At 64.3% G+C, this 55,370-nt stretch carries 56 protein-coding genes (1 of these 56 running past the window's edge); 26 read left to right on the top strand and 30 right to left on the bottom strand.

All coding sequences use genetic code 11. From position 1 onward, the window contains the following. The 5 genes from AC5P9F_RS12605 to AC5P9F_RS12585 all read right to left on the bottom strand — a co-directional run. Positions 1-1,141: the 5' portion of an RNA polymerase sigma factor gene (locus tag AC5P9F_RS12605; protein WP_049395632.1), read on the bottom strand. The gene continues 122 nt to the left of window position 1, outside the view; 1,141 of the gene's 1,263 nt are visible here — the first part of the coding sequence; its start codon is at positions 1,139-1,141; the stop codon falls past the left edge of the window. Between the two features lie 45 nt (positions 1,142-1,186). Then, on the bottom strand, positions 1,187-1,543 hold the full coding sequence (locus AC5P9F_RS12600) for a DUF1428 domain-containing protein (RefSeq protein WP_005407889.1): 357 nt from the start codon (positions 1,541-1,543) through the stop codon (positions 1,187-1,189). Positions 1,544-1,567: 24 nt separating this feature from the next. Beyond that, a complete protein-coding gene (locus AC5P9F_RS12595; protein WP_049418164.1) occupies positions 1,568-1,978 on the bottom strand; it encodes a VOC family protein in 411 nt (136 codons plus the stop codon). A 34-nt stretch (positions 1,979-2,012) separates the two neighbouring features. Continuing rightward, a complete protein-coding gene (locus AC5P9F_RS12590) occupies positions 2,013-2,435 on the bottom strand; it encodes a VOC family protein (RefSeq protein ID WP_005407887.1) in 423 nt (140 codons plus the stop codon). 67 nt (positions 2,436-2,502) lie between these two features. Beyond that, positions 2,503-2,916, bottom strand: coding sequence for a YciI family protein (locus tag AC5P9F_RS12585; protein WP_033833692.1), 414 nt, complete (start codon positions 2,914-2,916; stop codon positions 2,503-2,505). Positions 2,917-3,644: 728 nt separating this feature from the next. On the opposite strand from AC5P9F_RS12585, the gene AC5P9F_RS12580 reads away from it, so the two are divergent. Then, positions 3,645-4,052: a YciI family protein gene (locus AC5P9F_RS12580; RefSeq protein WP_012479004.1), complete on the top strand. Its 408-nt coding sequence runs from the start codon at positions 3,645-3,647 to the stop codon at positions 4,050-4,052. Here AC5P9F_RS12580 and AC5P9F_RS12575 read toward each other — a convergent pair. After that, a complete protein-coding gene (locus AC5P9F_RS12575) occupies positions 4,030-6,111 on the bottom strand; it encodes an NHL repeat-containing protein (RefSeq protein WP_044569462.1) in 2,082 nt (693 codons plus the stop codon). The genes AC5P9F_RS12580 and AC5P9F_RS12575 overlap by 23 nt on opposite strands. 165 nt (positions 6,112-6,276) lie before the next feature. Here AC5P9F_RS12575 and AC5P9F_RS12570 point away from each other — a divergent pair, with 165 nt between their 5' ends. Continuing rightward, complete coding sequence (locus AC5P9F_RS12570) at positions 6,277-7,797, top strand: tetratricopeptide repeat protein (protein ID WP_133050817.1); 1,521 nt, start codon at positions 6,277-6,279, stop codon at positions 7,795-7,797. A 48-nt stretch (positions 7,798-7,845) separates the two neighbouring features. Here the strand turns inward: AC5P9F_RS12570 and AC5P9F_RS12565 are convergent, their stop codons facing one another. Next, positions 7,846-8,622 (bottom strand): lytic transglycosylase domain-containing protein, encoded by a 777-nt coding sequence (locus AC5P9F_RS12565; protein ID WP_012479002.1) that lies wholly within the window; start codon positions 8,620-8,622, stop codon positions 7,846-7,848. 244 nt (positions 8,623-8,866) lie between these two features. Then, on the bottom strand, positions 8,867-10,240 hold the full coding sequence (gene cycA, locus AC5P9F_RS12560) for a D-serine/D-alanine/glycine transporter (RefSeq protein ID WP_005412098.1): 1,374 nt from the start codon (positions 10,238-10,240) through the stop codon (positions 8,867-8,869). 230 nt (positions 10,241-10,470) lie between these two features. On the opposite strand from cycA, the gene AC5P9F_RS12555 reads away from it, so the two are divergent. Further along, the gene (locus tag AC5P9F_RS12555) at positions 10,471-12,087 is read left to right on the top strand and encodes an EAL domain-containing protein (RefSeq protein ID WP_005412097.1); all 1,617 of its coding nucleotides are present in this window, start codon (positions 10,471-10,473) and stop codon (positions 12,085-12,087) included. Between the two features lie 315 nt (positions 12,088-12,402). Here AC5P9F_RS12555 and AC5P9F_RS12550 read toward each other — a convergent pair whose 3' ends face one another. Together AC5P9F_RS12550 and AC5P9F_RS12545 are read right to left on the bottom strand one after the other, a co-directional pair. Continuing rightward, positions 12,403-13,587 (bottom strand): MFS transporter, encoded by a 1,185-nt coding sequence (locus AC5P9F_RS12550; protein ID WP_150359428.1) that lies wholly within the window; start codon positions 13,585-13,587, stop codon positions 12,403-12,405. Further along, positions 13,584-14,762, bottom strand: coding sequence for a serine hydrolase domain-containing protein (locus AC5P9F_RS12545; RefSeq protein ID WP_005407878.1), 1,179 nt, complete (start codon positions 14,760-14,762; stop codon positions 13,584-13,586). Before AC5P9F_RS12545 ends, AC5P9F_RS12550 begins: the two co-directional genes overlap by 4 nt. A 229-nt stretch (positions 14,763-14,991) precedes the next feature. Between AC5P9F_RS12545 and AC5P9F_RS12540 the strand changes: the two genes are divergently transcribed. Together AC5P9F_RS12540 and AC5P9F_RS12535 are read left to right on the top strand one after the other, a co-directional pair. Further along, positions 14,992-15,891, top strand: coding sequence for a LysR family transcriptional regulator (locus AC5P9F_RS12540; RefSeq protein WP_049459182.1), 900 nt, complete (start codon positions 14,992-14,994; stop codon positions 15,889-15,891). Positions 15,892-16,116: 225 nt separating this feature from the next. Then, positions 16,117-17,724: an ATP-binding cassette domain-containing protein gene (locus tag AC5P9F_RS12535; RefSeq protein WP_180881296.1), complete on the top strand. Its 1,608-nt coding sequence runs from the start codon at positions 16,117-16,119 to the stop codon at positions 17,722-17,724. A gap of 105 nt (positions 17,725-17,829) precedes the next feature. Here the strand turns inward: AC5P9F_RS12535 and AC5P9F_RS12530 are convergent, their stop codons facing one another. Next, the gene (locus tag AC5P9F_RS12530) at positions 17,830-19,155 is read right to left on the bottom strand and encodes a GTP-binding protein (protein ID WP_111189817.1); all 1,326 of its coding nucleotides are present in this window, start codon (positions 19,153-19,155) and stop codon (positions 17,830-17,832) included. Positions 19,156-19,224: 69 nt separating this feature from the next. Here AC5P9F_RS12530 and AC5P9F_RS12525 point away from each other — a divergent pair, with 69 nt between their 5' ends. Beyond that, positions 19,225-19,611 carry a MerC domain-containing protein gene (locus AC5P9F_RS12525; RefSeq protein WP_180881297.1) on the top strand — a complete coding sequence of 129 codons (387 nt, stop codon included), beginning with the start codon at positions 19,225-19,227 and terminating at the stop codon, positions 19,609-19,611. Between the two features lie 82 nt (positions 19,612-19,693). Here AC5P9F_RS12525 and AC5P9F_RS12520 read toward each other — a convergent pair whose 3' ends face one another. After that, entirely contained in the window at positions 19,694-19,978 is a 285-nt protein-coding gene (locus AC5P9F_RS12520; protein ID WP_005407873.1) for a metal-sensing transcriptional repressor, read from the bottom strand. 48 nt (positions 19,979-20,026) lie between these two features. On the opposite strand from AC5P9F_RS12520, the gene dmeF reads away from it, so the two are divergent. Continuing rightward, positions 20,027-21,001, top strand: coding sequence for a CDF family Co(II)/Ni(II) efflux transporter DmeF (dmeF, locus tag AC5P9F_RS12515; protein ID WP_005412090.1), 975 nt, complete (start codon positions 20,027-20,029; stop codon positions 20,999-21,001). A gap of 88 nt (positions 21,002-21,089) precedes the next feature. Here the strand turns inward: dmeF and AC5P9F_RS12510 are convergent, their stop codons facing one another. After that, entirely contained in the window at positions 21,090-21,374 is a 285-nt protein-coding gene (locus AC5P9F_RS12510) for a hypothetical protein (RefSeq protein ID WP_012478993.1), read from the bottom strand. A 90-nt stretch (positions 21,375-21,464) separates the two neighbouring features. Between AC5P9F_RS12510 and AC5P9F_RS12505 the strand changes: the two genes are divergently transcribed. The 3 genes from AC5P9F_RS12505 (at position 21,465) to AC5P9F_RS12495 (ending at position 23,244) form a co-directional block, all read left to right on the top strand. Then, positions 21,465-21,881 (top strand): hypothetical protein, encoded by a 417-nt coding sequence (locus AC5P9F_RS12505; RefSeq protein WP_043033953.1) that lies wholly within the window; start codon positions 21,465-21,467, stop codon positions 21,879-21,881. A 69-nt stretch (positions 21,882-21,950) separates the two neighbouring features. Further along, positions 21,951-22,274 carry a hypothetical protein gene (locus AC5P9F_RS12500; RefSeq protein WP_005412087.1) on the top strand — a complete coding sequence of 108 codons (324 nt, stop codon included), beginning with the start codon at positions 21,951-21,953 and terminating at the stop codon, positions 22,272-22,274. Positions 22,275-22,401: 127 nt separating this feature from the next. Beyond that, positions 22,402-23,244, top strand: coding sequence for a class I SAM-dependent methyltransferase (locus tag AC5P9F_RS12495; RefSeq protein WP_495231978.1), 843 nt, complete (start codon positions 22,402-22,404; stop codon positions 23,242-23,244). Positions 23,245-23,247: 3 nt separating this feature from the next. Here AC5P9F_RS12495 and AC5P9F_RS12490 read toward each other — a convergent pair whose 3' ends face one another. Both AC5P9F_RS12490 and AC5P9F_RS12485 read right to left on the bottom strand, forming a co-directional pair. Further along, complete coding sequence (locus tag AC5P9F_RS12490; protein ID WP_308679772.1) at positions 23,248-24,216, bottom strand: polysaccharide deacetylase family protein; 969 nt, start codon at positions 24,214-24,216, stop codon at positions 23,248-23,250. A 69-nt stretch (positions 24,217-24,285) separates the two neighbouring features. After that, positions 24,286-24,945, bottom strand: a complete 660-nt coding sequence (locus AC5P9F_RS12485; protein WP_495231977.1) for a hypothetical protein — start codon at positions 24,943-24,945, stop codon at positions 24,286-24,288. Between the two features lie 133 nt (positions 24,946-25,078). Here AC5P9F_RS12485 and AC5P9F_RS12480 point away from each other — a divergent pair, with 133 nt between their 5' ends. After that, positions 25,079-25,759 carry a hypothetical protein gene (locus tag AC5P9F_RS12480; protein ID WP_495217856.1) on the top strand — a complete coding sequence of 227 codons (681 nt, stop codon included), beginning with the start codon at positions 25,079-25,081 and terminating at the stop codon, positions 25,757-25,759. Between the two features lie 132 nt (positions 25,760-25,891). On the opposite strand, the gene AC5P9F_RS12475 is transcribed toward AC5P9F_RS12480, so the two are convergent. After that, positions 25,892-26,065, bottom strand: a complete 174-nt coding sequence (locus AC5P9F_RS12475; protein ID WP_495217857.1) for a hypothetical protein — start codon at positions 26,063-26,065, stop codon at positions 25,892-25,894. A gap of 9 nt (positions 26,066-26,074) precedes the next feature. After that, a complete protein-coding gene (locus AC5P9F_RS12470) occupies positions 26,075-26,887 on the bottom strand; it encodes an alpha/beta fold hydrolase (RefSeq protein ID WP_495217859.1) in 813 nt (270 codons plus the stop codon). Positions 26,888-27,114: 227 nt separating this feature from the next. On the opposite strand from AC5P9F_RS12470, the gene AC5P9F_RS12465 reads away from it, so the two are divergent. Both AC5P9F_RS12465 and AC5P9F_RS12460 read left to right on the top strand, forming a co-directional pair. Continuing rightward, on the top strand, positions 27,115-27,594 hold the full coding sequence (locus AC5P9F_RS12465) for a DUF4440 domain-containing protein (RefSeq protein ID WP_099524774.1): 480 nt from the start codon (positions 27,115-27,117) through the stop codon (positions 27,592-27,594). Between the two features lie 76 nt (positions 27,595-27,670). Continuing rightward, the gene (locus AC5P9F_RS12460) at positions 27,671-28,063 is read left to right on the top strand and encodes an XVIPCD domain-containing protein (protein WP_044571163.1); all 393 of its coding nucleotides are present in this window, start codon (positions 27,671-27,673) and stop codon (positions 28,061-28,063) included. Positions 28,064-28,090: 27 nt separating this feature from the next. Here AC5P9F_RS12460 and AC5P9F_RS12455 read toward each other — a convergent pair whose 3' ends face one another. The 5 genes from AC5P9F_RS12455 to AC5P9F_RS12435 all read right to left on the bottom strand — a co-directional run bounded on the left by AC5P9F_RS12455 (position 28,091) and on the right by AC5P9F_RS12435 (position 32,863). Then, entirely contained in the window at positions 28,091-28,780 is a 690-nt protein-coding gene (locus AC5P9F_RS12455; RefSeq protein ID WP_099524772.1) for a hypothetical protein, read from the bottom strand. Between the two features lie 176 nt (positions 28,781-28,956). Continuing rightward, complete coding sequence (locus AC5P9F_RS12450) at positions 28,957-30,102, bottom strand: YncE family protein (RefSeq protein ID WP_495217860.1); 1,146 nt, start codon at positions 30,100-30,102, stop codon at positions 28,957-28,959. 186 nt (positions 30,103-30,288) lie between these two features. Then, the gene (locus AC5P9F_RS12445; protein ID WP_099524531.1) at positions 30,289-31,302 is read right to left on the bottom strand and encodes an XVIPCD domain-containing protein; all 1,014 of its coding nucleotides are present in this window, start codon (positions 31,300-31,302) and stop codon (positions 30,289-30,291) included. A gap of 2 nt (positions 31,303-31,304) precedes the next feature. After that, positions 31,305-31,940, bottom strand: coding sequence for a hypothetical protein (locus AC5P9F_RS12440; protein ID WP_032966392.1), 636 nt, complete (start codon positions 31,938-31,940; stop codon positions 31,305-31,307). Beyond that, positions 31,937-32,863, bottom strand: a complete 927-nt coding sequence (locus AC5P9F_RS12435; protein WP_495231976.1) for an XVIPCD domain-containing protein — start codon at positions 32,861-32,863, stop codon at positions 31,937-31,939. Before AC5P9F_RS12435 ends, AC5P9F_RS12440 begins: the two co-directional genes overlap by 4 nt. Before the next feature lie 215 nt (positions 32,864-33,078). On the opposite strand from AC5P9F_RS12435, the gene AC5P9F_RS12430 reads away from it, so the two are divergent. Next, a complete protein-coding gene (locus AC5P9F_RS12430) occupies positions 33,079-33,951 on the top strand; it encodes a hypothetical protein (RefSeq protein WP_495217861.1) in 873 nt (290 codons plus the stop codon). A 286-nt stretch (positions 33,952-34,237) separates the two neighbouring features. After that, the gene (locus tag AC5P9F_RS12425) at positions 34,238-34,735 is read left to right on the top strand and encodes a hypothetical protein (RefSeq protein WP_111117802.1); all 498 of its coding nucleotides are present in this window, start codon (positions 34,238-34,240) and stop codon (positions 34,733-34,735) included. Positions 34,736-34,918: 183 nt separating this feature from the next. Here AC5P9F_RS12425 and AC5P9F_RS12420 read toward each other — a convergent pair whose 3' ends face one another. The 5 genes from AC5P9F_RS12420 to AC5P9F_RS12400 form a co-directional block, all read right to left on the bottom strand. Beyond that, a complete protein-coding gene (locus AC5P9F_RS12420) occupies positions 34,919-38,260 on the bottom strand; it encodes an XVIPCD domain-containing protein (RefSeq protein WP_495231975.1) in 3,342 nt (1,113 codons plus the stop codon). A 31-nt stretch (positions 38,261-38,291) separates the two neighbouring features. Continuing rightward, positions 38,292-38,924, bottom strand: coding sequence for a DUF1629 domain-containing protein (locus tag AC5P9F_RS12415; protein WP_495231974.1), 633 nt, complete (start codon positions 38,922-38,924; stop codon positions 38,292-38,294). Positions 38,925-39,298: 374 nt separating this feature from the next. After that, positions 39,299-39,943: an imm11 family protein gene (locus AC5P9F_RS12410; protein ID WP_495231973.1), complete on the bottom strand. Its 645-nt coding sequence runs from the start codon at positions 39,941-39,943 to the stop codon at positions 39,299-39,301. Positions 39,944-40,030: 87 nt separating this feature from the next. Next, positions 40,031-40,672 carry a DUF1629 domain-containing protein gene (locus tag AC5P9F_RS12405; protein WP_495231972.1) on the bottom strand — a complete coding sequence of 214 codons (642 nt, stop codon included), beginning with the start codon at positions 40,670-40,672 and terminating at the stop codon, positions 40,031-40,033. Positions 40,673-40,881: 209 nt separating this feature from the next. Then, the gene (locus tag AC5P9F_RS12400; protein WP_495231971.1) at positions 40,882-41,523 is read right to left on the bottom strand and encodes a DUF1629 domain-containing protein; all 642 of its coding nucleotides are present in this window, start codon (positions 41,521-41,523) and stop codon (positions 40,882-40,884) included. Between the two features lie 199 nt (positions 41,524-41,722). On the opposite strand from AC5P9F_RS12400, the gene AC5P9F_RS12395 reads away from it, so the two are divergent. The 9 genes from AC5P9F_RS12395 (at position 41,723) to AC5P9F_RS12355 (ending at position 49,365) form a co-directional block, all read left to right on the top strand. After that, positions 41,723-41,938 (top strand): hypothetical protein, encoded by a 216-nt coding sequence (locus tag AC5P9F_RS12395; protein ID WP_495231970.1) that lies wholly within the window; start codon positions 41,723-41,725, stop codon positions 41,936-41,938. Between the two features lie 486 nt (positions 41,939-42,424). After that, positions 42,425-42,793 carry a hypothetical protein gene (locus AC5P9F_RS12390; protein ID WP_071306540.1) on the top strand — a complete coding sequence of 123 codons (369 nt, stop codon included), beginning with the start codon at positions 42,425-42,427 and terminating at the stop codon, positions 42,791-42,793. Between the two features lie 611 nt (positions 42,794-43,404). Then, positions 43,405-44,175, top strand: coding sequence for an HNH endonuclease (locus tag AC5P9F_RS12385; protein WP_262221617.1), 771 nt, complete (start codon positions 43,405-43,407; stop codon positions 44,173-44,175). Positions 44,176-44,299: 124 nt separating this feature from the next. Further along, positions 44,300-44,530 carry a helix-turn-helix domain-containing protein gene (locus AC5P9F_RS12380; RefSeq protein ID WP_495231969.1) on the top strand — a complete coding sequence of 77 codons (231 nt, stop codon included), beginning with the start codon at positions 44,300-44,302 and terminating at the stop codon, positions 44,528-44,530. Between the two features lie 60 nt (positions 44,531-44,590). Beyond that, positions 44,591-45,805: a DNA cytosine methyltransferase gene (locus AC5P9F_RS12375; protein ID WP_495231968.1), complete on the top strand. Its 1,215-nt coding sequence runs from the start codon at positions 44,591-44,593 to the stop codon at positions 45,803-45,805. Continuing rightward, on the top strand, positions 45,802-46,452 hold the full coding sequence (locus tag AC5P9F_RS12370; protein ID WP_495230973.1) for an Eco29kI family restriction endonuclease: 651 nt from the start codon (positions 45,802-45,804) through the stop codon (positions 46,450-46,452). Before AC5P9F_RS12375 ends, AC5P9F_RS12370 begins: the two co-directional genes overlap by 4 nt. A gap of 83 nt (positions 46,453-46,535) precedes the next feature. Further along, positions 46,536-47,285: a GIY-YIG nuclease family protein gene (locus AC5P9F_RS12365; protein WP_495230974.1), complete on the top strand. Its 750-nt coding sequence runs from the start codon at positions 46,536-46,538 to the stop codon at positions 47,283-47,285. A 97-nt stretch (positions 47,286-47,382) separates the two neighbouring features. Then, on the top strand, positions 47,383-48,291 hold the full coding sequence (locus AC5P9F_RS12360; RefSeq protein ID WP_495230975.1) for an FRG domain-containing protein: 909 nt from the start codon (positions 47,383-47,385) through the stop codon (positions 48,289-48,291). Between the two features lie 3 nt (positions 48,292-48,294). Beyond that, positions 48,295-49,365, top strand: coding sequence for a DUF262 domain-containing protein (locus tag AC5P9F_RS12355; RefSeq protein ID WP_495231967.1), 1,071 nt, complete (start codon positions 48,295-48,297; stop codon positions 49,363-49,365). A gap of 172 nt (positions 49,366-49,537) precedes the next feature. On the opposite strand, the gene aceE is transcribed toward AC5P9F_RS12355, so the two are convergent. After that, positions 49,538-52,225: a pyruvate dehydrogenase (acetyl-transferring), homodimeric type gene (aceE, locus tag AC5P9F_RS12350; protein WP_495231966.1), complete on the bottom strand. Its 2,688-nt coding sequence runs from the start codon at positions 52,223-52,225 to the stop codon at positions 49,538-49,540. A 568-nt stretch (positions 52,226-52,793) separates the two neighbouring features. On the opposite strand from aceE, the gene AC5P9F_RS12345 reads away from it, so the two are divergent. Together AC5P9F_RS12345 and AC5P9F_RS12340 are read left to right on the top strand one after the other, a co-directional pair. Next, positions 52,794-53,354 (top strand): PadR family transcriptional regulator, encoded by a 561-nt coding sequence (locus AC5P9F_RS12345; protein ID WP_005407841.1) that lies wholly within the window; start codon positions 52,794-52,796, stop codon positions 53,352-53,354. A 59-nt stretch (positions 53,355-53,413) separates the two neighbouring features. Continuing rightward, a complete protein-coding gene (locus AC5P9F_RS12340; RefSeq protein WP_495231965.1) occupies positions 53,414-54,211 on the top strand; it encodes a siderophore-interacting protein in 798 nt (265 codons plus the stop codon). Positions 54,212-54,304: 93 nt separating this feature from the next. On the opposite strand, the gene AC5P9F_RS12335 is transcribed toward AC5P9F_RS12340, so the two are convergent. Together AC5P9F_RS12335 and AC5P9F_RS12330 are read right to left on the bottom strand one after the other, a co-directional pair. After that, positions 54,305-55,126, bottom strand: coding sequence for a hypothetical protein (locus tag AC5P9F_RS12335; RefSeq protein WP_495231964.1), 822 nt, complete (start codon positions 55,124-55,126; stop codon positions 54,305-54,307). Between the two features lie 115 nt (positions 55,127-55,241). Continuing rightward, the coding region (locus tag AC5P9F_RS12330; protein ID WP_141097864.1) for an integrase core domain-containing protein at positions 55,242-55,370 on the bottom strand (129 nt) is incomplete at its 5' end.

The raw sequence follows: 55,370 nt of genomic DNA, 5'->3' as shown, positions 1-55,370 counted from the left end.
GTATCTCCGCGCGCACCACCTGCAGGGGCGCGTACTCGCGCAGGCGTGCATCCACCAGCAGCGGCTGCAGTTGTGCCCACGCAGCGAACGCGCCCTCGCTGCGCAGCACCGCCACGACCCGATTCAAAGCGACAACCGGCGAAGGCATCACCCGCAGCAACTGGGTATAGAGCGAAGCGATACGTGGCCAGTCGGTGGCTTCAGCCCGACGCGCAGCCGCATGGCAGGCGGCGATGCGCGCCTGCAATACATAGGGATCATCAGCACCACCGGCGGCCAGCGCGCGGGCCAGCACCTGCTGCCCGCGTTCGATCTGCAGCCAGTCCCAGCGCGCGCGGTTCTGCTGGTCCAGCAGCACCGGCGCGCCCTGCGCGTCGGTCCGTGCCGCAGCACGCGATGCCTGCAGTTCCATCAGTGCCAGCAGGCCCAGCACCGGCGGCACCGGCAGCCGGTGCGCCAGGATGCGTGCGAGCCGCAGTGCCTCCTCGCACAGCGCCGGACGCATCCAGTCATCGCCGGCGCTGGCCGCGTAACCTTCATTGAAGACCAGGTAGATCGCCTCCAGCACCGAAGCCAGTCGCTCGGGCATCGCGTCCGCGCGCGGCACCTCATAGGGCACCTGCTTCTGCGCCAAGGTGCGCTTGGCGCGCACGATGCGCTGGGCGATGGTCGGCTCGGGCTGCAGGAACGCACGTGCGATCTCGACGGTGGTCAGGCCACCGAGCAGGCGCAGGGTCAGTGCCACCCGCGCATCGGCCGGCAGCACCGGATGGCAGGCCACGAACATCAACCGCAGCAGATCGTCACCCAGGTCATCCTCCAGCGCCTGGCTGTCATCCGGTGCCGGCAGCGCCGCTGGGTGCAGTTCCTCGCCCCACTGCGCATGCTGCTGCGCCACCCGCTGGTGTTGGCGCAGCACATCGATGGCACGGTTGCGCGCAGTGGTCATCAGCCAGGCTCCGGGGTTGTCCGGGATGCCCTGTTCCGGCCAGCGCTCCAGCGCGGCCAGCCAGGTGTCCTGGGCCAGCTCCTCGGCACGGCCGACATCGCCCCCGAGCAGCCGCGCCAGGCGCGCGATCAACACCGGCGATTCCATCCGCCAGAGGGTTTCCAGACGCTGCGTCAGTGCGGGATCGGGCATGCGCCGATCACAGCACGCACGCCCGGCCCGCACAAGCGCCGCAGCTCACGCTTCAACAATCGGCTTGAAGCCGCCCCAGAACATGCGCCTGGTATCGAACGGCATGTCCTTCGGGCCCAGCGACGCCAGCCGCGGGTCGGCCATTACCCTGGCGTTGATGCGGTCGCGCGCCGCGCGCGAACGGAACACCACGAAGGCGACGATCACCGTTTCGCCGGGCTTTGCCTTGACCGCACGCGGGAACGAGGTGCTCTTGCCCGGTTCCACATCGTCAGCCACGCATTCCATGTACTGCAGCGCGCCATGGTCCTTCCACACCGCACCGGCCTTGCGGGCGAGGCGGCGGTAGGCCGCCACCTTGTCCTGTGGGCACGGCAGCACGTAAGCATCCACGTAAGCCATGAGGGTTCTCCCTTGTGGCGGCCGTCAGCCCGGCTCGCCGTCCATGTGTGCGATTTCCCAGAGATGGCCATCCAGGTCCTGGAAGCCGCGCTGGTACATGAAGCCGTAGTCGCGCGCCGGCTGCGGTTCGCTGGCACCTGCAGCCAGTGCCTTGTCCACCAACTCGTCAACTGCCTTGCGACTGGGGGCCGAGAGCGCATTGATCACTTCCGTGTGAGTGTGTGCATCGGCAATCGGCTTGTTGGTGAACTGCTGGAAAAAAGGTTGGGTCAGCAGCATCACGTAGATGCTCTCGCTGATGACCATGCCAGCCGCATCGTCATTGGTGTAGGTGGGATTGAAGCTGTAGCCCAACGCGGTGAAGAACGCCTTCGACTTCTCCAGGTCCTGCACGGGCAGGTTGACGAAGATCATCTGCGGTTGTGATGCGCTCATCGGTGAAGCTCCTTGTGGATGACAAAAAGGGGGATCAGGGCTGCTTCATGCAGTTGACCATCCACGGCTTGCCGTAGCGGTCGATCAGCATGCCCCAGCGGTGCGCCCAGAACGTTTCAGCGATCGGCATCTGCACCTGGCCACCTTCGGCCAGCGCCGCGAACACGCGCTCGGCTTCCTCGATGCTGTCGACGTCGACATTGATGGTGGTCGAACCACCCTCGCCACCGCCGGGACCGTCCGCCGCCATCACGATGGCGCTGCCGATCTCCAGCTGGCTGTGCGCGACGTGGTCCAGGGTTTCCGGCGGCATCTCGTTGCAGCCCGGTGAGCCATCGGAGGGCGGCATGTCGCGGTATTTCATTTCCGAAGTGACCTGGCCACCGAGTGCCTTGGCGTAGAACGCCATCGCCTCATGGGCCTGGCCACTGAAGCCGAGGAAGGGAATCAGTTTCATGGCAATACTCCGTTGTGCGGTTCAGGGCAGTAGTGCCGGGTCGTGCCCGGCAGGGAGATGAATCGGGTCAACCTTCCAGCTGTGCACGCAGACGCTGTTCCTGCTGCTGTAAGTCGGGGGTGAAGGCTTCACCGAAGTCTTCGGCGGAGATCAAGGGACGCAGTTCGAGCGTGCCGCCACTGCCAAACGGCGCGCGGCTGGCCCATTCAACCGCTTCGTCCAGCGACCGCACCTCCCACAGCCAGAAGCCGGCGATCTGTTCGCTGGCAGGACCGAACGGACCGGCCTCGACCTTGGGTGCCCCGCCGCCGAAATGAATGCGACGGCCGCGCTGGGTGGCGTGCAGGCCTTCACCGGCCAGCATGATGCCGGCGGCCACCAGTTGTTCGTTGAAGGCGCCCATTTCGGACAGTTCCTGTTCGCTGGGCATGCGGCCGGCTTCGGAGTCGGCGTTGGCCTTCACGATCACCATCACTTTCATTGCGGTCTCCCGTGGGGACGCGTGGTGCGTGCCCTTCATTGGGTACAACGAACCAGGGGGCTGGGAATCGACACGCCTGTTGGAAATTTTTTTCTTGCGCGGAAAGCGCGCCTTCGGCGGAGGTCGGCGAACGGCGGAGCCCCTCCGTGGTGGGGTTGGGTTGGTCGCTGAAAGCTGGGTTCCTGTGGGCGGGCCGGGCGGGTGGGATTGGCGGGGACGCCGTGAACCCGTCCATGGGGGCTTAGCCGCGGCATCCATGCCGCAGATACCCCGCCAACCCCACCCGCCCGGCCCCAGACAGATTCCGGTAGCCGAACCACCACGGGAAGATCAAGAGAAAAAGGCAGAAGCAAAGGCAACAGCAACGGCGGTTGGCTGGCGGGCTCGGCTTTGCGAGCGAAGCGACCCGCTTTTGCTCTTGTTTGTGATTTTCCGTGGTGGATCAGCTGCAGAGATCTGTCCAAGGCCGGGTGGGTAGGCGGGGCGGGGGTGTCCGCGGCATGGATGCCGCGGCCAAGCCCCCATGGACGGGTTTACGGCGTCCCCCGACCCGCCTACCCACCCGGCCAACCGCCAGAAACCCAGCTTTCAGCGACCAACCCAACCCCACCACGGAGGGGCTCCGCCGTTCGCCGATCCCCGCCGAAGGCGCCGCCTCCCGCGCTGCAACATGCTCACGCGCAAACCTGCGCGATCATGGACACTCCGCCCCCCGCCAGGACCGTCCCATGCAGCAGTACCTGCTTCTGATCTATATCGAGCCTGCCCTGCTGCAGGCCCTGCCCATCGAAGAATTCAACGCGCTGATGCGCGACTGCCTGGCCCACGCCGACAAGCTGCAGGCCGAAGGCACGCTGCTGGCCGCGCAGAAACTGCAGCCGGTCGACACTGCACAGACCCTGCGCGTGCGTGATGGCAACAGCCGTGTTCTCGATGGCCCGTTCGCCGAAACCCGCGAACTGCTGGCCGGCTTCAACCTGATCGTCGCCCGCGACCGCGACGAAGCCATGCGCATCGCCCGCGACTTCCCATGGGCGCGCTTCGGCAGCATCGAGGTGCGGCCGCTGGAAGACATGGACGCCGAGCGCGAACGCTGCGGCGCCCCGGCTGCGGCTATGGCAGCAGCCGTACCCTGATCTCGCGCGGGCCCACGCCTTCGTTACCGCTGTAGTCGCGCACGCTGGCGCGCACGATGTACTCGCCCGGCGGCAGCGCCGCCGGCTGCCAGCGCCCGGTTTCCATCAGGCCGTCACGCACGGTGTTGGTGGCCAGGTAACGGAAACGGGTCACCGCGCTGCCATGCACGGTGATGCCGCTGTCGGGGGCGTAGGCCACCCGCACCGCCTCCTTCTGCGGCGGCATGCGGTTGAACACGATGTTCCAGCGCGGCTGTTCGTAGCCCTGCAACGCCCGGCCACTGGCATCGAGGATCTGGTAGCCCACCTGGTACATGCCCAGACGGCGGCGCGGCAGGTTGTTGTCGACCTGGTCCCAGGCCTCGATCACGATCTGCACGCCGCGGCCCTGGCGCGCCACCATCACCACGCCATCGCTGCCGGCGGCCATCGGCTGGTCGTTGTCATCCAGCAGCGCCACATCGGTGATGCGCGGTGCGAAGTGGTCGGCGTAGTTGTGGAAGCCCAGCGCCACGGCATTGGTCTCGAAACCACCGGTACCCACGGCCAGGTGCACGTGCGCCTGGTTGTTGATGCTGCCCAGGCGGTCGCCGACGTGGATGCGCATGCCGCGGCGCACGCGCATCCGCTCCAGCTTGCCCTGCTCGTCATACAACGCCTGCCAGCGCGCATCGTAGGGCTCATCGCGCGGGGTGCGGCCGACCCGCATGTGGATGTACTTGAGGCGGTCCACCGCCAGGCCCTCGGCCTGCTCACCCAGGTTCCAGGCGGCCACCGGGCTGCTGATCTTGCCCTCGGCAATCGCCAGTACGGTCTGGCCCACATCACCGCGCACGTCGAAACCGCCATGCAGGTGGTGGCGGCTCTCGCCAGTGAAGTTGCCGCGCACCTCACCCAACGTACCGACCACTTCATGCCAACCGTCCTGCGGTGCCAGCGGCCAGCGACCGCCCGTCTCCGGCAACGCCGCATCGGCAGCCGGGCCGACCAGTGCCGGTGCCGGTAGTTCGCCCACCGGCAGCGGGCGCAGGCGATGCAGACGGTAGCTGGCGGCGTCGGCCACCAGCACGCTGCCATCGGCATCCATCGCCAGCCCGCTGGGGCGGGCCAGGCGCGGCAGGCGACCATTGCCAACCAGCGCGATCTGGTGACCCTGCGGCGTCACCTGCACGATGCGGCCATCAAGATCGCCCACGTACAGCACGCCATCGTGGGTGGTGGCCAGCGACAGCGGCCCATTGATCACGCCACCGGCGGCGACCACGGTGCTGACCGTGCCGTCGGCGCCTACGCGGCGCACCGCGTTGTTGAACAGGTCGGCCACCAGCAGCGCGCCCTGCGCATCGAAGGCCAACGCCACCGGCGTGTCGAAGCGCGCAGCGGCGCCCACGCCATCGGCCAGGCCCGGCCGATCGCCGCCGGCCAGGGTGCGCACCATGCCGTCGGTGCCGATCACCCGGATGCGGTCATTGAAGGTGTCGGCCACGTAGACCTGGCCCTGCGCATCCACTGCGATGCCCATCGGCGCATCGAAGCGTGCCTGCACGGCAGGGCCATCGGCGTGGCCCTGTTCGCCACCGGCCAGCGTGGTCACCTGGCCATCGGTGCCGATACGGCGGATCGCATGGTTGCCGGTGTCGGCCACATACAGGTTGCCCTGCGCGTCGGCGGCAATGCCCGAAGGCGTATTGAAACTGGCCTGCAGTGCCGGGCCATCAACGCGTCCCTCGCCCTGCCCGGCCACCGTTTCAACGCGGCCATCGGGCAAGCGGCGGCGGATCCGGTTGTTGTCACCGGCGTCCGTGAAATAGACGCTGCCATCGGCACCGCGCAGCAACGCGTACGGATCGGCGAAACGTGCTTGCGCGGACGCGCCATCGCGGTCACCCGGGTGGCCATCGCCGGCCAGCGGTTCGATCTGCGCGGTCCACGCCAGCGGCGTTGGAACCGGACCCGCCGGTTCAGCCAGCGTATGCAGCGGTGTCTCCCACCAGGTTGCGGCCAATGCCACTACCGTCGCCAATGCTACGCCTGCCGCCATCCATTGCCACCGTGCCATCGTGCTGCGCTGCCTGCCTGCTGTCTGAAGAGGCACCGACAATAGTCGCTGAACGCACGATCCGCCATGGCCAATCGTGCGATCAAACGCCAGAGTTCCATCCATCGCGCTTGTTCTCGCTGGCTGCAGCGGGTTCAATGCGGTTCCCACGGATGGAAATCCTCCATGCCCCGCATCCTCCCCGTCGCCGCCCTGCTGATTGCCGCATTGGCCAGCACATCCGCCACTGCTTCGATCACGGTGGTACCGCAGAAGCCGTCCGTCACCGCCGATGCGATGCACCAGGCCTATGCCACGCGATGGGATGAAGCCATCCAGCAGTCGCGCAGTGGCAACACGCTGGGCGCACTGATCGCAATGGAACGGCTGATGGAAGATCCGATGCTGGATGACTTCGATGCCGAACACCGCGGCCGCGCCGCGCAGGTGGCCGGCTGGACCGCAATGGTGCAGAAGAAGCCGGATCAGGCCCGCCGCTACCTGCAGCGCGCACAGGAAGCACTGCCGGACGACGCGCAGATCCTGCTGACCCTGGTCTCGGTGGAACTGTCCGAGAACCAACCGGCACCTGCCACGAAGCACTTGGTGCAGGCGCTGAAGCATGCCGACGCGCCGTTGCCGGTGGACCACCACGCGATCAACTACCTGCAGTTCCGCCTGCGGGACCAGCCCCAGCAGCGCATGGAACTGCTGCAGGCGCTGTTCGACAACGGCTGGAAGAGCGGCGGCCTGGAACCCACCGGGCTGTGGCTGGCGCTGGCCACGCTGCAGGCCGACAACGGCCGTGGCGACAGGATTCCCGCCACGCTGGCGCGCATCACCGGCCCCGCCGAGATCATCCGCCTGCGCAGTGACAAGCGGTTTGATCGCTATGTCGACCGCGCCGATGCCCGCTTCGATCCGGTGCAGGCTGCACAGAAACACCTCGACGAACTGCGGGTCTCCGGCCTGCTCGACCGGGCGCTGGACGCACGCATGGCCGAGTTCAGCAGTACGCTGCTGATGCTGGACCGCAACGAGGAAGTGCTGGCACTGACCGATGGCATGGCCGGTGCGGCGGCCGAAGGTGAGTCGCCCTCGGCGGCGGAAGCCGAATGGGTGGCATGGCTGCTCAACAGCCGGCTTACGGCGCTGCGCCGGTTGGGCCGTACCGACGATGCGCTGGCCACAGCCAGGCTGGCCGCACGCATCGGTGCGCTGGGCCCGGATGGTGCCGAGCACCAGTTCAACGTCGGCTTCGTGCTCAGTTCGCTGGGCCGCATGCAGGACGCTGCTGCCGCAGTGAATGACATGCCAGGCCTGGCCGGTTACGGCAAGGCGGCCCAGGCACTGCTGCAGTTCGCTGCCGCCCGCGAACGCGGCGATGCCCAGGCAGTGGAAGCCGCCCGCTCGGTGATCCTTGCCCAGCGCGACGACGCACGCCTGTTCCATCGCGAGATGCTGCTGGACGAAGGCAACTTGGACGGCGCAGCCGCAGTGCTGATCGAACAGCTGCGCTCCCCCACCGACCGTGGCGAGACGCTGGCCTCCCTGCAGGACATGCGCACCTACCCCTCGCTGCCCGGTGACGTGAAGATCGATGCGGCCTGGCGTGCGCTGAAGCAGCGCGCCGACGTGCAGGCCGAGGTGGCACGCGTCGGCCGCATTGAGCGCTACGACCTGGTCAGCACCTCGACCTCGCGCTGAGCCGATGTCCTGTGGCGCCGAGCGTGGGCTCGGCACTACACCTTCCGCCTAGCGGGCTGGCACTTCGGTACGGATGCCCATCGCTTCGCGGTAGCGCGCGTACAGCGCCATCACCTTGTCCACATAGGCCAGCGTTTCGGCGTAGGGCGGCACGCCCTTGTAGCGGGTGACCGCGCCGATGCCGGCGTTGTACGCAGCCGCTGCCAGCGGCCGGTCACCGTTGTAGCGGCGCAGCAGCGCGCGCATGTAGCGCGCGCCGCCCTCGATCGACTGCTGCGGTGAGAACGGATCGCGCACGCCATATTCCTGTGCGGTCTCCGGCATCAACTGCATCACGCCCTGTGCGCCCTTGGTCGAGACCGCCAGCGCATCGAAGTTGCTTTCGGCATGGGCAATCGCGCGCAGCCATGCGTCATCGACACCCGTGGCCTTGGCCGCGGCCTTGAACTGCTTGGCGTGCTGCGCCAACTGCGGCTTGCCGACCTTGCCCAGGCCTTCGTGGGCAGGTTCGCCCGGCGGCGTGGCCACTGTGAACTTCAGGAACACCCGCGAGCCGGGCAGGTTGCGGGTGGAGTAGACCAGCGCGCCATCCTGCTCGCGCTCGTACAGCACGCCGCTGAACACGCCCATGTTGCCCCACAGGTTCGGGGTCTGGATGGCGTTGTCGTCGATTTCCTTCGCGGTGCAGCGTGAACCGGGTTCCGGCGCGGTGGCCAGGCTGACGGTGTTGCCCTGCACGCAGCGGTAGACGGTGCGCGCGGCGGCCAGCCCGGGCCACAGGCTGGGCAGCAGCAACAGCGCAAGCAGGAGAGGGTGACGGGGCATGGCGGCCGGATCATCCGGCCGCGCCCGCTAATGTTGGGTGAATGGGCGCCGGCAGGGCTGCGCCCTGCACCCGCGCGGGCACCGGCGCCGGCGCCGGCGCCGGCGGCGGCGGGGGTAGAGTCGACTGTCAGTCGACTATCGCGCGCAGCGCGGGGTTTTCCGGAAGCCCACGGGAGAGCAGTCGACTAACAGTCGACTCTACCGACGTTTCCGATTTCCGGCATTGCCGCCCCCGCATCCCCGGTCATTTCGCGGTCCTCCGACGCACCCAATACCCCACGCCCAGCAGCACGAACCACACCGGGCTGGCGATCAACGCCTGGCGGGTGTCGGCCTGCAGGCTCAGCAGCACCAGCACGGCGGCGAAGAACACCAGGCAGGCCCAGCACATGGCAACACCGCCGGGCATCTTGAAGATCGATGCGGCATGGCGCTCCGGGTAGCGACGGCGATAGGCCATGTAGGCCACCAGAATCAGCGACCAGACGAAGATGAACAGCACCGTCGCCAGCGTCGTCACCAGGGTGAAGGCGGTCACCAGGTTCGGAATCAGGTAGATCAGCAGCGTGCCACCGAGCAGGCACAGGCACGAGAACAGCAGGCCGCGGGCGGGCACGGCGGCACGTGACAACTTCGACAACCCGCGTGGGGCGTGACCCTCTTCGGCCAGGCCGTACAGCATGCGGCTGGTGGAGAAGATGCCGCTGTTGGCCGAGGACGTGGCCGAGGTCAGCACCACGAAATTGATCAGGCTGGCGGCGGCAGGGATGCCGGCGAGCACGAACAGTTGCACGAACGGGCTCTTGTCCGGCACCACCTGGCGCCACGGGGTGACGGCCATGATCGCGATCAGCGCCAGCACGTAGAAGATGATAATGCGTACCGGGATCGAGTTGATCGCCTTGGGCAGGTTGCGCTCGGGGTCGGCGGTTTCGGCGGCGGTGGTGCCGACCAGCTCGATGCCGACAAAGGCGAACACCGCAATCTGGAAGCCGGCGAAGAAACCGACCAGGCCCATCGGGAACATGCCGCCGTCGTTCCACAGGTTCGACAGCGACGCGGTGTGGCCGCTGGGCGAGGTGAAGCCCCACGCCACCAGGCCGGCGCCGGTGATGATCAGCGCGCAGATCGCCACGATCTTGATCAGCGCGAACCAGAATTCCATTTCGCCGAACAGCTTCACCGTCACCAGGTTCAGCGACAGCAGCAGCATCACGCACGCCAGCGCCGGCTTCCAGGCGTCAAGCCCGGGGAACCAGAACTGCGCGTAGGCGGCAATGGCGATCACATCGGCGATGGCGGTGACGATCCAGCAGAACCAGTACGTCCATCCACAGAAGAAGCCGGCCCAGGGGCCGAGCAGGTCGGTGGAGAAATCGATGAAGGATTTGTACTGCAGGTTGGAAAGCAGCAGCTCGCCCATCGCGCGCATCACGAAGAACAGCATCGCGCCGATGATCAGGTAGACGAAGACGATGGATGGGCCGGCCAGGCTGATGGTCTTGCCTGAGCCCATGAACAGGCCGGTGCCGATGGCACCACCGATGGCGATCAGTTGCAGGTGGCGGTTGGACAGGCTGCGGCGCAGGTGCTCGGGGGGCGTTGCGGGCTCGGTCATGGGCGCGGGCAAAAGGGCGGGCGAAGCGTTCGACGGTAGTCCTCCGCAGGCCGGAGCGCCAGCGTCGAATGGGCCAATCCCGTCAAACTTGGCCGCTTTCATCACAATGTGACCGAATACCGGATTCATCCCATTCCGCCCGGCCCGGCGCCATGCTCAGATAGCCGCACCTGCCCAAGGATCGGCCCGACCATGCGCCCTGCCCCGCCCGCCCCGCTGGAGCCCCGGCCATGAGCCGGCTGCGCGTGATCATCGGCGGCACCGCACTGGCGCTGCTGGCCGCAGCCGTGCCGATCGCGGTGATGGCCTATGCCACCTGGGACCGTGCGGTCAGTGTCGAGCAGCAGCGCCTGCGCGACATCGCCGGCCGCACCCTGCGCCGCGCCGACCAGTCCTACCTAGAAGCGCTGGCCGCGTTGAAGTCCGCCGAGGCCGGCGCCTACGATCCGTGCGGGCCGGACCACATCCGGCGCATGCAGACGCTGGTGATGACCTCGCCGTCGGTCGACCAGATGGGCTACTTCGAGGGTGGCAAGCTGCGCTGCACGTCGTGGGGCCCGTTCCTGTCGGACGTCAACCAGCCCAGGTCCGACCACGTCACCAGTGATGGCGCCGGCATCGCCGTGGATGTGCGCCCCGAGGCAAGCGGACGGCGCCAGGTCCTGTCGATCCTGTATGGCAACTACGACGTGCTGGTCGATCCGCGCCGCTTCGTCGATGTCATCGCCGACCCGAACGTGCGCCTTGCCCTGGCCAGCCCGGACGGCCGCCTCCTGGCCAGGCAGGACGGCATGGATCCGGCATTGCTGGAAACCCTGCTGCGCGCGCCCGGTGAGGGCCTGGACCACAACACCCTGTACGCCACCGCGCGCAACGAAGAGTGGCTGGCGATCGCAACCACGCCGCGTACCGCGCTTGCCGCGACCTTCCGCCAGCAGGCCTGGCTGTTCGTGCCGATCGGCGTTCTGCTGGCCGCCATCGGTGCCGGCCTGGTGATCTGGCTGTCGCGTCGCCGCCTGTCCCTGCGCGGCGAGCTGGCCACGGCGATCCGCCGCCGCGAGCTGTACCTGCACTATCAACCCATCATCGAACTGGATACCGGCATCTGCGTCGGCGCCGAGGCGCTGGTACGCTGGCAGCGCCCGGATGGCACCCAGGTGCGGCCGGACCTGTTCATTCCGCTGGCCGAAGAGGCCGGCATGATCGCCGCAGTCACCGATCTGGTGATCGAGAACGTGGTGCGCGACATGCGCGAACTGCTGGTGGCCGACCGCAGCGCGCACATTGCGATCAACCTGGCCGCCGAAGACATCAGCAGCGGCCGTGCGCTGAAGATGATCTCCAAGCACATGGCCGGCAGCGGCATCCTGCCGCAGCAGATCTGGATGGAAGCCACCGAGCGCGGCTTCCTCGATCTGGACCGCGCCCGCACGATGCTGGCACAGGCACGTCGGGCCGGGCACAGCGTGGCCATTGATGATTTCGGCGTCGGCTTCTCCAGCCTGCAGTACCTGGAGCAGCTGCCACTGGATGCGCTGAAGATCGACAAGTCGTTCATCGATGCGATCGGCACCGAGAGCGCGACCAGCCCGGTGACGCCGCACATCATCGACATGGCCAAGGAGCTGGGCCTGTGGGTGGTGGCCGAGGGCGTGGAAACCGAGGCACAGCTGGCGTACCTGCATACCCGGAAGGTCGAGTTCGCGCAGGGCTGGCTGTTCTCGCGGCCGCTGCCACGGGATGAGTTCGTGGCGTTCCACCACAAGCGGCAGCAGCGCTATGGCGCGGCGCGGGAGCACATGCAGAATCCGCGCAGCGTGCCGATCGAGCGTGAGGGGGTGGAGTAGGACGGCGAACGGCGGAGCCCCTCGTGGCGGGTCGCGTATTGCTATCCCAGGGTTGGCCGGGACGGTCGGGTTCGCGGGGGACGCCGTAAACCCGTCCATGGGGGCTTGGCCGCGGCATCCATCCCGCGGACACCCCCGCGAACCCGACCGCCCCGGCCTCTGACAGGTTCCGGCGGCGTCCCGCCACGGAATCAACAGAAGAAGGCAAAGGCAAACGCGGGTCGCTGCGCTCGGTGGATCCCCGCCATGCGTGGATGGCGGGGACCACGGTAGTGCCGGCCGCTGGCCGGCACCTCCGTAACGTTTGCTCTGGGCCTACGCCCAGGCCTTCGGCCGTGCCAGCAGCCACGCCACGCTCACCGCCAGCAGCAGCAACGGCAGCCATCCCAACTGGTTCGGGCCGCCCGCCTGCAGCAGCACACCCCCTGCAACGCCTCCGGCGGCGATGGCGAGGTTCCAGCCGGTCACCAGCATCGACTGCGCCAGATCCGCGGCGGCACCCGCACGCCGTGCCAATGCGGTCTGGAACAACGTAGGCACCGCACCGAAGGCCACGCCCCACAGGATCGTCGCCAGCAGCAGCGCGGTCGCGTCGCCCGGCCACAGCAGCAGCGCCAGCACCGGCACGATGAAGCCGATCACCGCCGCCCACACCAGCGTGCGCAGATGACGGTCCACGCCCCAGCCGGCAATGCCGATGCCGGCGATGGCGGCCACGCCAAAGGCCAACAGCAGGCGGTCCAGCCACGGGCCGGCGCCGGCCTCCACCGCCAGCGGTTCGATGTAGGTGTAGAGCACGTTGTGCGCCAGTACGTACAGCACCATCACCGCCAACGCACTGCGCACGCCGGGCATGCGCCACACCGTAGCCAGCGGTATGCGCCGGCCAGCACCGGCGGCGGGCAAGGCCGGCAGTGCCCAACGCGCATACGCCAGCAGTCCCACGCCCAGCACGCTCATCAGCGCGAACGCCCAACGCCAGCCGATCTGCTGGCCCAGCAAGGTGCCCGCCGGTACGCCCAGTGACAGCGCCAACGGCGATCCGACCATCGCCACCGCGATTGCCCTGCCCTGCAGCGACGGCACCACCATACGCGCGGCGTAACCGGCCACCAGCGACCACAGCAGGCCACCACTCACGCCGGCCAGGAAACGCGCGGCCAGGATCAGCGGATAGCTGCTGCTCAGTGCGGTCAGCGTGTTGACCAGCACGAAGCCGGCAATCGCAGCGAGCAGCAAGGGGCGTCGCGGCAGGCGCTGGGTCAGTGCGGTCATCGGCAAGGCGGCCATCACCGAGCCCAGTGCGTACACGCTGACCAGCTGGCCGACCGCCGCATCACTCACGCCGAGGCTGTCGCCCATCGGCCGCAGTACACCGGCCGGCAGGGTCTCGGTCAGCAGCGTGATGAAGCCGCCACCGGCCAACGCCAGCAGGCCGGCCCATGGCAGGCGCGTGGCTTCACCGGCGGGACTGGCTGCATCGATGGCATGGCCGCTCATCGCACGGTCCCCATATCGGCATACACCGCATCGCGCAGTTGATCGACGAAGGCACCGTCCATGCCTTCGTAAAGGGTGTTGGTCAGCGCCACCACGCTCAGCCCGCGCACAGGATCAACAAACCAGCTGTGCCCGTAGGCACCGCCCCAACGCCATGTACCTGCGTTCTGCGGCGTGCCGCTTGCGGCCGCATCGCGCAGCACCGCAAAGCCCAGGCCGAAGCCCCAGCCGGCCGGTTCCGGCGGTCCCTGCTCGCCGACCTGCGGGCTGGCCATCTCCGCTGCCAGTGCGGACGGCAGGAGACCTGAACGCTGCACATCACGCAAGGCTTCCAGCACCGCCATCACGTCATCGGCAGTACCGACCAGGCCGGCCCCGGCCGAGGGGAAACGGCTGGCATCGGTGGCGCGCGCGAGGCTGTATTCGATGCCGACCGTACCCTCGAACGGAGCGACCACCTCGCCTTCCTGCAGGCGATGCGGCTGCGGCGCGTCGCTTACATAGGGCGTGGCCAAGCGTGCCGCGTTGCGCGCAGCAAAGGCGGTGTCGCGCAGGCCCAGCGGTGCGGCCAGCAAGCGCTCGTACAGTGCCTGCAGCGTTTCACCCGTCGCTGCTTCGGCAACGGCACCGGCAACGTCCACGCCCAGCGAGTAGAGCCATTGGCTGCCCGGCGCGAACAGCAGTGGCGCCTGCGCGATGCGGCGCACGTTGTCGGCCAGGGAGAGCGGGTTCGCGTCCAGGCCATCGCTGACCCCAGCGCGCGCATACGGGCCGTCGGCATCGGCTTCGAGGAAGCGATAGCCCAACCCGCTACTGTGGCTGAGCAGTTGGCGCAGGCTGATCGGCGGCGTGCTGCCGTCGGCCAGTGCCGGGCGGAAGTCCGGCAGCCAGCGCTGCACCGGCATATCGAGGTCGAGCACGCCCTCTGCTACCAGGCGCAGGATCACCGTGGTCAGCAGCGGCTTGCTCACCGATGCCAGCCGGAACAACTGGTCGCGCTGCATCGGCGTGGCCGTCTCGCGATCGGCCAGCCCGGTCGCGCTGGCGTGGCGCAGCACACCGTGCTCGCGCACCAGCACCACCGCACCGACCAGGCGCTGCGGGTGCACCTGCTGCAGCAGCCGCTGCACCGATGGCAGCGTCGGCGTGGGTTCAAGGGAAGGAGCGGCATTCATCGCGGGAATCCGTGGGGGAGAGGCCCGCCACGTTAGGCAGCACGGCGCAGCGCAAAAAGCCGGTTGCCGCTCCGGGCATCATGGACCGTGCAGTCCGCAATCGGCATGATGGCCGGAACTGCTAGGCCGTAACGGCCCCCACGCCACCCCGCACCACAGTGTTGCGATGGCGGAGCCAGCCGCTACGGTCGCACCAACCTACCCTGCCGCTTTCACTGCCCGCACGCCCATGTCAGTCCTGGACAACCTCGCCAACCTGCAGACCTTCGTGCACGCGGCCGATACCCGCAGCTTCGTCGAGACCGGGCGCCTGCAGGGCATCTCGGCCTCGGCCGCCGGCAAATGCGTTGCCCGCCTGGAACAGGCATTGGGCGTGCGCCTGTTCCACCGCAGCACGCGCAGCATCACCCTCACCGCCGAAGGCCAGCTGTTCCTGGCGCGTTGCCGGCGCATCCTCGACGAGCGCGATGCCGCACGCACCGAGCTGGCACAGCCGCACGCCACGCCTCGCGGCACGCTGCGCATCGGCCTGCCGTTGGTGGGCGACCTGACCCTGCCGCTGATGGCCGAGTTCATGGCGGCCTATCCCGATATCCGCCTCGACCTCGATTTCAGCGATCGGCTGGTCGACGTCATCGAGGAAGGATTCGATGCCGTGCTGCGCGTCGGCGAGCCCAGCGACTCACGCATGAACGCACGACGCCTGGGCGTATTTCCACGCCGCATCGTCGCCTCACCCGCCTACCTGCAGCGGCGCGGCACGCCGCGCACACCGGCCGATCTGATGCAGCACACGCTGCTGCACTATCGCTTCCCCAGTACCGGCAAGCTGGAACTGTGGCCGATCCACTGGCCCGACCAGGAAACACCGCAGGAGCTGCCGGTGCACATGGTGGCCAACACCATCGAAGCGCGGGTAGCGCTGGCACTGCGCGATATCGGCCTGGCGTTCGTGCCCGTGCACTCGGTGCGCGATGCACTGGCCGACGGCCGGCTGGTCACCGTGCTGGACGAGCATGTGCATTCCTGCGGCATCTTCCACCTGCTGTGGCCCTCCGGCCGCCACGTACTTCCGAAGCTGCGGGTGTTCATCGACTTCGTCAGCGCGCGCCTGGAAACCGTGCCGTAGGCGATCGATCCACCCCATGCCCGGCCCACAGTAGATTCACGCCATGCGTGGATGCCTTTGTAGAGTCGCGCCATCAAACCATTCAGCCAGCCCCGCTATACTGGCCGCTCATTCCTCCCAGAGGCTTGCGACCAATGCGCCATTGATGCCGCCGTCTTCCCACCAGACGGCCTGACTCTTCCCGCCCCTGCGCGCAGGGGAGAACCCGGCATCCATGGAGGTCGCATGACCCCGCATTCCCTCACGCTCGATCGCGTGTCGTACCGATTGGCCGACGGCCGCCCGCTGTTTTCCGATCTGACGTTTTCCTTCGAACCGGTCGCCACCGGCCTGGTCGGTGCCAATGGCGTCGGCAAGAGCGTGCTCGCACGCCTGCTGGCCGGACGGTTGCTGCCCGACACTGGCCAGGTGCGCGGCAGTGGCCGCGTGTTCCTGTTGCCGACGCCCGGCTATCCGCCCGCCGGCACGGTCGGTGAACTGGCCGGCGTCGGCGCGGAACTGGCTGCACTGCAACGCATCGAAGCCGGCAGCGTGGACGAGGCCGACTTCGCCTGCGTCGGCGACCGCTGGGATCTGCGCGAACGTCTGCAGCAGCAATGGCGGGCGCTTCGGCTGCCCGACGATCTCGATCCCGCCCAGCCGGCCGCGCGCCTCAGTGGTGGCCAGGCCATGCAGGTCGCGCTGTCCGGTGCCTGGGCCAGTGGTGCTGATTGGCTGATCCTGGACGAACCCAGCAACCACCTCGACGCACGCCATCGCCAACAGCTGTACGAACAGCTGCAGCAGTGGCGCGGTGGCCTGCTGGTGATCAGTCATGATCGCGAACTGCTGGCACACATGCAGCAGATCGTCGAGCTCGATGGGCGCGGGCTGCATCGTTACGGCGGACCGTGGCAGCACTATGCCGATGCGCGCGCCGCCGAGCGCGAAGCTGCCGCCGCTCAGCTCGACCATGCGCGCGCCCAGCACCGCCAGCAGCAACGCAGCGCGCGCGAACAGCACGAACGGCAACAACAACGCCAGGCGCGTGGTAACCGCGATGCGAAGCAGGCCAACCAGGCCCCGATCCTGCTCGGCCGGCAGAAGCAGCGCGCCGAGGCCAGCCACGGCCGCGCACAACAGGTGCAGGCCGAACGCCTGCAGGCCAGCGCAGAGCATCTGCGCGCAGCGGCATCGGCGGTGCACGCGGCGCCGGAACTGGCACTGTTCGCCGGTGCGGGTGACCGTGGCAGCACGCGCCTGCTACAGGCCGAGGCGCTGGTGCTGCCACATGGCTGCAGTGCACCGTTGCAGCTGGAGATCCGCCGCGGCCAGCGCATCGCCGTGGTCGGTGACAACGGCAGCGGCAAATCGACCCTGCTGCGTGTGCTGGCCGGCCAGCTGCCTGCACGCAGTGGCACCGTGCAACGGCATGCGCCACTGGCCCTGCTCGACCAGCAGCTGCTGGGGTTGTCCGGCGAGCGCAGCATCCTCGACACCGTGCAGGCCGCCAACCCGGGCGCGGACCCAGGCGAGCTGCGCACGCGGCTGGCCCTGCTCGGGCTGGATGCACAGCGCATCCAGCGGGCAGCCCGCAGCCTCAGCGATGGCGAACGCGTGAAAGGTGCGCTGGCCAGCGTGCTGTACGCCGATCCCGCGCCCCAGCTGTTGCTGTTGGACGAACCCGGCAATGCGCTGGATCTGAGCGCATTGCAGGCGTTGGAGGAACTGCTTGCGGCGTGGCCGGGCGCGCTGGTGATGGTCAGCCACGACCGGCACCTGCTGCAGGCATTGCGACCGACGCAGGTGTTGCAGGTCACCGCCAACCACTGGCAATGGCGCGACAGTCTGTAGAGTCAAGCCATGCTCGACTCCGCCATGCATCCATCCACGCATGACGTATCGACCAGGGGGTAGTGCCGGCCGCTGGCCGGCAACCCATGGATCCTCAATGCACCGTCAACGCTTCCACACCGGGAACGCCTGCGGCAACTGCTGCCACAGCAATGGCCCCGCACGCAGCTCCTGGTCGTTGAGCAGGCACGCATCCAGCTCCGCACGCACCGCGCGCTCATCCATGTGCACGCCAATCACCACCAGTTCCTGGCGGCGATCCCCCCACAACGGGTGCCAAAGCCGCTGCATCGCCGTGTGCGCTGCCTCATCCGGGAATTCTTCAGGCCCCGGGAGCGGCGCGCTCCAGCAATCGGCCTGCTGCCGCGCCCATCCGAGGTCGCTGTAAGGCAGCGGTGTCGGCGGCAACAACGGCGCGGTGTCTTCCAGCCCGGCCCGCACGCGGTCACGTGCGGCGTACCAGAAGCCCGCCGCCTGCGTGCGCGTCGCCGCGCCCACGGTGTTCAGCTCACCCACCCAGTCCATGCGGTTGGCCAGCCAGAACCAGCCTTTGCTGCGGATCACGCCGGGCATGCCGGACTGCAGCGCGCGGGCGAAGCGCGCCGGGTGGAACGGACGTCGCGAGCGGTAGACGAAGCTGCCGATGCCGTACTCCTCGGTTTCCGGTGTGTGCTCGCCCCGCAGTTCCTTCACCCAGCCCGGCGCACGTTGCGCACGCTCCATGTCGAAGCGACCGGTATCCAGCAGCTCGGCCAGCGGCACATCGCCGAAGCTGGACAGCAGCAGCTTCGCGTCGCGGTTCAGGCCACGCAACACGGCCAGCGTGCCCTGCAACGCTTCGTCATCCACCTGGTCCACCTTGCTGACCACGATCACGTCGGCGAACTCGACCTGCTCGCATAGCAGGTCAACCACACCTCGATCATCCTCCGGGCCGGCCTGCTGGCCGCGCTCGGCCAGTCGCGACGTCGAGCCGAAGTCGGCAAGGAACGCGCTGCCGTCGACCACCGTCACCATCGTGTCCAGCCGCGCGATATCACTCAGGCTGAAGCCATGTTCGTCGCGCACCGCGAAGGTGGCCGCCACCGGCATCGGCTCGCCGATGCCCGTCGATTCGATCAGCAGATAGTCATAGCGACCCGCATCGGCCAGGCGCCGCACTTCCTGCAGCAGATCATCGCGCAGCGTGCAGCAGATGCAGCCGTTGCTGAATTCCACCAGCGTCTCTTCAGTGCGGCGCAGCTCGGCGCCACCCTCGCGCACCAGCTGCGCATCGATGTTGACCTCGCTCATGTCGTTGACGATGACCGCCACGCGCAGGCCTTCGCGGTTGCGCAGGATCTGGTTGAGCAGGGTGGTCTTGCCGGCCCCGAGGAAGCCGGACAGCACGGTGACCGGAAGGCGACGGTCGGCGCGGGAAGCAGTGTTCATGTCGGAGCGGGTTGGCTGCGGAACGGAAATGTTACTGTATAACAATTGTTGCGCAAGGAACCTCCCGCGATGAAGTCGCCTTCTGCCGCCCTGCTTGATGCCGGCGCGGTCGCCCTGTCCAGCCTGTGCCTGCTGCACTGCCTAGCGCTGCCCCTGCTGGCCGCCGCGCTCCCCCTGTTCGGCACCTGGGCCGAAGCGGAATGGGTGCACCTGCTGTTCGTGGCCATCGCCCTGCCACTGACCGGCTACGCGCTATGGCGCGCCGAGCGCCGTCACCCGCTGCCCATACTGGCCTGGGCCGCCGCCGGCGTCGGTCTGGGCCTGTTGCTGGCCGGCGCGCTGGCCTTGCCCTCACACGACTGGGAAACGCCGATGACCGTCACCGGCAGCCTGCTGCTGGCCGCCACGCATATCTGGAACGCGCGGCACCGGCACGGGGGTAGAGTCGACTGTTAGTCGACTGCTCTTCGCTCGGGCTGCATAGAACCCCGCGCTTCGCGCGATAGTCGACTAACAGTCGACTCTACCGCCCCCCGGCCTATTTGCCGTAGCGGCGCAGCAGCTCCACCAGCACCGCGGCCTCGTCCGCCCGCTGCTGCGGGTCATCGGCACCCACCACGTGTTCCTGCAGGTGCTCGTGCAGCAGCTCCATCAGCAGGCTGTGGGCGGCACCGCGCACGGCGGCGACCTGCACCAGCACGTCCGCACAGTCGCCGGCTTTACCCTCGGGCTGGTCCAGCGCCTGCTCCAACGCCGCCACCTGGCCCGCGATGCGGCGCACCCGGGTCAGCAGCTGCTTTCGATTCTTGTGTACATGCGCCATGGCGGGATCATATACCCTATGGGGGTATCCACTCCAGCTACCGCCGTCATGCACTTGGACGCCCTCGCCGCCGCCCGTCGCCACGAACACCGCTTCGACGACGGCAACCCGCTGGCCGAACGCAATACCCGCCGCGCCCTGTGGCTGACCGTCGGCATGATGCTGGTGGAGATCGTAGGAGGCTGGTGGTTCAACTCCATGGCCGTGCTCGCCGACGGCTGGCACATGAGTTCGCACGCGCTGGCGCTGGGCCTGGCGGTGTTCGCCTACCGCTGCGCGCGCCGCTACGCGCACGACCCGCGCTTCGCCTTCGGCACCTGGAAGATCGAGATCCTGGCCGGCTACACCAGCGCCATCGCCCTGCTCGGCGTCGCCGCGCTGATGGCCGTGCAGTCACTGCAGCGGCTGTGGGTACCGGCGCCGATCCACTACAACGAAGCCATCGCCATCGCTGCGGTAGGCCTGGGCGTGAACCTGCTCTGCGCATGGTGGCTGCACGACAGCCCGGGCCACGCGCATCACCACCACGGGCATGACCATGGCCATCATCACGGGCATGACCACCAACACCACGATCACGGCCATGCGCACGGTCACGACCTCAATCTGCGCTCGGCCTACGTGCACGTGCTGGCCGACGCCGCCACCTCGGTGCTGGCCATCGTCGCCCTGCTCGGGGGCAAGCTGCTGGGCCTGACCTGGCTGGACCCGGTGATGGGCCTGGTCGGCGCCGTGCTGGTCACGGTGTGGGCTGTAGGCCTGCTACGCGACAGCGGCCGCATCCTGCTCGACGCGCAGATGGACGCACCGGTGGTGGCCGAAGTTCGCGAAGTGATCGAACAGGGCCCCTGGCCGGCGCGCCTGGCCGACCTGCACGTCTGGCAGGTCGGTCGCGGCAAGTACGCGGTCAGCGCCAGCGTGGTTACCAGCGACGCCCGCCTGGATGCGGATACCGTGCGCAACGCACTGGCGATCCATGAGGAGCTGGTGCATGTCACCGTGGAAATCCACCGCAGCACCTGACCCGCATCCGGTAGTGCAGGCCGCTGGCCGGCAACCTCATGGGCTTCGGAAACAATCCAGCGTTGCCGGCCAGCGGCCGGCACTACCGCTAGAGCTTCAGCATCATCCGCAGCAGGTACATCAGCAGCGGCAGCGCACTCAGCACCGCACCACCGATGCCGATCCACGGCCAGCGCTCGCCGCGCACGCGCGAGGCCACCGCCAGGCCGCAGCCCACCAGTGCCGCGCCCAGCACGCCCACGCCCAATCCCGCAGCCATGCCATTGCCGCCTGCGGCCACCGCCGCCTGCGCCGCCAATGTGCCGGCTCCCCAACCCACAGCGATCCCCAGCCAACTGGCCATGCCGCACCACGGTGCTTTGCCCTGCGCCATCCGAAAACCCCTTTGTTCTTGCCGAATTTCTGTACGGACCACGCCCGTGTGCTGCCTACACTAGCCGCACCTGCCCCGTCGGGACATCCCATGCGCATGCTCCGCCTGCTGCTGCCCGGTGCTCTCCTGCTGCTCACCGCCTGCGGTGGTAATGCCGGGCTTCCTTTCAGCGCCGACCCGTTGCAGGGCTGCTTCGCCACCGGCGCGCGCAAACCGGCCGACTTCCGCATCGACAGGGAAGGCGGCCAGTACTTCGTCTCCTTCAGCCGCGGCGACCAGTGGCAGCGCGAGCCGAATGCCCTGCACAAGGCCACCCGCAGCGAGATCAGCCGCTACTTCCGCGATGACGCCGAGCAGGTCGACAGCGCGTTGATCCGCATGGCGGGCGGCTTCGGCATCTTCCACTTCAACAAGGACGCGACGTTGAAGGGCAAGGCCAGTGATAGTGACTACATGGCGTTGATGCTGATCGGTGCTGGGCCGGTGTATGCGGTGAAGTGCCCGTAAGGCGCAATGATTCTGATGGCGGCTCAGGGCACTATGGGCGCATCCTGTCTTCTTTGAGGAGCGATGCCAATGCTGCTGTTTCTGCTGCTTGCGGTAAGCGCGCCGAAGACCCAGGGGGCCTATGACGAAGTCCGGCAGCTGCCCGATGGCCAGACCCTGATCATGCGCACCCTGGACTGGGATCTCGGTGATGGTCGCCACGAGCGCGTTACCGTGCATTGGCTGCTGCAGGAAGACGGCAGCCTGCGCTACGACTTTGATCGGCAGCCACCGGAAACCCAGGACGTCCATCGTCGGTCGTGCGCGCTGCAGGGCATGCAGCCCTCGCGCGGCGTCAACATGATTTCAGGACAAGGAGCCACGCATGGCTTCAGCTGCACCAGCCAGCGGTAGCGCCGAGCCCACGCTCGGCTCCACCCGTCTACATCCACGCATGGCGTGGCTCTACTGCAGCAGCCACACGTGGCCCCGGCAACAGCTGCGGTACCATGCCCTCCCCCGAACCGCCCCGGTACCCGCCGTGCCCCACTACACCGGCCCCCTGCTGACCCGCGACAGCGCCGACACCCTGCGCCGTGCCCATGACAAGGGCGCTGCCGACTGGCAGGGCTCGCTCGACCTCGGCCGCAGCGAGGACAGCGTGGTGCTGGATGACGACGGCTTCCACTTCCGTGGCCAGCCCTACCCGTGGCCGGGCAAGCTGAAGGACCGCACGCTGTACTACTGGGACGGCGAGGACTTCGCACCGATCTCGCGCTACAGCGGCTCGCTGATCAAGCTGGTGCCGACCGAATGGGGCGCACCGACCTTCGAGGTCGACGGCATCAAGATGCTGCCGACCTCCAAGCTGTCACCGTTCGAGGACGCGCGCCGCAAGGTCGAGCTGGTCGCCCCGGCCGGCAAGGTCATCCTCGATACCTGTGGTGGCCTGGGCTACTTCGCCGCCTGCGCGCTGGAGGCCGGCGTCGGCCAGATCCGCTCGTTCGAGAAGAATGCCGACGTGATGTGGCTGCGCACGCTCAACCCGTGGTCGCCGGATCCGGACTCGGCTGCGGCCGGTGGCCGGATGCAGTTCAGCCACGGCGATGTCTCGCAGCAGATCGAACAGGTGGCCAGCAACAGCGTCGACGCGATCCTGCACGACCCGCCGCGCTTCGGCATCGCCGGCGAACTGTACTCGCAGGTGTTCTACGACCACCTCGCCCGCGTCATCCGAAAGGGCGGTCGCCTGTTCCACTACACCGGCGCGCCGAACAAGCTGACCAGCGGCCGCGACGTGCCGCGTGAAGTGGCCAAGCGCCTGGAAAAGGCCGGCTTCAAGGCCGAACTGGCGCTTGACGGCGTGCTGGCCGTCAAGCGCTGAGCCTCATTCCGAGTCCACCTTCGCCAGCTTCATCACCCACTTCGGCACTTCCGGTTCACCGGCGTAGAAGTCCTTCGGTTTCTTCTCCGCCATCGCCCAGCGGTGCAGCCAGCTCGGGCCGTAGCGACCGCTGTAGCCCTCGGCGCCCCGCGCATAGGCCGGGTCACGCATCGCTTCGTCCAGCGAAATGAAGCGATAGCCGCGCCGCTTCGTCGCCGCCACCAGTTCGGCGAACGTGGCTGCATTGAGTTCGTTCGCATGCATCAGCCAGACCTGCGGCAGCGCGTAGCCCAGCAGCGCCTGGGACTGCTTCTCGTAGTAGTCCAGCTTGTTCAGCATGTACGGCACATAGCCCTTGCGCAGCTGCGCCAGCGTCGCCTCGCGCGCCGGGGAATCCGGCTTCTCGTTCATTACGTTGGCATAAGCGAACGCCCACACCCACTCGCCGTTGTCGACCGTCACGGGTGCCACGCGGTAGCCATGCTGCTTGAAGAACACGTCCATCTGCGCGCGTTCTTCCGGCGTGCGCCCGGCACGCAGATAGGGGTGACGCATCCACTGCGGCTTCAGCCCGCGCTCGGCCAGCAACGGCCGCAGCACCGCCTCGCCACGCAGGAAATCCTGCTGGAACGCAGGCACGCCCTTGGCGTTCAGGTCCATGTGCGAGTAGGTGTGGTTGCCCAGCACATAACCGGCGTCCAGCCAGTCGCGCAGCATCTGCACCCGCGCCGGCTGCACCTGCCCATCGATCTCAAGCTTGTTCTCGTTGACGAAGCCAACTACCGGCACACCCGCCTGGTGCAGCTGCGCCATCAGCGCTTCGTGCCGCGCCTGAAGATCCGGCGGAACGATCTCGTCCACCCGCGCCCAGGGCAGGTCGTCGATGGTCACCGCGATCCGGCGATCCACTTCAGCGGCGTGTACCGCCAACGAGCAGAGCAGTAGCGGTACAGCACGCAGCAACCAACGCATCAGCACATCCTTGCAGGAGCGAAGCGCAGACTGTAGCGCGATTGCGGGCGCGTGGTCGGTCACACCCCCTCAGGGGCTGGGCGACTGCACCTGACGTTCGCGCACGATCGCCCGCCACAGCATGAATCCTGCAGCCATTGCCACCAGCATCAACGCGACCAGCACCAGGGCAAGGTCATCGGGATTGCGCAGCAGCGGCGCATGCTCATGGGTGAGGATCTCGAACACCACCTGCTGCGACTGTGCCAGCGGCAGCCGGCCCTGCTCGCCCAGTTCAACCAAGCAGGCGGCCGGAGACAGCTTGGCCACGCTGGTCCACGCCATGTCGTACAGGTGCAATGCCCTGAGCGCCAGCGCCAGGATCGCGGCGTGCAGGGCCATCACCCCCCAGTTGGCGCGTCGCAGGCGTTCGGACAGGCGACCCAGACGGTAGACTCTGATCGACATCGCGCCCAGCAGCGCCAGTACCACGCCTGCCATCGGAATCCACTGCAACGGTTGCCATGGTGCAAGCGCAGCGGACCGCGCCAGCAGCTGTTCTGCGACCTGCATGCGCGCGACAGGATCAGGCCCACCGCATGCGTCATCCACCGGCTCCAGCAGCAATCCCACGCGGTAGTGGAAGAAGCCGGCTGCAAGGGCTACCGCCAGCAGCGCCACCACCTGCAGTGCCAGCAGAATCGGGCCAGGACCACAGATACGACAGAAGCGGGCAGCAGCAGAGACCATCGGTTCATCCGTGACAACAAAGGACCATCCTAACCAAGCGCCCTGTGCTTGTCGGCTGGCGGATACGACAACCGACGCGTGGTCCCGTTAGGATGTGGATGAGCATGGATGGTCGCATGTAGAGGTGTTGTGGATGGTCACGCTGTATCTGTGGGTGCGAACGCTGCTTCCGCTGCTGGCGTTCGTGATCGCGTGGATGCTGCTGTCGCGCCTGATCAAGGCCCGCGTGGCGCGCCTTCCACGGGTGCCCTTGAACCTGCCCGAGCACAGCAGCAGCCCGCGCAGGAAGGACCGGCGCGTCTACGCGCGCAAGCTGCGGCGCAGACCGGGCCTGCGCACCGCAACGCGCCCGGCCACCGCGCCGCGCAGCTGGAATCTCGCGGCGGTGTTCGTTTCGTTCTCTGCGTTGATTGCCGCCGTGCTGGTCATGCCGGATGGCGCGCGCTTCCAGGTCATGGTCGAGAGCATCACCGGCTACCCAGCCACGATTGCTGAGGTACATATTCCCGCTGCCCGGCAGCCCCTCGTGCTGCAGGCGTGGCAGCCCGCACTGGCGCAGCTGTCGCGGCCGGTAGCGATGCGCTACCCGATCGGGCGCACCGGCGGCGAGCATGAGGCACATGCAACGTTGCCGGTGCAGGTGAGGCATCAAGGTGATCGGCTGCAGGTGGCTACGGCCCTGCCGGTGGATGCCGAACGGCTGCGTGCAGAGCTTGCGGGCCTGGCTGGGCTGCCAGTTGAGGCCATCACCGTCCGCCAGAGCGAGATCTCACCCTGGCTGGAACCCGGCTGGAAGCCGCTGGCCGAACGGTAGAGCCGAGCGCGCAAGCCAGCATGGCTCTGCACTACACGCAGCACCGGGCCCAGGCCAGGCCGCTGTTGCAGTAGATCCACGCCATGCGTGGATGGACGCAGTGCGGAGCCGAGCATGGCTCGGCTCTACAGATCAGGGTCCCCGCGGCAGCTTCGCGGCCCACATGTTGTCGACCAGGTTCGGGTAGCGCCGCCCGTTCTCTTCCGCACGCTGCCGCGCCGCCTCTTTCTGCGCAGGTGACAGCGGCTGCGAGACCTGGCCCTTCGGGTTGGGCTTCTTCCACGGTGGCATTTTCTGTTCGCGCATGGCCGCAGCTTACCGTTTCAGGAAGTTCAGCAGTGCCAGATTGAAGTGGTCCGCATGGCTGGTATTGCACCCATGTGGCGCGCCTTCCAGGATCACCACTTCGCTGCCCGGAATGGCCCGGTGCGTGCGCTGGCCAGAACCTTCAAACGGAACGATGGCATCGCTGTCGCCGTGTAGGATCAGGGTTGGCACTGTGATCTTCTTCAGATCGTCGCGGAAGTCGGTGGTCGCGAACGCGTGCATGCAACCCAGCGCCGCCGTCTGGTCGGATTGATGGCAAAGCGCGATTGCGGCCTGGCGCTCATCCTCGGTCACCATCAGCTTGCCATCGGCGCTGAAGAAATCGCGGGTGAAGCCATCGAAGAACGCCTCGCGATCCTTCTCCAGACCGCTGCGCATTTCGTCGGCCTTGTCCTGTGTGAGCGGACCTTCCGGATTGTCCTCGCCGCGCAGCAGATACGGCGGCACCGCTGCTGCAAACACCACGCTGTGCAGGCGCTCTTGCCCGTGATTGGCCACATACCGCGCAACCTCACCGCCGCCCATCGAGAAACCGACCAGGGTGACGTCGCGCAGGTCACGTTCCTCGATCACCCCGGCCAGATCCGCAGCCAGCGTGTCGTAGTCGTAGCCCTCGGCGGGCTTGTCGGAACGGCCGAAGCCGCGGCGGTCGTAGCTGATCACCCGGTGTTGGGCGTCGCGGAGGATCGACACCTGCGTCTTCCATGCATCGGCGGACAGCGGCCAACCGTGAATCAGAATGACTGGTCGGCCGTCGCCACCGGTGTCTTCAACGTGCAGGCGGACGCGGGAAGCAGGCATGGAACCTCCTGTGGAAGGGGAGATTTTCAGGCTACGGGCCGGCCCCTATCGCGGCCGTGATGGAATCGCCGGTCGCCATGACATCCCCTGCACAGACTACGGCCCCGACGCTGGAGCCGAGCCGCCAATGCGGGCATTCACTCCATGGAACGGCCGTTTCGTCGGACGCCGGCTGCAGCGCCCCGAACGCCATGCGAGCCTGCGTGAACCCTCCTTGGAGCTTCGCCATGCTGCTGCTCACCCTGCCCCTGCTGGCCGCCGGCCTCGCCGCCGCACCCGCGCCCTCCGATGACCTGCGCGAGCAGATCCGCCAGGCCGACACCCAGCTGTTCGCCGCCGCCTTCGAAGCCTGCGATGCCGACAAGGCCGCCGCGATGACCACCCAGGACATGGAGTTCTTCCATGACAAGGACGGCAAGTCGGCCAGCAGCCGCGAAGACTTCCGCCGCAGCGTGGCCAACATGTGCAGCAATGCGCGCAAGGGCGGCTGGAGCCTGCGCCGCGAGCGGGCGGAGCCTTCGCTGCAGGTGTTCCCGCTACACGACGAGCGGGCGCTGGAGATCGGCGACCACCGCTTCCATGAACGCGGCAAGGACGGCGTGGAGCGCTGGGTGGGCCAGGCCCGCTTCATCCAGGTCTGGCGTCGCGTGGACGGGAGTTGGCTGGCCGAACGGGTGATCAGCTATGACCATCGGCCGGCAGACTGACCCGTCGTGCGCACTTAACGGGCCGGATCTATACTTGGGGGGTTCACCCACGACCCACCGCTACCGTTCGATGGCCATGGCCGAGATCACCCCCAACCACCCCGACTATGGCCTCAACCAGCAGGTCCGCCAGGGCGTGGCCGCACTGGATGCCCAGCACGGCCGTGCGTTCGACCAGACCAGCGAGCGTCTGACCGCCAGCCTGACCGTGCTCGCCCGCGAGCAGGGCCTGCAACAGGTCGACCACGTGCTGGTCAGCAACGCCACGGCCCAGCATCCGGCCGGGCACAACGTCTTCGTGGTGCAGGGCGACCCGGCCAATCCGGCGCACCTGCGCGCGATGATGCCGACAGCTGTGGCGGCGCAGACGCCGGTGGAGCAATCGATGCAGAAGCTGGGGCTGGGTGTGCAGCCGCAGGTCGAGGTGCAGGCGCACGAAATGCAGCATCCTGCGCCTCGGTTGGGGTAAGCAGGCGCGGAAGCGGTTTCTCTCCCGCTATTTGAACTCTGAAACGAGCAGGCCTACCCGCTTCAGGACGTCTCTGGCCTGGGTGACATAGCTGCTCACCGTCAGTCGATCCAACGGAAGCATCTCGCCGTGCTTCTTCGCCGGCAGCAACCTTCCCGCCTGCTGAAGACGGAATGCCTCGTGGTCCTTCTGGATGTTGATGGATGACACCTTTCCATGGACCTTCAGCAGCTCCAGCACGCACACATGGAAGACCTGTGGCCTGCATTGTGAGATGAACTCCTCAATGGACATCTTCGGGTCGACGAAGTACGGCTTGAACCGTTTGAAGAGTCCCTTCCTTGCACCGTCCTCCAGGTTCTTGATGTAGGCATCCAGCGGAACGTCGATGTTCGAGAGATCATGGATGTACTGGTTCCTGATCTCTGCAACGGCCTTGAACATCGATTTCTGTTCACTGTCGATGATGTTCATCTTGCGCAGAAAATTGATCCTCACTTCCTGCGGGAGATTGCTGATCACATCGAATATCAGCGGCTCGCGCAGGGCATCGACGACGGCCCGCGTGAAAACGGCCTCGACGAGCTGCGCCAGCTTCGAGATGAAGCTCCACGAGTCTTCTTCTTTGTAGAGCGCTACGGCGAATCCCTTCGGTATCGCCAGCTCTTTGTTCAACCTTTCAAATGCGAGCTCGACGAACGCGGTATACGTACTCATTGGATAGCCTCCCCTGGAAGGCTGAAGACGCTACATGTACCGCCCCACTGCAACAAGCGCTGCCCCTGCTTTTGCAACACTTCCTAGTCCAGCGTCATGCGAGCCGCATAAATGGATGAGGCCCGCTCCACGGCCGACGGCCGAGGACACGGGCCTCGTCAATCCAGCGCGAATGCTTACAGCTGGATGCGCGCCACACTCTCGTCAGCGCCCTTGTCATCCTTCTCGCCGTTCTTGATGCTCACGAACAACACGTTGTTCTTCGCATCCAGCGCCAGGCTGTTCGGGTGGGTCGGCACGGCGTAGGTGGCCACCTTCTGGTAGCTGTCGCTGTTGTATGCGGTCACGGTACCGGCTTCGCGGTTGGTCACGTACAGGCGCTTGCGCGGTGCATCCAGCAGGATGCCCAGCGGGCCGGCATCGGTCGAGATGCTGGCCAGTTCCTTGCCGGTACTGCGGTCGAGCACCAGCACGCGCTGGCCCGGGTGCTTGCTGACCAGGCCACTGCTCTTGGCCTGGTAGCCACGCAGGAATTCCGAGCCCTGGTCGGTCACGAACAGGCGCTTGCCGGCCGGGTCCAGCGCGATGTTCATCGGCTGCTCGGCGGCGATCCTGTGCTGCGCCACCACCTTGTTCGAATCGGTACCCACCACCACCAGGTCGGCCAGCAGGTTGCTGGTGTAGACGCGCTTGTTGGCCGCATCCAGTGCGAGGCCCGGCGCCTTGACATTGCCCAGGCCATCAATGGTGTTGATCACCTTCAGTGTGGTGGTATCGATCACAAACAGCACGCTGCTCACGTCCGGCTGGCTGCTGTGGCCGGTCACGTACAGGCGGTTGGCGGCGCTGTCGACTACCAGCTCGCGCAGGTCGTGGGTGTAAGCGGCCTTGCCGTCCTTGCCGGTCTTCTTCTCCATCAACTGGATGGTGCCGACCGCCTTGTTCTGCGCGGTGTCGACCACGGTCACCGACAGGTCCACGGTGTTGCCCACGTACAGGCGGTTGTGGGCGTCATCCAGCACCACGCCGAAGGCTTTGCGCTCCAGCGGAATGCGGGTTTCCACGGCCAGCGTGGCCGGGTTCAGGCGCAGCACCTGGGCCGGGCCAGCGTCATCGCCGAAGCCACCGGACGAGGCTACGAACACGGCGTTCTGCTTCGGGCTGTAGGCCAGCTCGTACAGGCCCTTGGCCACGGCCTGGCGCTGCACGGCAGTGGTGGCGCTGGCGGCGGGTGCGTTGTCGGCGAATGCGGAGGGCGCGCCGAGGCTGAGCGAAACGGCCACGGCCAGGGCGGCCGAGCGGAAGAGAGGATTACGGAACATGCGAGCGTCCTTGAATGGGCACGGGAGGGTGTCCTGGCTCGCTGGGCCGTTCTACGACGGCCCGACCTGCATCTGTCTGCGCGGGGTGGGCTGGCTGGGGTTGCGGGGGAATGGTAGCAGGTGGGGGGCGTGGCGTGCGTCTGCCTGAGCGTGGCAGACGTTCGACCTTGGAACCGCGTCCGCCGGCTATGCCATCCGTGGGCCGTGGCTCTGTTGCAGTTGCTGCTCTTCCTGCAGGCGCTGCACATCGCGCTGCGGCGGGTTCTGCTGCAACTGCGCGACCCGTTCGAACGAGGCCTCCACCGGTGCCTGCGCTGCAACCTCCGCGGGCATGCTGGCGCGCTGGTGTGCCGGGTCACTGCGGTCCCCCTGCACGATGAACAGCTTCGGCGCGGTATCGCCGCGCTGCTCGCCCAGCACCACTTCGTCCACACGCGAGAACTGCTGCTCCTTCGACAGCGCAAGCAGGCTGGCACTGACATTGCCGTTGCGTGCACCGAAAGCGCCGAGGTCGGCCACCTGCTGGTGGATCTGGTTGAGGCGGGCATGATCGTCGTGCGCCGGGTCTGCGGGCGACCCGCTTGCCGCGAGGGTGCTGTTGCCGCGCCACTGCTCGCCGTTCTCGGTGAACATCCACTCGCGGAACGTCTGCTTCGGCATCGGGTTCCACTGCACCCTGTCCAGCTCGCTGCCCTTCACCTGCTGCGGAATGGCATTGACGGCGCGGATGTTGTCCAGGACCCTGGTGGCGCCCTCGTAGTTGGTGATCTCCCCGGCCAGCCCGACCGGTCGCAGGCCTGCGTGGTTCAGGGCACCCCATGCGAAATCGGTGCAGGCGTTGGCGAAGAAGTCGTAGTTCATGTCGAAGCCGTGCTTCTTCGGGTCCGCCGAGAACTCGAGGATGCGGTCGTACTGCTCCTTGCTGATCTCGATCGTGCGCTCGAAGCGGGGCTTGTCGTAGACCGACACGTCCATGTCATCGACTTTGCCCCTGTTCGGCTCGTCCTTGGTGCCTGCGTGGGTGAAACCAATGCTCTCCGGCAAGGGTTCACCCGAACGGCGCAGCGACAGGAACATGTGCCCCGCGAACGAAGGCTCCAGCAGGAACCTGTTTCCCTCGGCATCACGGCCGTAGCGCGGCGTGCCGGGGGCCGCCAGATGGATGGTTACGCTGTAGCGTTCGGCATCGTCCTTGTGCATGTCTACTTTCCTAGTGATTGGTAGCCAATGATCAATTCTGCTTTCAGGCCATCCAGCTGGGGTCGATCCTCCACAAGGTCGACCAGCAGAACGTAGCGCCCGGGTGCAATGCCTCCGACCTGCGCCAGCTGCAGCGTGCGATAGAGCACGTCTTCAGAGTACAACCCGGCCTCGGCCAAGCTGTTGATGTCCACACTCCCCGTCGTCAGGTCTGTGACCACGCCGTCATCGGCGATCTTCTGCGAGTCGCGTCCATCGCGGGTACGCTGCCAGAGCTGTACATGACGAGCCGAGCTGTCATCAATCCGCTCCAGGCGCAGCCGCGCTGGCAAACGTCCGAGAGTGATCTTCTCCGAAGCATCCAGCAGCCGTCGCGCGTCGGTATCCTGCAGCCGCAACCCGATGTTCAGAATCGGAATGGCCGGCTTCTGGGGTGCCGGCAAATCAAACGTGACCTCGGCAATCCGACCGGCCTTCTGCAACTGCACGGCCCGCGTGATCGGCACAACCGTGCGGGACTCGGCCTGTGCGCGCGTCAGCAGGGGCGGCGCAACCTCAGGCGCTGGTGACGCACGGCATGCCGCCAGCGCGCCCAGCACCGCCAGTACCACCGCCCCCCGCCGCAGTGGCCGCGTCATTGCTCCTTCAACCGCAGCGAATCGGCCACATCCGTCTTGGCCGCCACTTCAGTGGCGATACTGGCGCGGCGGTGCCCGGGGTCGTTGCGGTCGCCCTGCACGATGAAGATGCTCTCTGCCGCATGGCTGCTTGGGGTCGGCCGGCTGAGCAGCACGTGGTCCACGCGCGAGAGATTGTTCTGCTTGGCCAGCACCAGCAGGCTCGCGCTGATGCGCTGGCTGGCCGCATCGAACGGGCGGCCGTGCGCGGCATCCAGTTCGGCCACTTTCTGGATCAGCTGCGAGAACAGGCGATGGTCCGGATGTGAGGGGTCCAGCAGCGTGCCGGCCACTTCGATCGGCGTCGGTGGCGGCTCATCGCTGGCGCGGTCACCCTGGCGATGGTGCTCGGCCTCGCGCTCGGGCATCGCGTGATGGGTTTCGGCATTCAGATCGCTGCCCGGGAACGGCGCGGCAATGCACTGGATTTCCGGCAGGTTGAACAACACCGCGAACTCGCCCAGGTTGCTGCCGCCATCCAGCGGCGCCGGCAGCGGATGCAGGCCGGCGTAGTGCAGCGCCGCCCAGACGAAATCGCTGCAACGGTTGATGGTGGCCGGGCGATCCACATCGAATTCGAACTCGGCCGGTTCCTCGGCGAAATCACGCAGGCAGCCGTAATGCTCCTCAGTGATTTCCAGGGTGCGGCTGTAGTACGGGTCCAGATGTTCGTCGGCATCGTCGTGGCGCACCTGCGCGTACTGCACGCCGGTGCGGGTATCGCCCGGCACCTGGCGCGGTGGTGCGAAGCCGTAGCTATGGGCCTCATCGCCCGCGGCCACCTGCAGGTACATATGGCCGCGCGGCGAGATGCCCCCACTTTTCAGCGGGGTGCCGGGGGCGGCCAGGTACAGCGTTGCGGTGTAGCGTGTTGCGTGCTCCATGCCTGTTCAGCCTTGATGGGTGCTGCGGTCCTGGCCGGATGATGGCATAGGTGGGATGGGGGGCAGGTGGAGGAAGAGAGGGCGTCGATCGCGACTTGCTGAATATGTGAGCCAGCATGCAGTAATGGACCCAAGCGCGAGCAAGGTCGCCGCAGCGACTGGAGCTTGCCATTCCACCGTTCTATAGTCGTTTCGATCATGCAAGGGAATCGCCCATGAGCAGAGCACCGGCTTGCCGGCTTGCCTCCTTCGCTCTGGTGGCCGTGCTGAGCACCACCGCCTGCGCGAAGGGCCCATCCACGGAAGAGGACCCGAACGGAACCCCCATGCGCGAAAGCGCAACCAGCCCACGCACGGTGGGCGGACAGACCTACACGACGCAGCCCGTGGAGGCTCGGCTTGGCCCGCACCGCTTCATGTTCCCGGCCAACCTCTACTACAACCAGACGGGTCCCCTGGCCGATGGGGGCGTCATGCTCACGGTGTTCTGGCCTGATTTCGATGCAGCGCCTCCTGGTGATCGCCCGGTACGCAGCACGCAGGACAGCCGGCGGCAGGTGCTGGTCGAGCTTAGATACATCGATCGCGTTCCCATCCAGAACTATCTGGCACGTCGGTCCAGTAGTGAAGCCACCAGCGCGCCGGGATCGCTGGAGCGAAGGGACCCGGTAGAAAACCTCGCGCTGCGCGTTGCACAACCCGAACGCTGGGGTCTGAAGCCCTATGCGATTGACCCATCGTTGATGGAAGCCTATGCAAAGGAGTCAGAGGCTGCGCTGGACAGGCCTTACGTGCACAACCCAGGAATGGAACCAGACTGGTATGTGACCCGTTCGACGGAGGGCCAACTGACAACGTTCATCAGCTGCGACCCGGCAGACCGCATTCCTGACGGACTTGTCGTTCAGGGAAAGACACTTGAACGCGCCGGCGAAGGCCAGATCGCAATGTGCCGCCATTCCATCGTGGATGTGGGCGATAGCATCGCCATCGAGATGAACTATGCACGCGTCATGCTGAGCGACTGGCAGCGCCTGGAAACCAGCGTGCGTGATCTTCTGAGCCGCTATCGCGTTCAATCGCAATGAATGGAGATCCCGGCGCTCTTCATCCGGGTCGTACAGTACCTTCAACACCGTCAGGGACTCACCGATGGGCATCACAACGAAGGAGGCTTCGGCTTTGCTCTCCGCCATCATGACCAGATTGCTTCGGCCGCAGCTACCTCGAGCTATGCCGCGCGCAGCTCACATTGGTGCTCTTTTCGGACTGTCAGCCATGCTCACGCTAACATCTGCATGTGCACAATCGCCCGATACGTCTGCCGTCAATGAACGTGCCGCTGCCGCAGATACGCACCCTGCCCGCATCTCCATGACCGAGCTGCAGAAGCGGATTCTCGCCTATGCGGATTCGCTCAGGTCACGGGCGGATATCAGTCCGGACAAGTTCGCCACGGCGATAGGTGTCTCGCTCGTGCCAGACGAAAAGGTCAGCATCAGGCACATCGCAAAGGACCTGGCAACGACGGACGGCTACAACTATGGGGCGTCTTATCTATCGGTTGAGTCGGCACGTGAGTTCCCCAACCAAGAGGTGATCTTCTATCAGCTGGGCAAGCAGCCAGTGACGGATGCTCCGAATGCCGTGTGCTACTGGGAAGCCGAAAGTGCCGGACGAGCCCTCGAAGCGCTCGGATACAGGACCGGAGGAGAAGTGCCATTTCAGAGGGGGGGCATCAGGCAGTACCGGCGCCCCATCACCGGTGGTAACCAGGGTATGGATACCAGCCTGTTGACCTATCGTTCCGATGAAGGTGATACAGCGAGAACCTGCGTCTACGCGGTCCACTTCGGAGGGGGAGACAGATGAATACGATCCCCCTCTATCGGAAGATTGTCGCGCCGATTTGCCCGTTACACTCGGCGTGCCGGCAGTGGCGAGGCTGCCTTATTTGGGCCTGCGCAAGTAGGCAACCCGCAGTTCCGGCGCTTTCCATGTGGCGTCATCTTCAGTCCTTCCTGCAGGTCGCCAGTGCAGCGCGTGCCTTGCTCATCACATGTTCGCCGCACGAATCTGTATCTCGTGCTGCACCCGCTGGTCTTCCAGCTGCTGATCCATCTGATTGGCAAGCGCACGCTGATGCGCTTCGCGGCTGACAGAGTCGAACTGCTGCAGTGATTCCTCCACTGATGTCTGCGCCGCCAGCTCGGTCGGCATCGCAGCGCGCTGATGCGCCGGATTGCTCGGTTCGCCCTGCACCACGAACAGCGTGTGCCCGGCCGGATGTTCACTCGTAGCGTTGCTCACCAGCACATGGTCCACCCGTTCCAAGTCGTTGTCCTTGGCCAGTACCAGAAGGCTGGCTGTCATGCGTTCGCTGACTTCATCGAAGCTGCGGCCGTGCTTGGCGTCCAGCGCTTCCACGCCCTCACGGATCTGCTGATACAGCGCGTGGTCGGGGTGGCCGGGCTGCGTGGGGTCCTGCAGCGCCCGGTTCGGGCCCGATGCCTCATCCGGTGCGGGCGCGGCCGGTTCAGGGCCTGGCGCTGTCGTGAGCTCGGCAGGAACAGTGACAGCCGCAGTGACGGGCTGGAGGTCATCCGATGGAGTCGGTTCGGGCTCCGGCACGTGTTGTGCCGCTTCCTGCTCCGTAGGCCACGGATCGCGCGCAGGTTCAGCAGGCAACGGCTCCTTGAAGGGCACCGGTTCCACCTCCTGCACTGCCATGTCCTGCTTTGGAGTGGGAGCAACCGCAGGCACCGGGGCCATCCGTTCCGGCTCCGATGCCTGCTCTGTGCGTTGCGTGGGCACCGTCTGTGTTGCCGCTGCCAGAGGCGCGGCAGACTGTGGCGTCGCACGCTCGGATTCGGCTGGGGGCGCCTGCATCGGCCCAGCGGGCTCCGGCCTCTGTGAGGCGGTACGGTTTTCGGTGGGCGCCTCGCTGTGTGGATGGGGCTGAGGTTGCGGCTCCGCCTCACGCCGCGGCGGATCGCGCTGCTCGGCGTACCGTTGAGGCGCGGGCTTGTCCTGTGGCGCGGGCGTAGGTGGTGGTGCGACCGCTACCGCTGGCGTGACCGCTACCGCCGCAGGCGCAATGGGCTGCGCAGTCGCAGGCTCTTCAGGCCGCACTTCCACATTCCCGCCCTGCTCAGATGGCTTGTCGCCATGTGCCACCTGCGCGGCCGCTCGTGCAGCCTGACCTGCATTCACCTGCGCAGCCCCCTGTCGATTGGCCTCCTGCAGTGCCTGCCGGTAAGCCTCCTGCTCACCCGCCGACAGCGCGGCAATGCGCAGCTCGGGTGAGTCCGGCACCGGCGCCTGCTCATTGGCAAGCGCCCGCACCTCATTCCACGCCGCCTGCAGCTCCAGCGTACTGGTGGTCGCGACGGCGCGCGCCACGCCATCCTGGCCTACCTGGTAATGGGTAATGGGCCGGGAGGCGCCCGCGTTGCCCTCGGCTACAGGCCCCAGTTCCTGCAGCGTGGGACCCGTAATGCCGTGCTGCTCGCGCGTGCGCGCCGTGGCCAGGGCAACGGCCTGCTCCCACGCCGGTGACAGCGCAACGCCCGCAGCGTAGTAGCTGTGGCGCAGCTCGTTCTGGTTCACCTCCGCCGCAGATGGCAGCGGCCGCGATTCCAATGCGGCAATGGTCTGGTTGAACTGATCGAGTGATGGCTGCTGGATGGTGCGGGTCAGCTCCAACTCCAGCGCCATGTTCCCCTGCGCGATCTGGCCAGCGTGGTGCCATTGCCCTGCTTCATCGCGCTGGTAAAGCTGGTTGTCCGAGCCCTGGATGGCGTCAGGCCTGGCACGGGCCTGCTCCACCGCCTCCGGCACCAGCGGCACGAAGTCGCTGGCACGGGTAGCGTCGTAGGTCTCCAGATAGCTGGCGGCAATGGCGGCCTTGCCGTTGGCGATGTTGTTCTCGATGCGCTGCACCGCCTCACGATTCAACTCGTTGGCGCGCTCGGGGCTGGCGGTCTGCGTCTCATACACACCCCGGTCGTTGGCACCGGACACGCCGATCTTGACCTGCCGCGTCCACTGTTCGGTCTGCGCATCGCGGTGCCAGTTGGGATTGTCCAGACGGCCCTCGCCGCCCTTCGCCGGGATGCTGAAAGGATCCTGCGGCGGTGGCGCCTTGCCCAGCGCCAGCTCTACCGCTTTTACGTGGGCGTATGCGCCCAGCTCGCGGGCCTTCTCGTAACTGGCACCCACGCTGCGCTCAGCCGGATTGCCCAGGCCGTCGCCCGCGCTGTCCATGACCGCCTGGCGCTCCCAGTTGCGGCCATTGAACTGCCACGTGACGCCGGCCTTGTCGGTCTGCTGGTAGATGGCGCGGTTGTCGAGCAGATCGGCACCCTTGTCGAACGCCTTGCTCATCAGCAGCGCATCGCCCGCGACGATGGCCGCAGGGACGAAACTCGACGTGCCGATCAGTGATGCGGTGGCCATGCCGCCGATCCAGCCACCGCCGTTGCGTGCCAGAGCGTGGGTGAGCTCGGACTGGGCGGCCGTGCCGTTGCCTTCTTCCAGCAGTTGCGAGGTGCGGCGGGCGGTGATGACAGCGTCGGCGCCGGAGGCGAGCAGGCCGCCGGATCGGACCAGTTGGCTCGTGGAGGCTTGGCCGAGGAGGAGGTCCAATGTCGCACCGCCTTGCTGAGAGCGCGGGCTGCGAATGCGATGCCCGGCTTCCTCGCCGAGCACGCGCTCGATCGTCTGGATACCCGGCTCTGTCAGAACAACTCGGCCACCGTGGTGGGCATTGGAAATGGCAAGCGACAGGCCGCTTCGCTGCAACTCAATGTTTCCACCGCGAGTCAGTGGCTTGGCGTCATACTCGATTCTATTGAGCGTAGTCACGATACCACTTTCGGAATGAGTGACAGCCACCCAGCCAAGGTCGACCCCGGTGAAACCTTTCAAGGCTTGGATCTGAGCGATATGCGTTTGGTGGTACTCAGGAACTCCGTCAAAAAAATCTCGGATTCGTTTGTTCGTGATCGCAGGCGTGCTTCCCAGCGGAGTATTCGTGTTGAGATCGCCGTTGATCAACCCGACCTTGACGGTGTCTCGCAATGCTTCTACACGTGCCATCACTCTATCGAGGGCGTCAGAGTCATTCAGTAGCGCGGCCTTACCGTCTCGCGTTCTCTGAATCTCGTTCAAGCGCCGAATCATTCCGTTCTGGTATTCACCCAACGGTCCGCCACTGTGAGGCGTAATGCCCATCGCATCTGCATAGGCAGGGTTTGCGGGGAGGAATAGCCGGTTCTCTTGGGCGTGAATATTGAATCGCCCGGCCTCCTGCAGCTTTGCGAGCAATGGGCTGTGCCTCAGCGTCTGCTGCTCAATCGCGTGATGGTCCTGCAAATGAGTGGAATGTCCAGCCACAAATCCTCCTTGACTCAAGCATCGCCTGGTCTCAGCAGTTCACCACGTCATAGAACCACAGACCGTTGGACGTACCGCTGGCGATCAGTCCCGCGGCTTCGACCGCCTCCTTGAAAGTCCGGTCGCAGAAGACACCTTCGTAGTATGGGAGCCGGAATACGTGAGCATCGCCGATGACCTCCCGCTTGAACGCCAAGCGGACGTCGCCAGTCAGATCGTAGTATTTCCCCTCTTCATAGTCGTCACTGACGATGATCTTCAACTGGGATGCTGCCTCATCCAAGGCATCAATGGTTCTGATGACATCGCAAAGGAAATAAGGGCCACCCATTGCTCCATCAGCGAGTCGATAGTCAGTCTCCCTGAACGCAAAAGCTCCTGGGTCCACGGCCGCCATCACCTCGCGGAGACGCCCGGAAACGAGCCAATAGCCGCTCATCCCAGCTTCAAGATCCTCCGGTGGCCACCCTTCGCTTGGGTAATACACTAGGCGCGGGGTCTCGCGCAGAGGCGGGAAGCCCCCCTGATCGGGACGCAAGAGGAAATTTGGAGGCGTCTTCAGGGAAGACTCGTTCTCAAAAACGACGCCATGCCCTTTGCCGCGCCGTCGGGCATCTGGGCGCAACTCGAAGAACTCGCCCTTCTTTGGCAGATTCGAATTCATTGCTTGTCTCACCTCAGAATCAATCTAAATAAGCGTGCCAAGAGCTTATCAGAGGGTGTCAGCCTTCCATGCCTTCTTCGAGTCATCCCCGCGCGCTCTCAGCCTGAAGTCCCCTCCACCGACATAGCGCACTACTGCTTCTCTCCAATTCCTCTGGCCGCTTTGAAGTACCGATGCGACCTGCCTCTTACCGCTCTGCCTTCAACTCAAGCACTGAATAGGCATGACTGCTTTTTAAACCGTTCTGCACCGGCAAGCAATCGGACAAAAATGAAATCGATCTTAAGTTCGACTACCGATCCCGTTCCATGAGACGCGCCGCAGCCGTCTTCAAGTTTTACATGCGGATTCTGCTTAGAATGACGCGCGTCATATCAGACATTGGCTGCGTCCTTGAACCTCAGGCCACGCGTTTCACACTCGCTTCCAATTCCCGCAGCGCGTATGGCATCCCGGAACACGCGATCGCAGTAGACAAGATCGCCGGAGTACGGGCTCCTGAAGACATGACTGCGCCCGATTACATCCCTCTTGAATGCCAAGCTTGCTCCGCCACGAAGGTCGTAGAACTTTCCGCCCGGATAGCCCTCATCGACGATGACCCGGAACTTCGATGCTTCCTCATCGACGGCATCCAGCTCGCGAGCAACCTCGCACAGGTGGTACGTTGGGCCCTCTGTGCCGTCCGGAAGCACGTAATCACACTCCACGAACTCAAAGGCGACGGGATCTATTTCGGTGAAGGCCATCTTGAGGCGCTCTGATACCAACCAGTAGCCACTCATTCCTCCTTCGAGATCCTGCGGTGGATCCCCCAGCTTTGGATCGAGCACCAGACGCGGTCTCTGCGACAGATGAGGAAAGCCGCCTTCTTCGGGGCGGATGATCAGCCTGGGAGGCGTCAGCAGTGCGTCCTCATTCTCGATCTCAACGCCATGCCCTCTTCCCCTTCGAGTCGTGTCGGGCATCAGCAGACAGAATTCACCCGGCACAGGCTGATTACGTTTTGACGAGGGCATGTGCTTGTTTCTCTCCCAATTTTAGGCATGTACCGCACTCCGCACACTTGCAGCATAGGTCGCGAGGTTAGCGCCGGTGGGACCGACTCAGCAGTTCACCACATCTTCAAACAAGAGCCCGTTGGATCTCCTCGCTGTGACGATGCCGGCCGCTTCCACCGAATCCTTGAACGTTCGGCCGCAGAGAACCCCGCCATGGAACGGCAATCTGAACACGTGAGCCGAACCCAGCACTTCGCGTTTGAACGCCAACCGGACATCACCGGTCAGGCGGTAGTATTTCCCTGCCTTGTACTCATTGCTGATCACGATTTTGAGCTGGGAGGCTTCCTCATCCAAGGCATCCAGCGTGCGGACCACGTCGCGAAGGAAGCAGGTTGGCCCCTTTGAACCGTCTTCCAAGCGGTAGTCGGTATCAGCGAAAACGAACGCGTCAGGGTCAATCTCTTCCATGACCTGGCGCAAACGCTCGGAGACCAGCCAGTAGCCGCTCAACCCGCCTTCCAGGTCCTGTGGAGGGACACCCTGCCGCTCCCGATAGACCAAGCGCGGGGTTTCACGCAGTGGAGGAAAGCCACCGGCCTCGGGTAAGAGGATCAGCCTGGGAGTCGCAAGCAACGCGTCCTCGTTATCAAAAACCACCCCGTGACCCCCTCCTCCACGGGTAGCATCCGGTCGTAGCTTGAAGAACTCGCCCTTGCGCGGCTGGTGGGTGGAAGTTGATCCCATGCTTGTCATCTCACGCTGTGAATGTGAATCGAAGTCGCTCGTAAGCTGCTACGGGACCTTCCACCGCACGAGGCAGTCCTGGTTTTCGGCAGCAACTACGACCTGGGGCCGGACGATGAGCAGCGGCTACAGCCGCGCGTGCCTGACTGAACCGTGCGGCTGTTCAACACGTCGCAACTGGTTTGCCATCAGTTGTCTGCTCCCTAAGGTCAGATTGCCGCAACGTCCACGAAGGAGATGCCGCTATCCCGAGGACTCATGGGAATCCCCGCCGCGTGAACTGCGTCAACAAATTCGCGGCTCGCGATCACGAAGGTGCTGAATGGAGTCAGGAAGACATGCCCATCTCGCACCACCTCAGAGCGAATGGCCAGACTTGCCCCTCCTGCAATCGAATAGAACTTTCCATTCACGAAGTCCTCATCGATCTCGATATCAAGCCTTGAACGCTCCTCGTCTATCGCGTCCAGTTCACGCACCACGTCGCACAGGAAACGCCGTGGCATAGGTGTGCCATCGGCCAGGCGGACATCACACTCAACAAAGTCGAACGCATGCGGATCCACAGAATTCATCACCTGCCATAGCCGTTCCGAGACGAGCCAGTACCCGCTGAAGCCGCCCTCCAGGTCACGTGGCTCAGGGCCCGTGGAAGCATCGAGGACGACGCGTGGCTTCTCGCGAAGCGCCGGGAACCCGCCGTTGTCCGGGCGCAGAATAGTGCGCGGTGGATCGAGCAACACCGACAGGTTCTCAACCCCGGCGCCCCGGAAAGGACGGTTGCTTTCCAGATCTGGTGAGAACAAGTAGAACTGGCCCGCTTGAGGGCCTTGGGTGGGGCTTCGCTTCATCGCCTGCGTCCCTGGATTCCCTTCAATGATGTCGCTGATAGAGCTTACCCCTCTTGGCATGGTCGTTTCGAGGCAGATGCGACAGGCTCACGGTTTCCGCTGATGCCACCCTGTGATGACTGAGAAGCAGGTTCTGCCCTTTATCGCATCCTCTGAGATGGCGGCGGACCATCCTCTGCTCCCCCACCGGAGGATGCCTATGACCAGGATCGACCCCGCATGGTTGGAAGCTTTCGACAAGGAGCTGCTCTATCTGTTCGCCATCGACCATCGCGATGCCGGCATGGATGAGTACCGGCTGGGCTGCTACGCAGACCTTCCGCCACGCGAAGCAGCACTGGCGTTCGGCAGCGACTACGAGCTGGAGCGCGACGATGCGCTGTGGCCACGGCCGGGCGTGGCGCTGCAAAGTTAAGCTGTGTCGCAATCGGCACACTGCGCGTATCAGCCCGATGAACCATGTGTCGCTTTTGAGATCCTACACGGCTGCAAACCGTACTTTTTGAAGCACATTGGGGCGGTAGCTTAACAACGGCCCAAACCGCTGCACCGCAAGGGTTCTGTCGCGCTTGCGCCATGCAACAATGCCGTAAGCGTCAGCATTTGCGGCCTCTGCGGCCTACGGTTTCTTGGCATCTCGCAGCCATGCGAGTACACCTTGGCATGCCACCTCACACAGGGTGGCACGGGCGTCGAAAACCCGGTCAACAACCATGTGTTTGCGCTTGTCAGCCGGCGTCACGTTCGTGTGACGCCGGCTGGCAATCCGTTCGCGGTCCATGGCGGGCGGTGCGTGGGGGTCTTCGGACCCGCCGGATTGGTTGTTGACCGGTTTTCGAGCCTCGCATCGTCCGCCACTTTTATCGGTGGCGCTGCTGTCTGTCCTGTACGGAGCATTGCCATGAACACATCGGACTTCCGTTCCCTGCACGCGCAGTACGATCCGGACAACGCCGAACCCGACCGCGAACGGTCCATCGATCCCAACGCCTTCGTCGCCACGTTGCATCGCATCGGCACTGGTGCTGCTGCGGACGGCCAGCCTTGGCCGGAGCGGCATCAACTGCCTGGGCGTTGCCTTCAGCTGGCGGATGCGGATTGCGCGTTGGCCGGCTTGCGCGTGGTGGCGGAGTTGATGCTGGCTGCGGAGCGGACTCGGCAGAACGGCGCGCCCGAGGAGTACCTGGGGGATCGGGTGATGGAAGGGTTGAAGATGGCGTGTGTGGCGTTGACCGCGCAAGTGGCTGAGCGGTTGCACGTGCGGGAGTAGCGCCCAAGGCTTGAACCTCAAGCAATAGGCTGTGGGCTGTCGTCGCGGCCCCGTTGTCCGTTCGCCTCTGATCTGCAGGACTTCCAATGAAGTCTCTGACGTACGCAGTACTGTGCTTGGCAGCGCTGATTGGTTCAGCGCTCGCCCACTGCCACCTGCCCAAAGACGATTTGGAGCTGAATATCTACCCCAAGGTCTCGGCTACCGAATTTGCTGTCATGCGCGAGGAAGCCCTAAGCCTAGCGGCTGAAGATGCAGCACTCGGTGCTGGACGCTTTGAATCAAGGTACTTCGAGCTCACTTGCCGAGGTGAGCCCACTCTACTGGTGGACAGCTCCTCATCACAGTTGCTCATACTAGGCTTCATAGGCCAAGCCAATGAGAGGCCTTGCGTTCAACCTCTACTCCAGCGCTGGAGTAGCCGACTACTTCCGGCCGATTAGGGCTTTGCAACTGAACTCCACATACGAGACGCGTCGACGGGCCTGAACAGGCTGCGATTTGCGCCGACACACTGCGCTCCTTCGCCTCAAGCTATTAGCGCCTCATTGTGTCGTTTACGGCATACTTTTCCCAGGAGCGCCATGCTCGGTCGAGGACGGGGGAAGGGTGTGAGCAGGTGGACTGACGACGAACTGGCCGCTGCCGTCGGGGCGTATCGCCAAATGGAGGCGCGTCTCGCCGATGGATTGACCCTTGAGAAGGCAAAGGTCTATCGGGAACTGGCTACCCGGCACGGACGCACGTCCAAGGCCTGGGAGTACCGCATGCAGAACATCTCCCATGTTCTAGATCAGGCAGGTAGGCCCTGGCTACCCGGACTTCTTCCAGCATCGAACGTGGGTGCAAAGGTTGAGCCGAAACTGGCCAAGCTCCTCGGACTCTCCGGTGAGACGCTCACGTCGGTCTCTGGTCCTACAAGGGAACTGTTGGAGCAGGAGGCCAAAGCGGCGGAGGCATCTGGCAGTTACTCCCCAGCGGACGAGGTGGACGAGAGGCAGCGTGTGCTGGCAGCTATCGTTCGGCGCCGCGGGCAGCCTGCCTTCCGTAAGGCACTGCTGGACGCATACGGCGGTCGGTGTGCGATGACTGGGTGCGATGTGGTCGATGCGCTTGAGGCGGCCCACATCCGCCCCTATTCCGGCCAGTCGAGTAGCGTGGTCAGCAACGGTCTTTTATTGCGCGCAGACGTTCATACCCTTTTTGACCTCTACCTTATCGCCGTGGACCCGGTGTCCCTGCAGGTGTCTTTGGCCCCTGCATTGCGCCAATCAAGCTATAGCGACCTTGTCGGCAAGGAACTGGCGTCTCCAGCATCAGCGACACTTTCGGCCAGCCCTGACTCGCTAGCCTGGCACCGATCACAATGTGCCTGGGCGTAGGGCTCCCCCGCCTGGTTGTCTCAGCTCCTGAGACAGCAGAGGGAGATCCTTCCCGTCCGGATTTCACTTGCCTCACTTGACGTATAGATCAATAATTGGGGCGTATCGAATACGGAAGCCGGGCGTGACAACCCTCCAAGAACTAGGCTGTCAGGTAGCTGCTAGGCGTAAGCAGCTGGGCTTGAAGCAGATCGACGTAGCGAAGACCAGCGGCGTAACTGCTGAACTGCTTTCACGATTCGAAAGGGGTCGCCTTTCTGAGCTCGGCAGCAGAAAGCTGATTGCAGTGTTGTCGGCTTTGGGCATGGAAATCTCACTCAGCACGACGCCATCCTTCATTTCGGGAGAAGGATGATCGCGTCCAAATCTATGTGGACCGTTGGTCCAATCAAGCAAAATTCACTGGAGTACTGGAATGAGATCGGTTGAGCTTTTCGCAGGAGCCGGCGGTTTGGCCATGGGATGCGAAATTGCCGGTTTCGAGCACTTGGCCGTGGTCGAATGGGACAAGTGGGCGTGTGACACGGTCCGCGAGAATCAACGGCGCGACTATCCCCTTGTTCGTGGCTGGACCCTTCATGAAGGTGATGTCCGATCATTCGACTGGTCCTCCATCCCGCAGGACATTGAGCTTTTGGCTGGAGGCCCCCCCTGCCAGCCATTCTCCATTGGCGGCAAACACAAGGCGCATGAAGACGGACGGGACATGTTCCCGGCGACTGTCGAGATCATCAGGCAACTGCGACCGAAGGCCTTCATTGTTGAGAACGTGAAGGGACTGACTCGCGCCAAGTTCGCGAATTACTTCCATTACATTCAACTGCAGTTGGAGTTCCCGGATGTCCCTCCCCGCAAAGATGAGGACTGGTCAGATCACCTTGCGCGCCTTCAGGTCGAGAAGACATCAGGCAAGCGGAAGGGAAAGGGCCACACTTACAATGTCATCCCTACGCTGGTAAATGCTGCGAACTTCGGTGTACCGCAGAAGCGTGAGCGTGTGTTCCTGGTGGGCTTCAGAGACGATCTTGGCGTGGAATGGTCGTTCCCGCATGAAACCCATAGCTACGATGCTCTTCTGCATGACCAATGGGTGACCGGGATCTACTGGAAGCGTCACGGCATACGTCAGCCCAAGATGCCTGCAAAACTGGCAGCTCGGGTCGCCAAGTTGCAGCAGTTCCGTACGATGCTGCCGACGCAGGCATGGCGGACGGTTCGGGACGCGCTGCAGGGGCTGCCAGATCCCGAAAGCCGCGAAGCCAAGAAGTTCGCAAATCACGTCTATCAGGCCGGTGCACGCTCTTACCCGGGTCACACTGGCAGTCCACTCGATTTGCCGGCGAAGACGCTTAAGGCTGGTGGCCACGGCGTGCCGGGCGGCGAGAACATGCTAGTGAAGGATGACGGCTCGGTACGCTACTTCACCATTCGAGAGAGCGCTCGAATCCAGACGTTCCCCGATGGATTCCAGTTCCATGGCAGTTGGTCGGAAACCATGCGGCAGCTTGGGAATGCAGTCCCCGTACTGCTGGGGCAGCGGGTCGCGGCAAGTGTTGCGGAGCAGCTCGCAATTGCGGGACTGTCGCAAATCGCCAAGAATGAAGCAAACACCAAAAGAAAGCGCGCATGACGGCCAAAGTAATTCCGTTCAATCCTCTGGATAAGAAGAACCTTGGTGCGAGCGTCGCCGAGGCATTGCTGACTAAGGAAGTGCACCCCCTCGGCGAGCTATCGCCGTTCGATGGCGCGGGCATTTATGCCATCTACTACACGGGCGACTTCGAGGCTTACGAACGGATTACTCGGCTCAACAACGACGGCAAGTTCATGTTACCCATCTATGTCGGGAAGGCCGTCCCCGCCGGCGCTCGTATGGGTGCGGGCACCGATGTTCCACCTGGCAAGGTTCTCTTTAAGAGGCTTAAGGAGCACGCAGACAGCATCAAGGCTGCGACGAACCTAAACGTTGAGGATTTTTTCTGCCGATTCCTGGTTGTCGATGACATCTGGATCCCGCTCGGCGAGTCGCTCATCATCTCCCGTTTCACACCTGTGTGGAATTCGCTGATTGACGGATTCGGAAACCACAACCCGGGGAAGGGGCGACATGCGGGCATGAGGCCTCGTTGGGATGTGCTCCACCCGGGACGGGAATGGGCGCATCGCTTGGCAGATCGACCTGAGACTCAGCAAAGAGTGGCTGAGGATGCGGCGACTTATCTTCGTGTTTTGCCGAGCTGCCTTTCGGACAAGTTTATCGACGCGTCGAGCGACTAGACGCTCTCCGCCAAAAATTTGACTTGTCGTAAGTGACACGCAAGACACGATATGCTGCGTCTTCAATACACGTAGCTTCGAACATGTCACATTTCAGAGACCTCGAATTTGATCTGCCTTCTGCCCTACTACGGGAACTGATTGTCCTCTTCGAGGAAATGGCACCGGCAGTTCTTAGTGAGCAGAACGTACTACCGCTTGCCGATGGGCAAGGTGTCTACCAACTCTTTCACCGCGACAAGTTGGTTTACATTGGGAAGACAGACAACGAAGCCGGACTGCGAAAACGACTCTTGCGCCACTGCGAAAAGATACGGTCCCGACTCAACTTAATTGCGGACGAGGTCTCGTTTAAGGCCGTAAGAATATATGTATTCACTGCCATGGATTTAGAGAGCGCATTGATCCGGCACTACAAAGCTGTGGCAGGAATTTCGTGGAACAACAGCGGATTTGGTTCAAACGACCCAGGTCGAAATAGAGATCATTCCGCGCTTAAAAGCGGGCATTTTGACGCCCTCTATCCAATCGACCTTAATTATCCTGTCACGATTCATTCAAATGAAGAATTGACAGCAGCGTCACTTCTGGTCCTACTTAAAGAGCAGCTTCCTTTCACGGTCCGATTTTTGACCGCATCTACTCGATCCAAAAAGCCTCATCCTGATCTCATGTCCATCGACGTTCGCGTTGAAGGCTCAGCACATACTGCACGCTCAATTCTTAAATGCATATCCCGCTCACTGCCTATTGAATGGCAGATAACAGCGCTGCCAGGGTATGTAATAGTTTACAAAGAAAAATCAGATTACAGCCATGGCGAGGTGATTTAGAGCTTAGCCTCAAGGAGGCTGTGAGCATCGCTTCATAAATCCATGCGAATCGGAACAATCTTGAGCATTCATATAAAATCAAACGGAAGCTGATTTCATGAACGACATGGCAACACCTGCCGAAAAGAAAGTAGGCAACAGACCCGCAAAAATTCCGGTGAAGAGAAGAGATGGCCTAGGGGAAGCTAAGGACGCCGTAGTAGAAACCGCTATCGAGTCAGCTGCCGACTTCCTATCTGAATTAAACAAACTTGATTATGTAACCAAGAAATTATGGTACCGCGGAACCGGGGACTCAAGTCACAAACTGATACCATCCCTATTCCGACATAAGACAATAAAAAGTCAAGCGGGATTCAAGGCTCTCGAGCTTGATTTGAATGAAACTTTTGAGATGCGCAGCCTGCCCTATACAGAGTCCAGAACTTGGGCGAAGGATGAGTGGGAGCAATTATTCTTCATGCAGCATTTTCGAATTCCCACGCGACTCCTAGATTGGTCCGGCAGTCCGCTGGTGTCACTTCATTTCGCCGCAACATCGGTTGCAACCGATAAACATGGAAAGGCCACGACAGACGCAGCAGTGTGGGTGCTGGATCCTCATGCTTGGAATCAGGCGGCATATGCAGACACTGGCTTCTCCGGGGGCGTTCTGTCCGCGAAAGATAGCTGGCTCAAAAGATACAGCCCCTCCGAGGTCTATACCGTGAATGGTGCGTTGCCGCCAGTGGCAATTCGCGGCGTGCACAACAGCGCGCGTATCGTCGCTCAGCAGGGATACTTCACCGTGTTCGGCCCCCAAGCGGAAGCTCTTGAATCAACCTATCTTTGGAAAAAGGATTCAAAGAGAGTTTTCCCTACCGAATGCCTTCGAAAGTTCGTAATACCGAAACTTAAGATAGAGAGCATACGAAACGAGATTTTCTCCCTAGGAATATCCGAGTCCACCATATATCCTGATCTGGAAGGCCTCGCGGCGGAACTTAAAAGAAACTATGGATTCTGATATATGACCGACCATAACCTATTCAAGATTCACCGGCTCGACCAAAGGACGCTAAGCTGGTGGCGCTCCAGAAGGGACAAAATTGACTTCGACCCAACATACCAGCGTAAGGGGCGGAGGTGGTCAACAAGCGACAAGCAGTATCTTGTGGACTCGATAATCAATGGATTCGACGTCCCAAAATTCTACTTTGCTGACTTTACCTATAGCATCTCAAAGCTAAACGAAAAGAAGAAATCCTATGCTGTAATTGATGGCAAGCAGAGGCTGGAAGCGATATTCGACTTTTTCGATGACCGATTCGGCCTGTCAAACAATTTCAAGCTCCTAGCTGATCCAAGGCTAGAAATTTCAGGAAAGCGATATTCAGAACTGAAGCGAGAGTTCCCATCAATCGCCGAGGAGTTTGACAATTTCAACCCAGACGTTGTTGGCGTCATTAGTGACGATACGAAGTTCATTGAAGAACTTTTTGTCCGATTGAATAGAAGCAAACCGCTCAGCGGCGCGGAGCTACGAAATGCTGTAACCAGCCCCATCACCGAGATGATAAGGCGAATTGGCAACCATCAATTCTTCTCAACAACTGTTCGATTCAATACGAACAAGGGTCAGAATCTGAATGCCGCCGCAAAAGTTCTGATGTTTGAAGTTTCTGGTCTACAGGAAACAAAGAAGAGCAGCCTTGATAAATTTTTTGCTCAGGCCAATGAAAGCCATAAGATGGCCGACGCTGCCGCTCCGCTTGTCTTTGAAACGCTAGATCTCATGTCAGAGACATTCCAATTCAGAGACCCGCTCCTACAATCAGAAGGACCACTTCCGGTTTACTACTGGCTGACCAGAAATGCGTCCGAAGAGAGCATTCCTTACATTCGAGACTTCTTGGAGGAATTCCAGGAAGCCATAAAGGCAGGGAGCGCGAAGGGAAAAGCAAAGGAACAGATTGTTTCAACCGAATCCATCAATGCATACAAACTCGCCAGCAGATCTGTGAACGACAAATCCAGCCACGAGATTAGGTATGAGATACTTTTCAAGGCATTTAGCCGATGGCTAAGCCTTAGAGTGTGAGCACTAAGAGTGCGGCTGCCAAGCGACCAGTATTCCGCTTGGCAGCCCTCCCTCATGTTTACCAAAAATACTGCCACGGCCATTCTCGGCATCATTTTCTGATGATTGAGAAGCTCAACTCTGCCAAGCAATCGTGTAAAAAAACGGGGCCGATCGGCCCCGTTTAGTTCAATCAAACCCCAACAGGATTGGCCTTCTCCGGATCAATCTTGTACTGCTTGATCGCCCGGGCCACATCCTTCGCGGTCATCTTCCCTTCCTTCGCCAGCGCTGCAATCGCGGCATGCGCGATGTAGTAGCGGTCCACTTCAAAGAACCGGCGCAGGTTCGCACGCGTATCCGAACGGCCGAAACCATCGGTACCCAGCACCGTATAAGACATCGGCACGAACGCACGGATCTGGTCCGCATACGCACGCACGTAGTCGGTGGCGGCAATCGCCGGGCCCTGGCGGCCTTCCAGCAGCTCGGTCACGTAGGCCTTGCGCTGCTCACCTTCCGGATGCAGGCGGTTGGCACGTTCCACGTCGAAACCATCGCGACGCAGTTCGTTGAAGCTCGGGCAGCTCCAGATATCGGCGGTCACGCCGAAGTCCTTGTCCAGCAGCTCGGCCGCGGCAATGGCTTCGCGCAGGATGGTGCCGGAGCCCAGAAGCTGCACGCGCAGCTCGCCCTTCTTCGGCTTGCCGGCGTCGGTCAGCAGGTACATACCCTTGACGATGCCTTCGGCCGCGCCTTCCGGCATTTCCGGGTGGGTGTAGTTCTCGTTCATCAGGGTGACGTAGTAATACTCGTCCACCTGGTCTTCCATCATGCGCTTGGTGCCGTGCTGCAGGATCACCGTCACTTCGAAGCCGAAGGTCGGGTCATAGCTGCGCACGTTGGGGATGCCACCGGCCACCAGATGGCTGAAGCCATCTTCGTGCTGCAGGCCTTCACCGTTCAGCGTGGTGCGGCCGGCGGTGCCGCCCAGCAGGAAGCCTCGGGTACGCATGTCGGCGGCCTGCCAGGCGATGTCGCCCACGCGCTGGAAGCCGAACATGCTGTAGTAGATGTAGAACGGCAGCATCGGCACGTTGCTGACCGAGTAGCTGGTACCGGCGGCCATCCACGAGCTGATCGCACCCGGCTCGCTGATGCCCTGCTGCAGCACCTGGCCGCTCTGGTCTTCGCGGTAGAACATCAGCTGGTCGGCGTCGACCGGCTTGTACTTCTGGCCGAACGGCGCGTAGATGCCGATCTGGCGGAACAGGCCTTCCATACCGAAGGTACGGGCTTCGTCGGCCACGATCGGCACGATGTGCGGGCCCAGTTCCTTGTCACGCAGGGTGATGTTCAGGCTCTGCACGAACGCCATGGTGGTGGAGTAGCTGCGCTCGCCGCTGCTCTTCAGCAGGCGCTCGTAGGCTTCCAGCTTCGGCGCCACGAAGGTCTTGTCGGCCTTGCGGCGGCGCTGCGGCAGGTAACCGCCCAGCGACGCACGGCGTTCCTGCAGGTACTGCACTTCCGGCGAATCCGGGCCCGGGTGGTAGAACGGCACCTGGCCGTCGGCCAGCTGCGCGTCGGTCACCGGAATGTTGAAGCGGTCGCGGAAGTGGCGCACCGCTTCGTCGTCCAGCTTCTTGGTCTGGTGGGTCGGGTTCAGTGCTTCACCGGCGCTGCCCATGCCGTAGCCCTTCACGGTCTTGGCCAGGATGACGGTCGGCATGCCCTTGGTGTTCACGGCCTGGTGGTAGGCGGCGTACACCTTGTGCGGGTCGTGGCCACCACGGTTCAGGCGCCAGATGTCGTCGTCGCTCAGGCCGGCAACCATCGCAGCGGTTTCCGGGTACTTGCCGAAGAAATGCTCGCGCGTATACGCGCCGCCGAAAGCCTTGCAGTTCTGGTATTCGCCGTCGACGGTTTCCATCATCAGCTTCTTCAGGACGCCATTGGTGTCCTTGGCCAGCAGGGCATCCCAGTAACCGCCCCACAGCAGCTTGATCACGTTCCAGCCGCCGCCACGGAACACGCCTTCCAGTTCCTGGATGATCTTGCCGTTGCCGCGCACCGGGCCGTCCAGGCGCTGCAGGTTGCAGTTCACCACGAAGATCAGGTTGTCCAGGCCTTCACGGCCGGCCAGGGCGATGGCACCTAGGGTTTCCGGCTCGTCGCTCTCGCCGTCGCCGATGAAGCACCACACCTTGCGGTCGGACTTCTCGATCAGGCCACGGTTTTCCAGGTAACGCATGAACTGCGCCTGGTAGATGGCGGCCAGCGGGCCCAGGCCCATCGACACGGTCGGGGTCTGCCAGTAGTCCGGCATCAGCCACGGGTGCGGGTACGAGGACAGGCCACCGCCGTCCACTTCCATGCGGAACTTGTCCAGCTGCTCTTCGCTGATGCGGCCTTCCAGGAAGGAACGCGCGTAGATGCCCGGGGCGCTGTGGCCCTGGATGAACAGCAGGTCGCCCGGGTGGTTTTCGCTCGGGGCGCGCCAGAAGTGGTTGAAGCCCACGTCGTACAGGGTGGCGCCGGAGGCGAACGAGGCGATGTGGCCGCCCAGGTCACCCGGCTTGCGGTTGGCGCGGACCACGGTGGCCATCGCGTTCCAGCGGATGATCGAACGGATGCGCCATTCCAGCTCGGCATTGCCCGGGCTCTTGGCCTCGAACTGCGGTTCGATGGTGTTGACGTATTCGGTGGTGGGAGAGAACGGCAGGTAGGCGCCCGAACGACGGGTCAGTTCCACCATGCCTTCCAGCAGCTGATGCGCGCGCTCGGAGCCCTCGACATCAATAACGGCCTTCAACGACTCGATCCACTCCTGGGTTTCCACAGGATTCGGGTCGTTGTTCAGCACCTCGTTCAACCAGTTCATTAGCGCTCCCATAACCGCACGCACGCGCGCGACTGTTGTATAGATTTCTAGACCGCAAAGTGTAGCGCACCAAGGGCTTTCGTCACTTGGCTACGCAGGCGTATGGATGCAACCGGCCAGTGTCCGCAAGGGGCTTGCCGGGGCCGCTGAAGGCCCTGCGGCGGGCCTTGGTGGCTGCGCGGGCTGTCGCTTGCGGGCCGCTGCGCCCATGTGCAGGACGCAGTGTTACCGCTACCGATGACGGTTGTAGGGCAGCGCCATGCCCACCTGTATCGGCTGCGCGTGCCGGCGCTGAACCGTCGACAACGTGTCGCACCTGCCTCTGGATTGGCCCCCGCCCTGCCCTCAGGGTAGGCCTCGAGTGTTGGCCTCGCCCGCTTCGGTCCGCCGTCTGGCCCTGCCTCGCTCCCTTCCACAGTGTTGCCCGGGGCGCCTCGCAAGAGGCGCCCCTTTTTCTGTGCGCGGGGCTGGCCGTGGCCCAAAACTGACCCGCTTGTGGCCGGATCGATGATTGCCGGCTTCGATATATCGATATATCGTTTGCACACTCGTTTACCGATATATCGAAATGAGCCGCACCGCTTCTCCCAGAGCCCGTTCCACCCATTCGGAAGTGCCACGCCGCAACGGCCAGCCGCGGGTGCTCAGCCGCGGCGACCTGCGCCTGCTGGTGCTGGCCCTGATCGGCGAGCAACCCCGCCATGGCTACGAGCTGATGCAGCTGATCAGCAACCAGTTCATGCAGGCCTACACGCCCAGCGCCGGCACCATGTACCCGCTGCTGGCCAGCTTCGAGCAGGCCGGCTGGATCGAGGCCGAGGAAGTGGACGGCAAGCGGATCTTCCGCATCACCGCCGCCGGCGAGTTCGAGCTGAAGGTGCAGCGCACCCAGGTGCGCCTGGCACAGCGGCGTGCCTTCGACCGCGCCCGCGAGATCACCAAGGCCTCGCTGCCGCCTCCGCTGGCCGGTGCCCTGCGCGAGTTCAAGCGGGCGCTGGTGCACCACCACGGCCGCTGGGCCGAGGGCGAAGCGGAAGAAGTAGCGGCGCTGCTGACGCGGGCGTCTGCCCTGCTCAACGGTACGGCCGGTAGCGAGAGCCCACCCATTTCAACGACCCAGCCAGACTGACTCCAGCCAGGTCTCCCCTACGCCGCGCGCCCCCGCGCGACACCTTTGCAGGTAACCCCATGACCGAACACAACAACACGCGCCTGCGCCTGGATGTGCGCTTCCGTGAACTGACCGTGCTGCGCACCGAAGAGGTCACCCCGCACATGCGCCGCATCGTGCTGGGTGGCGCCGAGCTGGCCGGTTTCGATTCGCCCGGCGCCGACGACCACATCAAGCTGTTCTTCCCCAATGCCAGCGGCGAGATGGTGCTGCCGGTGGTCACCGCCGAAGGCCGCAGCTATCCGGCCGGCAAGGAGCCCTCGCCGGCCCGCGACTACACCCCACGCTGGTGGGACCACGAGACCGGCAAGCTGGCCATCGACTTCGTACTGCACGACCAGGGCATTGCCGGGCCGTGGGCAGAACGCGCGCAACCGGGCGACACGCTGGTAATCGGCGGCCCGCGCGGTTCCTTCGTGGTGGCCGACAGCTACGACGCGTATGTGCTGATTGGCGATGAAACCGCGCTGCCGGCCATCGCCCGCTGGCTGGACGTGCTGCCGGACGGTGCCGAGGTGCAGGCCTTCATCGAAGTGAGCGATGAGGCCGAACGCCAGGACCTGCCGCAGTACGAGAACGTGCGTATCCACTGGCTGGAGCGCAATGGCTTCCCGGCCGCCAGCAGCACGCTGCTGGAAGACATGCTGACCGACTTCGAGGCCCCGGACGGCGATGTCTTCTACTGGATCGCCACCGAATCGCGCCGCGCACGGATGATGCGCAAGTTCATCGAAGGCCACCTGGGCGTACCGCGCGACTGGATCCGCTCGACCGGCTACTGGAAGGCGCACCCGGACGAAACCGACGGCGATTGATCCCAAGACGGTGGGTGCGGCCCCCGCTTGGTGGGTGCGGACCGTTGGTCCGCACGCCCTGCAACAGGTAGTGCCGGCCGCTGGCCGGCAACCTCATGAACCCTCGACAGGAACCTGCAATTGCCGGCCAGCGGCCGGCACTACCACCTGCTGCGCCCACCCGAACCGCTGCGCGGCCCAGATCTCCAGCGCCACCAGCAGCGCGATGACCAGCAGCGGCAGCAGCAGCCCGAAGTACACGCCGGGCATCATGCCGTTGATCTGCGCCTTCACCAGCCGCAGCACACCACGGGTGTGCAGCAGCTCGTCCACATGCATGGTCAGCGCCTCGCGCACCACCTTGGGCTCCAGGCCCACGGTGTCGGCCTTGTCCACCAGCGTGTCTTCCACCATGCCGCGCAGCAGGCCTTCGCGCACCTTGCCGATCACCCAGCCGGTGCCGCGTGCCAACGGGCCGTTGCCAAGACGATCCAGGCCGGGCAACGGATGCTCGCTGAGGTAGGCCGAGGCGATGGTGTCGGCCACATCGCCCACCGTGCCCTGGCTGCGCAATGCCTCGCGCATGCGCGGGTCGTCCAGCGAGTCGGTGAAGCCTTCGCTCCAGCCTTCCACCAGGGCCTGCAGGTGCGGTTGGAAATGATCGAGCTGCTTGAACAGCGCGCGGTGCGCACCAGCAGTAAAGCCCAGCTGCAGGCCGAAGAAGGCGGTGGCCAGTGGCAGCAGCACCACGTAGCTGGCCAGCAGCCAGTGATGCCAGCGCTTGCGCCGCTGCAACCACCCCCGGCGGTGCAGCCCGCGCCAGGCGAGAATGCCCAGCACCAGGCCAAGCAGCGTACCGAGCACGCTGCCGCCCAGCAGATCGAGCACGCTCAGGCCCGACCAGAATTCGTTCAACCAGTACTGCGTGTCCTGCATGGGTCTTCCTTCCGTGGGTGCGGCTGCGCCTGAAACGCCAGCCAGGTAGAGTCGACTGTTAGTCGACTACCGCGCGCAGCGCGGGGGTTTCCGGCATCGCGCCAAGAGCAGTCGACTAACTGTGTAAACCCACCACGTTGTTCAGCAGGACTCTGGAAATAGGTGGCTGGCCACCGATCCCCATGTGAGGGCGGTGCCAGTTGTAGTGGTGCAGCCATTGGGTCAGCACGGAATTGCGCTGGTC

The sequence above is a fragment of the Stenotrophomonas sp. YJH_SMC_4 genome (genome assembly GCF_059371575.1).
This window is presented reverse-complemented; position numbering and strand designations above follow the sequence as displayed.

Bases quoted from the DNA above. Each gene is read 5' to 3' on its own strand.
- AC5P9F_RS12600 (WP_005407889.1), bottom strand. From the start codon at position 1,543: ATGGCTTACGTGGATGCTTACGTGCTGCCGTGCCCACAGGACAAGGTG.
- AC5P9F_RS12595 (WP_049418164.1), bottom strand. From the start codon at position 1,978: ATGAGCGCATCACAACCGCAGATGATCTTCGTCAACCTGCCCGTGCAG.
- AC5P9F_RS12590 (WP_005407887.1), bottom strand. From the start codon at position 2,435: ATGAAACTGATTCCCTTCCTCGGCTTCAGTGGCCAGGCCCATGAGGCG.
- AC5P9F_RS12585 (WP_033833692.1), bottom strand. From the start codon at position 2,916: ATGAAAGTGATGGTGATCGTGAAGGCCAACGCCGACTCCGAAGCCGGC.
- AC5P9F_RS12580 (WP_012479004.1), top strand. From the start codon at position 3,645: ATGCAGCAGTACCTGCTTCTGATCTATATCGAGCCTGCCCTGCTGCAG.
- AC5P9F_RS12575 (WP_044569462.1), bottom strand. From the start codon at position 6,111: ATGGCACGGTGGCAATGGATGGCGGCAGGCGTAGCATTGGCGACGGTA.
- AC5P9F_RS12570 (WP_133050817.1), top strand. From the start codon at position 6,277: ATGCCCCGCATCCTCCCCGTCGCCGCCCTGCTGATTGCCGCATTGGCC.
- AC5P9F_RS12565 (WP_012479002.1), bottom strand. From the start codon at position 8,622: ATGCCCCGTCACCCTCTCCTGCTTGCGCTGTTGCTGCTGCCCAGCCTG.
- cycA (WP_005412098.1), bottom strand. From the start codon at position 10,240: ATGACCGAGCCCGCAACGCCCCCCGAGCACCTGCGCCGCAGCCTGTCC.
- AC5P9F_RS12555 (WP_005412097.1), top strand. From the start codon at position 10,471: ATGAGCCGGCTGCGCGTGATCATCGGCGGCACCGCACTGGCGCTGCTG.
- AC5P9F_RS12550 (WP_150359428.1), bottom strand. From the start codon at position 13,587: ATGAGCGGCCATGCCATCGATGCAGCCAGTCCCGCCGGTGAAGCCACG.
- AC5P9F_RS12545 (WP_005407878.1), bottom strand. From the start codon at position 14,762: ATGAATGCCGCTCCTTCCCTTGAACCCACGCCGACGCTGCCATCGGTG.
- AC5P9F_RS12540 (WP_049459182.1), top strand. From the start codon at position 14,992: ATGTCAGTCCTGGACAACCTCGCCAACCTGCAGACCTTCGTGCACGCG.
- AC5P9F_RS12535 (WP_180881296.1), top strand. From the start codon at position 16,117: ATGACCCCGCATTCCCTCACGCTCGATCGCGTGTCGTACCGATTGGCC.
- AC5P9F_RS12530 (WP_111189817.1), bottom strand. From the start codon at position 19,155: ATGAACACTGCTTCCCGCGCCGACCGTCGCCTTCCGGTCACCGTGCTG.
- AC5P9F_RS12525 (WP_180881297.1), top strand. From the start codon at position 19,225: ATGAAGTCGCCTTCTGCCGCCCTGCTTGATGCCGGCGCGGTCGCCCTG.
- AC5P9F_RS12520 (WP_005407873.1), bottom strand. From the start codon at position 19,978: ATGGCGCATGTACACAAGAATCGAAAGCAGCTGCTGACCCGGGTGCGC.
- dmeF (WP_005412090.1), top strand. From the start codon at position 20,027: ATGCACTTGGACGCCCTCGCCGCCGCCCGTCGCCACGAACACCGCTTC.
- AC5P9F_RS12510 (WP_012478993.1), bottom strand. From the start codon at position 21,374: ATGGCGCAGGGCAAAGCACCGTGGTGCGGCATGGCCAGTTGGCTGGGG.
- AC5P9F_RS12505 (WP_043033953.1), top strand. From the start codon at position 21,465: ATGCGCATGCTCCGCCTGCTGCTGCCCGGTGCTCTCCTGCTGCTCACC.
- AC5P9F_RS12500 (WP_005412087.1), top strand. From the start codon at position 21,951: ATGCTGCTGTTTCTGCTGCTTGCGGTAAGCGCGCCGAAGACCCAGGGG.
- AC5P9F_RS12490 (WP_308679772.1), bottom strand. From the start codon at position 24,216: ATGCGTTGGTTGCTGCGTGCTGTACCGCTACTGCTCTGCTCGTTGGCG.
- AC5P9F_RS12485 (WP_495231977.1), bottom strand. From the start codon at position 24,945: ATGGTCTCTGCTGCTGCCCGCTTCTGTCGTATCTGTGGTCCTGGCCCG.
- AC5P9F_RS12480 (WP_495217856.1), top strand. From the start codon at position 25,079: ATGGTCACGCTGTATCTGTGGGTGCGAACGCTGCTTCCGCTGCTGGCG.
- AC5P9F_RS12475 (WP_495217857.1), bottom strand. From the start codon at position 26,065: ATGCGCGAACAGAAAATGCCACCGTGGAAGAAGCCCAACCCGAAGGGC.
- AC5P9F_RS12470 (WP_495217859.1), bottom strand. From the start codon at position 26,887: ATGCCTGCTTCCCGCGTCCGCCTGCACGTTGAAGACACCGGTGGCGAC.
- AC5P9F_RS12465 (WP_099524774.1), top strand. From the start codon at position 27,115: ATGCTGCTGCTCACCCTGCCCCTGCTGGCCGCCGGCCTCGCCGCCGCA.
- AC5P9F_RS12460 (WP_044571163.1), top strand. From the start codon at position 27,671: ATGGCCGAGATCACCCCCAACCACCCCGACTATGGCCTCAACCAGCAG.
- AC5P9F_RS12455 (WP_099524772.1), bottom strand. From the start codon at position 28,780: ATGAGTACGTATACCGCGTTCGTCGAGCTCGCATTTGAAAGGTTGAAC.
- AC5P9F_RS12450 (WP_495217860.1), bottom strand. From the start codon at position 30,102: ATGTTCCGTAATCCTCTCTTCCGCTCGGCCGCCCTGGCCGTGGCCGTT.
- AC5P9F_RS12445 (WP_099524531.1), bottom strand. From the start codon at position 31,302: ATGCACAAGGACGATGCCGAACGCTACAGCGTAACCATCCATCTGGCG.
- AC5P9F_RS12440 (WP_032966392.1), bottom strand. From the start codon at position 31,940: ATGACGCGGCCACTGCGGCGGGGGGCGGTGGTACTGGCGGTGCTGGGC.
- AC5P9F_RS12435 (WP_495231976.1), bottom strand. From the start codon at position 32,863: ATGGAGCACGCAACACGCTACACCGCAACGCTGTACCTGGCCGCCCCC.
- AC5P9F_RS12430 (WP_495217861.1), top strand. From the start codon at position 33,079: ATGAGCAGAGCACCGGCTTGCCGGCTTGCCTCCTTCGCTCTGGTGGCC.
- AC5P9F_RS12425 (WP_111117802.1), top strand. From the start codon at position 34,238: ATGACCGAGCTGCAGAAGCGGATTCTCGCCTATGCGGATTCGCTCAGG.
- AC5P9F_RS12415 (WP_495231974.1), bottom strand. From the start codon at position 38,924: ATGAATTCGAATCTGCCAAAGAAGGGCGAGTTCTTCGAGTTGCGCCCA.
- AC5P9F_RS12410 (WP_495231973.1), bottom strand. From the start codon at position 39,943: ATGCCCTCGTCAAAACGTAATCAGCCTGTGCCGGGTGAATTCTGTCTG.
- AC5P9F_RS12405 (WP_495231972.1), bottom strand. From the start codon at position 40,672: ATGGGATCAACTTCCACCCACCAGCCGCGCAAGGGCGAGTTCTTCAAG.
- AC5P9F_RS12400 (WP_495231971.1), bottom strand. From the start codon at position 41,523: ATGAAGCGAAGCCCCACCCAAGGCCCTCAAGCGGGCCAGTTCTACTTG.
- AC5P9F_RS12395 (WP_495231970.1), top strand. From the start codon at position 41,723: ATGACCAGGATCGACCCCGCATGGTTGGAAGCTTTCGACAAGGAGCTG.
- AC5P9F_RS12390 (WP_071306540.1), top strand. From the start codon at position 42,425: ATGAACACATCGGACTTCCGTTCCCTGCACGCGCAGTACGATCCGGAC.
- AC5P9F_RS12375 (WP_495231968.1), top strand. From the start codon at position 44,591: ATGAGATCGGTTGAGCTTTTCGCAGGAGCCGGCGGTTTGGCCATGGGA.
- AC5P9F_RS12370 (WP_495230973.1), top strand. From the start codon at position 45,802: ATGACGGCCAAAGTAATTCCGTTCAATCCTCTGGATAAGAAGAACCTT.
- AC5P9F_RS12365 (WP_495230974.1), top strand. From the start codon at position 46,536: ATGTCACATTTCAGAGACCTCGAATTTGATCTGCCTTCTGCCCTACTA.
- AC5P9F_RS12360 (WP_495230975.1), top strand. From the start codon at position 47,383: ATGAACGACATGGCAACACCTGCCGAAAAGAAAGTAGGCAACAGACCC.
- AC5P9F_RS12355 (WP_495231967.1), top strand. From the start codon at position 48,295: ATGACCGACCATAACCTATTCAAGATTCACCGGCTCGACCAAAGGACG.
- aceE (WP_495231966.1), bottom strand. From the start codon at position 52,225: ATGAACTGGTTGAACGAGGTGCTGAACAACGACCCGAATCCTGTGGAA.
- AC5P9F_RS12345 (WP_005407841.1), top strand. From the start codon at position 52,794: ATGAGCCGCACCGCTTCTCCCAGAGCCCGTTCCACCCATTCGGAAGTG.
- AC5P9F_RS12340 (WP_495231965.1), top strand. From the start codon at position 53,414: ATGACCGAACACAACAACACGCGCCTGCGCCTGGATGTGCGCTTCCGT.
- AC5P9F_RS12335 (WP_495231964.1), bottom strand. From the start codon at position 55,126: ATGCAGGACACGCAGTACTGGTTGAACGAATTCTGGTCGGGCCTGAGC.